Origin of the sequence: Paraburkholderia ribeironis, from assembly GCF_900019265.1 — a bacterium.
Classification (GTDB): domain Bacteria; phylum Pseudomonadota; class Gammaproteobacteria; order Burkholderiales; family Burkholderiaceae; genus Paraburkholderia; species Paraburkholderia ribeironis.
The window spans coordinates 1-54,311 of the sequence record NZ_CYGX02000054.1 but is presented as its reverse complement, the minus strand read 5'-3'; the positions used below and the strand labels follow the sequence as shown (position 1 = coordinate 54,311).

Sequence of the window (54,311 nt, the reverse complement as noted above, 5' to 3'; positions counted from 1 at the left end):
ATTCTTGCTCATAGAAGGGGCAGTTGCTGGCGAAACACTTCGGCTGCACGCGCTTCGTCTACAACCATATGCTCGCGCGACGTCAGGCGCGTTTCAGCGATGGCTTGCGCAGCAGCTTCGCGGAGGACTCAGACTTGGCCGAGCTGACGCGACTGAAATGCACCACAGACTGGCTCAACGAAGTGTCGCCTTGCGGCAGGCACTGCGGCATCTCGACCACGCCTACCGGATTTTCTTCGCGCGCCGCGCCGGATTTCTCCGGCTCAAGCGCAAACGGGCTGCTTCCTGCCACGAGGCTGGTGCCGACCGGGAGGTTTGTCCGGTGCGGAATCAATGTGTGCATCGACGGGCGGGCGCAGGAAGCCTCACGACGAGTTCGTGGCCGCTTTTTCCTACCTGGTCACGGAAGAAAAAGGCACGACCCGATGGGTCGTGCCTTGGTAATCAGCTCAGGCGAGTCGGAACGGTAAGGTGCCCACAATCAGTGGATGTTGCTCGCCCCGCCGCTGCCCGCAGTTGCGACTGTCGGCTCATGTGCGAATGTTTTCCCCTTCACAAGAGCCTCGTATCGCTTCGTAACAAGCACGTTGACAAGAACGTGCTCCAGCGGGACACCTGGAATGTCGGTGCTGGCCTGCTGATGCACCCAGCCGCTCGCTGCCGTGTCGGTCAGGATGTCCCACATTTCGGCCGGGGCATCGGCGCATATCTGATTGCGGAACTGTCCGATGATTGGCGCTTTCGAGCCGATTTCAGCCTTGCAGCATATGGTGAGACGTTTTTCCACCTGAAATGCAAAGGGCACGAATTGCTGCTTCTGCCACAGGTCCATGGCTGTCCAGACCTCAGCGTCGGTCAGGTCAGCAAGCCAATAAATCTGTACCCCTCCGAGCTGCAGTCGAAAAGTCAGAATGCGTGCGTCATCAACCTGCATGCTGCCGTAGCCGAAACAGGTGCCGGGCCCTTGACTCCGGATGGCTACCAGGTCCGGCAACTCCAGTGGGCATGTAAGGATGGGGACGTTGTCGGCCAGGCCCTTTTCAAGTTTTAGCTCGCGCGGCAGATGAAGGCCGCCGAGTGCTATCAGGGTGTAGTCGATATCCTGCATTTGAATGAATTCCTTTGAGTGCGCTGCCAACCGTCGGTTGGGAATAGGTCGTTCCGTTGGGCATCCGGATGCCCTCGCGTGACGCTTCGGGCGGAGTTTCCAATCCCGAACGTCACTTCCCATATAGCGATCGTGCCTAGGCCACATCCGTATCTAAAATGGCGACCGTGTCGAAGTCACATCCGTATCTAGATTTTTAGCTTGCGGTGTCGGTCGCGGAGTGTACTCACCGTGTGTCACTGACCGGCATATTCGAGCCGTTCTGGGATCGGGTTAATCGAGCCACGTAGCAGGCTCAGTGTTCTGTCGGGCGGCAGCCCGAAACGCATTTCGAATTTCCGCAACCTGGTACCTTCAGGCTTTTTGCCCGGAGGGCCGATGAGTCGAAGGAGGTTCGAAGTGTTTGAGTATCGACAGGACCTGGAGCACATGCGTCAGGGAGATTCTGACCGCGAAATTGCCAGCGCACGCCTGATGGGGCGTAGGATGCTGAAGGCGGTCAGGCAGGTCGCGCTCGCTCGGGGCTGCCTCGATCCCGGTCAGCCCTTGCCGGACGACGCCGAACTGGCAGCGATTTTCGGACGCAATCCGAAGCTGCCGCGTAGCTGCGTCTCCACGATTGAACCGTTTCGCGATTTGGTGCGCGGTTGGTATGACGTCGACGTGCAGGGCACGACGATCTTCAACGCGCTTTAGCACAATCACGGCTACTCGGGCAGCTATTCGGCAAGTGCGGCGCTTCCTGCTGCACCTGAAGGCCGAGCGCGGTGCGAGAGCGACGACGATCCCGGAGTTGGCAGCGGCCGAGGCTGCACAGGTCGACTTCGGCGCCGGTCCCGTGCTCACGCACGAGTCCGGGGGGCTGCTCAAGACATGGTTCTTCGTGATGACGTTGTGCTGGTCGCGTCGTCAATACGCCGAGGTCGTGCTGGATCAGACGGTCGAGACGTGGCTGGTCCGCGAACAGATATGAATGCCGGCGCGGGAAAAGTCTGTCTGGAGTCGCCCGACGCCGATATTTGGGTGCCGCATGTACGTTCGGTCCTACGTCGTGAGCACGCTTGCCCGTGTATGGTGCCTGCTTCGCTAATCAGAAACGTGTTTTGAAAGGAGGAAGCGGGAAGGCCGCTGAACCCATGTGCGCCTACTTCGAATCGGTGAACAGAAGATTCTGTATCTCGGATAGGTCGCTCAATTCTGATAGGTCGACGTTTTCGTATTGGTCTGCCCTGAGCTTCAGGTTCTCAATCTCCTCAAGCAGATCCATCACAGTATCAATCGACGAAATGCGGTTTTCGTCAAGCAGCGGCGGGTTGGTCGCGCCATAATTGCGTGCAATCACCTCGTCGATAGTAGCGCTACCGTCATGCTTGATAATTCTCAATATGTCTTTGGGAGGGCGGCGCGATTGACCACCCACTTCCGGCGCGTAGCACATTTGATAAATGTCGCCTTCTCCACTGATTCCGTGCACTAAAACGCGGAACAGTTTTAAAAGTGTGTGCTTCAAGCCTTCGAGATTTTCGTAGTAACGCTCAAAGATTCTCCGGTCGAAGCATAGCGACAGTATATTGATGTTGTTCAGTATCTGAAGGAAAGAGTAAGCGAAAAACTTCGCCTGATGTATATCAAACGGTTCGAACCTGCTGTGTGTTATGTAAGGTTTGTATTGGCCTCGATTCAGAAAATTCTGATAAATTTCACCCTTCAAGCCGACATCTCGGTGGAAAACAGTCGTGCTGTTGATGTAGTCGTCAATGTAACTACCCAGATGCGCGGCGAGCAAAGCTGCGGATTCGACGCCTGAGGCATAGGCTTGATTCTTGTCTATCAGAGAGCTACGACTTAACAGCTTCTGAAAGTGCGCGTCAAAAATTGCAATTGAAGCGACAAGGTCGTTCGTTTGCCCTTGCAACACCCGATCAATCTTGGAGGCGACAGACAAAAATTCCCTCCTGTTGACGTCGAGTTCCCTTTGTAGCTGACGCGAAATCACCGATTCTGAAATGAAAGTATAACCTTCAAACCGAACGGTCAGATTAGGTGAGAAGTACTGACCGGGGGACAGGTCTATCGATTTCAGATTGCGAACGATGCGACCTTGGCTATCTCTAACCTGTGTGCCAGTGAGCTTCAGCTCCTCCGTCTTGATTCTTTCCTGAATTTCACTGGGAATAATGACCTGAATATCTTTGGTAGTCTCAGACATGTTTACAGTACCTGGTGATATACGTGCAGACCGGTCGCTTTGGGATCCTGACGTGACGACGAATGAGCACCCATGCGAGCCAGATGGGCGGCAGATAGTGGTTCGGACGCCGGTCCGATGAACCAAGCTTCTTCCCCTCGTATCGGGTCGACCACCAAGCCCAGGCTGTATGGCTCCCTGAAAAATCCGCGTTGTGTCGAGCGGTCGGTTCCGCTGAAGTATGCACCCAGATTCGGGTGTGTGTGATACCAGCCGACAACGCAGAGACCTTGATCCCGGTAGCAGGCGGCCTTTTGCCAGACGTCGGGACTCATGTTCAGCGACACCGAAGTGGACTCGAAGTCTTCGCTCGGCACCGCCTCGTGAATGTGTATTGCAATTGCGCCGTTACCGGGTTTGCGGCCATATACTGCACCGACTAGCAGGCCGCCCAGTTCCACGTTGGATGAATGGGCATGTTCCATCACCCGCTCACGAGCAGCCTGGCTGAAGAAGACAAACGGTTGAGGCGAGTCCTCCAGCGTGAGAACGCGAACAGCATCGACAAAGCCTAGTCGTGGAGTCAGATTCTCAATCGGGAGCCGCTTGCTATCTGGTTCCAGTTCGTTCCATTTCATGTCGACACACTGAACCGGTTGTCACATTTGGGACATCTGGCTTCCCCGGTTTTCCCGGCAGGTACTCGCATGCGTGCTGTGCACGAGGGGCATGCCACAATGACGCCTGTTGTTCCCGACGGATTGCTGGCTGGCGGTGTTTGGACACGATCAGTCGGGAATGCCCGTGGGTTAGCGCGAACTGCGGAGCGATACCAGTCCACCGCGGCGCCGTTCGCTGGCGACCGCTCGTTTAGAACGGTGGGATCAAAGGTCAGAATCTGGATAACTCGTCGGATAAGGAGGTCCAAACCTTGTGACGGCAGCCATTTCGTTCCCAGGCAGATTTTCCCTGACGGGAACACGTTCGGATGAAAAACGGGCGTGGTAATAACCGCGCTTGGCTCGACAAATGGGTATCGGCTCATAAGCTCGATCCGGACTGCCGTGACTTCCTGGACTTTCCGTGGATAGTCCCGCGAGGGTGCTGTTCTATAGTGCAGCTCGACGTCAATGCGTCGGGTCGGATTCCCAGCGGTTCCAACCACCCGTACACGTCCGCCCGTCTGCGCCGAAAGGCTGGAAAGCTTCTGTAAATCCTGGGCAATCCGCTCTTCAATCGCTCCCATGAAGAGCTCCTGCTACGAGGACGGGTTGGACCTCCAGGATGTCGCCATCCTTAACGCCGCTCGCACCCAACGCTGAGGCCGGCGTCAGCGTGCGCCCATCGTTTGTATGGACGAGCGAATAACCCGTGTCGGTCGGCAGGCTCCAGTTGTCCACTGCTGCCTGGATGACGTCGGCACCAACGGTTTCGCTACGCAGTGCAAGTTCGGCCTTTCGCGTGAGATCTGCGGTACGTACGATTATCTTGAGTTCAGGCATCAATGTGCTCCAGTTGAATCACGTAGGTTTTCCATTCCGCACGAAAGCGGAGAAATTTTGCCGGCATCCGGTGTCCCAGGTAAGAGCCGACCAGTTCATCGATGTTAAAGCTGTCGCGAATATCAAAATCCACCGACTCCTGGCCGCAGCTTGCGCACCGCCGTAATCGACTGTCAAAATCAGAAGCGCGTGCAAAGATCGTTTTTGGACCGGCAGGCTCGCATGTGACACAGTGCGCTGTCACAAGGATCGCGTCGCTCGAATAAAGAACTGTCTCACCTGCGTTATTGGCCGCACCGGGAAGGTCGCTCGTTACCGAGGACGACGCTTTGGCAATGAGGATTTCGTCATCAATTTCGCCACAGAAGAGGCAATTACCGTTCTTCGAGAGTTCCGACACGGTCGTATTGCCGGTGATGGAATCGATGTAAATGCGTCGCGGGCGATCAGTTTCGCCAGGCGCGGAGCCAAGTCTAAGGCCAACTGAAGCGGCATGGGCCCCCGCAAGACTTGAAGTGATGATGGTCGTCGGGACTTTGCGTTCAGCATACGCGACGCGCTTGAGCCACCCGCAGGAGTAGCGCTCCTGTATGCGCTGGTAGACAGAAGAGGGCAGGTTGCATTCGTAGCAGGTACATGCCGGACGGTCCGCAAACGGAAACACTTCGACCATCACGTGTCGACTGTCGATTCCAGCATTGACGAGATTCGTCCCGCTGAGGCGACATAGCTGATTCAACCGGATGCGCGCCTCAAAATTATCCACGCAGCAAAAGACGGCTGCATACTGATGCATCGCAGACAAGTCCATGCTTTCCCAGAAATCGCCTGGGAAGGCTAACGCGTTTATGGCTGGATCGAGCTGTTTGAGGCGTTGTGCGGCAACAACCGCTTTGTTTTCGCCGACATCTTCTTCTCTGAAGAGAACGCTGCGCGTCAGATTGTGCAGTTCGATCGTGTCAAAGTCATACAGGTGAACGTTGCCAACTCCGAGGAGTGCGAGGTTCTTCGCTACTTCGTTGCCGATCGCGCCGCATCCGACGATGGCGTAAGTCGCCGCTTTCAACGAATCCTGTGAGAACCAGTCGATGAGACTGTGCCTTTGATATCGGTCCAGTCTCATCGGGATTTCTCCGCTTCGATTGCTCGCATTGCGAGATTGAGCAGTTTCGTCACTTCTTCCCCGTGAGTGCGCATGAAAGGATCCGATTGGTCTGGGTGGTGCAGGCGGACCAACGTGCGGAATGCTCGCTTGGCATCATCCAGACTCGAGTCAGGTGTAATACCAAGCAATTCGTACGGCGATTTTTTCCGGAGCGTATCCAGACGGTTTTTATAACCGAGCTCGAGGTTTTTCCATTCCATTTCAGTGCACGTTCAATATCATACCCGGCTCAGAAACGATGATCTCGTATCCGAACGTCGCATGGTTTTTAAGTAGACCTCTGACACGCACGGTCTTGCCTTGGAGAGAATTGATATATGGTCTGCCTCCAACGGCCGTTACGGCATCGCGGAAGAAGACAAGCTTAAAGCTCTTCTTCCAGCCCTTGTTTTCGAACATGACGGCGAAGTCGTTGCCCCTTGCGCTTTCTCGAACCAGCGGGACAAAGCCTTCGAAAGTGACAACCGAGCCAACGTGCTTATGATAGTCCGCGAGCGTAACGACGGACGGGGTAAAGTCTTTGCCCCCGGCTGGCTTTGCTCCAAGAGCGAATGCGACAAGGGTCGTTGACTGGCACGACACGCATCTGCCGCTGTTCTCGGCACGCAGCAACTCGATACTATCGTTATGGTAGAAGACCTTGCAGGTTGTGCACTGGAAGAGGCCTCTGCCTATATCCAGCGCCGCACCGGTCAGAGCATCGTGCAGACCATGGAAGTCAAACTCTTTTGGTGCTTTGCTTGCTTCCGACGGTGTGGTTGAGGTACTCGAATCGGTGAACTGGATCGAGCTGGATCGTCTGGCGGTGGTCGAGGGCCGAAACGTAGTTGGTTGCGAGCGCGCCGGCTGTGTGGGATGTTGACGTGCGACATGCGTCTGCTCGGTACGTACCGAGCTTTCGCGGGGGATATTCTGTGGATTTCGAGGCCGAGAAGCTTTAGAGCCAGAAAACAGCGTCCTGATTAGCCATGCGACAAAAATGACGCTTGCGATGCCTGCAACGATTCCCATGTTCTTTCAGCTTCATTTCATGAATCATCGACTCTGTGGTGTCTGCTCGAAGTCCGTCGAATGTGGTTTCGTTCCTGCACGTGAGGGAGTGCCACAATACGTTCGAGGTTCGACTACTGACCGTCCGTCGCGCGAGCAACGCATGCCGGTTTACGCCATCATATCGGCACGCAGCCGTAAAACTTTAGCGGATGCCGCAGATCAGCTACTTGCCAAAGATTCAATGTTCCTCGAATATGCGTCGTGCATTGGTCACTCCGCCTGATTGCGAACAGTTGAACCCTGGTCCCGGTGGAACGCAATCGTTCACCTTGAATCAGCAGGTGTCCACCCGATACGGTACGGATGAGGCTGCTCGATGCCTCGCTTCGCAAGCAGGTGCTGGACATGGAGGACTTTCAGATGCCCGTAGGGCAGTGGAACAATCTGTTCCAGCGCCCCCCGAAGCGATTGCTGATTGTCGAAAATCTCGAGAGCGGGCTGGCACTCCCGGATATCGAGGAGGCAGCGGTAGTGATGGCGCTCGGTAATAACGTGGCGGTCCTGCGTGAAATTCGGTGGGCGCACACCGCAGATGTTCTCTATTGGGGGGACATCGACACCTGGGGGGCTGCACATCTTGTCGCGGGCTCGCGGCATTTTTCCACAACTGAAGTCGATGCTGATGACGGAAGCAGTGATTGAGTCACATCGACATCTCCTCACCAACGAGCCGACCCAGGACAAGCGACCCGCGGAGAATCTCACGGAGGATGAGGCGCGACTGCTGTCTGATCTGCAAAACGGACGATGGGGGGAGCGCCGTCGCCTGGAGCAGGAGCGGATACACTGGCCAAGTGTCAGCGAGGAACTCAATCGTGAATGGATGCGTCCTTGATGGAAGTCGTGCTTCTGCCGATCTGGCATCGTCCATCGAAGGCCAGTAGTACTATGCAGGAGCGCCAGGGACGCTTATCGAGGACTGGCGGCTTTCGGTGGGCCGTTTTCCGCGCAAATGGTGTCGATGTCGATCCCGACAGACTATTCGCCCTGTCTAGTCACGCACTTCATGCTTAATTGAACGTCTGCACGTCGGCGTTCGTCGCAGGGACGGATAAGGGAGCCCGCCTAGAGTGTGGCGCGTATCATCATCGCGGCCGGAACATTCTCGCAGCGGGACGTCGCCGTATGGCAGTAGGAAACTCCGTCCTTCCGCGCCAAACGGCAGACCGGACGTCGACGCTGGCAATAACGGCGTAACGTCGCTAACGGCGGCTCGCCGAAAGCCACTCGGTAATCCGCGCTGAACCGGCCTGTATGAGTGAAGCCTTGCTTCGTCAACCGCCTGATACAAGCGTACCAAGCTGGTCCAGCCGTGCCTTGGCATGTTGCTCATGGCACAGATACCGTTCCTGCGAAATTTGGCCGTATTTCTGGCAATCCGCGGTGGTGGCAGCAAAGTGTTCAATTTCGCTTTGCACGACCGTCGGATTAACAGCAGCGCCACCGTGCGTTTTAAGATATTTTTGGTACGCGGCGCGTTCCATCGCCTGCAATGAGTTTCCCGGCAGCTCGGAAGAAGGATTGAGCTTGCGCAGTGACGCAATCATGCGTGCTGCATCGCTCTCGACGTCCTCCGCGCTGGCTGCACAATATAAGACCTGTGTAGGTCGATTGGCAGCAAGAAGGAACGCGGCGACGCACGTCATCGTAACGACGTCTGTCGATCCCTGATTCGATCGATACGTCGCCTGTCCCACAATCGCGATCCCATCCCTCAACGTTGCCGGACTAGCCAGGCTAACGTTAGCTAACGACAGGGATGAGTTTGTGCCAAGGTCAGCGTTCACCCTTTCGGCGAGTTGCTGAGGTTGCATTGCAGCTCTGATTTCGGCTTGCGCGTCGAGGAACCAGCGAGCAGGTACAAAGCGGTCTCGCTGTGTGACGGTTGCGACTCTCCATACGACGGGTTGCGACGTCGGAATTCCCAGATAACACGTACCAATCTCATCTTCAGTTCCGACAGGCGTATGGCACGTTGGGGTTACACCCTCGCGAGAGGGCGCTTCCAGTCTTAGGCGAATGTTTTGCCAGTTTAGCGTCGTTGGTTGCCAGGACATCTTCTCCGCAGGAGGGAGAGGGGGGGGCGGCGATGACGCTGGCAATGCGGAAGCGGAAGGCTTGTTCCCAGCAGGTACAGCGGGTGGGTTTGGCGAGTGAGTAGCTGTAGAAAGTGCGGCGCCCGCTGCCACGGCAAAAACAAGAGCAGCGTAAGCTGGTGTTTTACTTGCCTGCATGGTTTTTACGCTGCTATTATCAGATGCAAAAATTAAAGGCGCCAAGCGGGACGAGTGTACACCGTAGCGTAGCGAGAAGACCATGACCGAGAACGAAAATCCGTTCGCCAGACAACTGGCGTTCGGTGCGGACAGTTTTGCAGATAATCCTGAACCGCGCTGCCCCTGCGTGTTACTGCTTGACCGCTCGGGTTCGATGGCCGGAACACCGATCGACGAGTTGAACGCGGGTCTGGCCGAATTCCGGCAGGATCTGCTGGCGGACGCCCTTGCAGCCAAGCGGGTCGAGACCACCGTTATTTCCTTCGGGCCGGTCACTATCGACACAGCGTTCCATACCGCGCACAGCTTTATTCCCCCGGTGCTGGCTGCCGGTGGAAACACGCCGATGGGCGCGGCGATTAACCTTGCCATTGATGCGCTCGAGTCACGCAAGGCGGAATATCGCGCAAACGGTATTTCCTATTATCGCCCTTGGATATTCCTGATCACGGACGGAGCGCCGACGGACGAATGGAAATCGGCGGCGGAGCGCATAAGGGAGGGCGAGGCCGCGAAGAAATTCGCGTTTTTTGCGGTCGGTGTGAATCAGGCGGACATGGGCATCTTGCGCCAGATTTCGACTCGCGAACCGCTTAGCCTCAGTGGCCTGAAATTCCGGGAGCTTTTCCAGTGGCTTTCCGGTTCGCTCGGGTCGGTCTCGCAATCAACGCCAGGTACCGATGTGGCGCTCAAACCACCTACAGGCTGGGCGGTTGTGTGAACTGGCGCTACGTCAGCGCCTCGGTTGCCGGAACATCGCATTCGAAGCTCGAACTTCCATGTCAGGACAGCAGCATGGTAGTCGAGGCCCTGGATCAGAACGGTGCCAGACACCTGATTGCGATTGCTGCTGATGGTGCAGGTAGTGCCCGTTTCGCACAAGCTGGTGCGGAGCTTACGTGCGAAACCGCGGTCCTCGCTGTGACTGATCTTCTGGCTCAATCAGCAGATGGCGTTCAGTCGGTCAAGCCGCGCGCCATCATTGAGGCCGTTCGGGGCGCAATCCTGGAGAGGGCGACGGAGGGCGGCGCGTCATTGAGGGATTTCGCCTGTACGGTTGTCGGAGCCGTTGTTGGACCTGAAAAAGTGCTTTATTTCCAGATTGGCGATGGGGCAATCGTGGCGCGACGAACCGACGCGCTCAAGTGCATATTCTGGCCGGATGGCGGCGAATATGCCAACACAACGTTCTTTATAACGGACCACGACGCGCAGGCTCATCTCCAATCTCGGATTGACGATACTCCTGAGGAATTGGCGTTGATGACGGACGGATTGCAGCGCTTGGCACTGGTATTTTCCAGCAAGGCTGTTCATGCGCCATTCTTCGACCCCATGTTTGCAGTACTTCGAACAGCGTCGGAGGAAGAGTGCGACCAGCTCTCAGGTTCGCTCGCTGCATTTCTTGACAGCGAACCGGTGAATTCACGGACCGACGACGACAAAACCCTTGTTCTGGTTTCGGGGCAGCGTGAGGCAGAAGTGTGATGCACTTGCACGACGAGTCAGGCCGCGCTGTCATTCTTGGCAGGGAGCTGGGACGAGGCGGTGAAGGCAGTGTTTTTGAGTCCAGCAGCCTTGGTCGGGACAATGTCGCGAAGGTGTATCACGCTCCATTGCCACCAGACAAGCAGGAGAAGCTGCGGGCGATGGCCCGCATCGGTAGCACGTACCTTCATCAGATTTCTGCCTGGCCCACGAAAATACTGACTCAGGCGGGTGGCGCAGTTGCAGGCTTTGTGATGGCGAGGATCGAAGGATTCGAACCGATTCACAATCTCTCGAGTCCGGCCAGTCGCAAGCAGATTTTCCCCACTGTTGACTATGCATTCCTTGTTCATGTAGCCCGCAATGTAGCTGCGGCATTTGACGCCGTGCATGCCCACGGCCACGTCGTTGGGGATGTCAACGAGAACAACTTTCTCGTCGGTCGCAATGGCACCGTTAAATTGATTGACTGCGATTCTTTCCAGGTGGTCGAGGGAAACAGGAGATATTCGTGCGACGTCGGCGTAAAGCTGTTCACGCCCCCTGAATTGCAGAACGTCAGTTCGCTCCGCGGCAGAGAGCGCACACGAAACCATGATAATTTCGGCCTCGCGGTGCTGGTGTTCCAACTTCTGCTACTGGGGCGGCACCCGTACTCCGGCGTTCCGCTTGGTCGGAACGACCTCCCGCTTGAGGAGGCTATCGCGGCCTACCGGTTTGCCTACGGTCCAGATCGCAAACAAAGGCAGGTAGACACGCCACCGGACGCCATCAGTCTCTCGTTTTTCGCACCAGAAATAGGGCGGGCATTCATACGGGCGTTCACAGAGGAAGGCGTGTCCTCGGGACGCCCAGCCGCGAGTGACTGGATCAAGCTTCTGGATGGTCTGCGCGCGTCATTGCGTACCTGCTCACAGGTATCGAATCACAAATACCCGTCACATCTCGGGCAATGCCCGTGGTGCGAACGCGAGCGGGCGGGACGACCGGCGTTCCTTTCGCAGAACTCGAGTACAGGTAAAGCCTCGACCGCGACAGGTGACCTTGGGGCAATATGGGCACAGATTCAGGTGTTGGCAGCGCTGCCGCAGCTTCCCGCCTACACCGCGCTTCAGCATGGCGTCACAGGGCGCACGCAACAGGTGGGCAAGTATGGAAGGCTCTTATATCGACTGAAGGTGTCGGCCGTAGCTGTCGGGGCGTTCCTCACGACCCTTCATGAGCCAGCGTCGTGGTTCCTGAGCCTTATTACAGGCGGTGTGATTCTCGCACTGATAAAACATCCTGTTGGTGGACGCCTTGTGCCGCTGCGCGGCGCCGCGATCGCGGCGAAGAAGACATTTGACTTCGAGTTGGAGGAGTACAACAAGCTGACACAGGATCCACGCATTACCGAACTGTATGGTCGCTTGGTATCGGCGAAAGCTCGCATTGATGGATTGCCTGCCGAATACCAGCGGGGGATACAGGACCTGCATGCAAGCGTACGTGAACGGCAACTGGAAGTGTTCCTCGACAGATTCCTGATTTCCGACGCGGGAATTGATGGAATAGGGCCCGCGCGCGTAAGTGCATTGGCTTCGTTTAATATTGAGACAGCACGGGATATCAGCTACCACGCCGTCATGCGCGTTCAGGGATTCGGTGACGCTCTCGCCGGTAGGCTCGTCACCTGGAAGCAGCGGGTCGAGAAAGGCTTCGTGTTTGATCCAAGTCGCGGGATACCCCAGCAGGACGTCAATGCGCTTAATGCGCGTCTTGCAAACGACCGTATGCTATCGGAGAAAGCGCTGCGGGATGGCCTCGTGCAGCTTCAGCAGTTACACACCGCAGCGCTCAGCGTGCGAGGCACGGTCAAGTTGCGCGTCGATGCAGCCTCTCTTGCCTTGGCACAGGCCGAGGCAGATTTCGCGGCGTTGAAAAAAATATGAAAATGCGAACCTTTTGTCGTCAGGCATTGGTGACTGTTTTTTGCCTTTTGGCGCAACTACAGAGTGGCTTTGCGCAGACACCGGTTGACCAAATTGACGCGCTGGGTTCGTTTCTGTCCGCATTTCGCGGAAAGCCCGTCGCGAACATCCCTGAGGTTTCATATAACGCAATCCCTGCGGCAGCGCCTACGACATCGCAGTACGCTGCAGCGAATACGACGGTTGGAAGCCGCAGTCAGGCAGACTCACTGCAGTCTGGTTCGTGTCCTCCCGGCGTCGATCGCCTGGGCTGCCCGAGTTCCAACCCGGCGACCACAGTAGGGCACCCTGTAGCATCAACGTGTCCGCCCGGTTATCAGCGCGACCCGACTGGCTGTGTCATGCCAGCGATGCCGCTTCACGCGCATCGCACTGGTGGATATGGCGGCTGGGCTTGTGATATCGGATATGTGCGCTCAGGCGATAGTTGTTCGCCGGTTGTTGTCCCGGTCAATGCGCATCCAGCAGACACCTCGTCGGGATGGGCATGCGATTTCGGATACCACTTTACCGTGAACCGCTGCGCACCGGTCTTCATTCCCGCGAACGCTCATCTTGCAGCGGATGGTAGCCACTATGAATGCAACTACGGCTATCGGGACGTGGGAATGAGTTGCGCACAATAGCGTTCCGTCGTTGAATCAAAATACAAATCTGAGAGGCATCGGGGAAAATGGCAACGCGCGCTACAAAGAGACCGCTCAACAAATGCGGTTCGTGCGGACATACGTGGTATCCGAAAGGGCGGTCGCTGTCGGTGCGATGCCCCGAATGCCGAAGCACGGACACCAAGAAGGCGGGTGCTGGAGTTGGAGCCGTTGTGCTCTTCCTCGCTGCGCTGGCTGTGTTTGGAGGCAAGAAGGAGTCACATCCCACGCCCGACGTTCAGTCGACAGGTGCTTCTGGTGCGCAGGTAACTCAACCCGTGATTGCCGCGAGTTCGCCCGAGCCAACTCTTAACGACGCAAATCTGTCCGGTACTGCTGTATCAGACGCGGGTGAAGCGAAACCGACAGCCGATAGTACGCAGGCAAGGGTCTCAACGCTATCTGATGGATTACGGGCCGATACCACCGTGGCGTCCCCAGAGGCTGCAATAGCCCCAGAGGCCGCTAGCGATGTGGCGCTGCAACAGGAACGAGAGGCGGTGACTGCTCCCACGCTACCGCCAGTTCGCGACAGAGAGCATCACTGACCAGGTGAGGGTTGCCCTACCTGCACCAGCGTCCGGCCGCGATAGCCTCAAGCTTGTGGTGCCTGGTGTCGTTAACCTTGGTTAAATTCCCTGGCAAATCCGATGACAAAGACATGGCTGGTGATTCTGGCGATATCTGCGGCCGCCGCCGCAGTGGTGTGTAGTCAAATCACTCTGTTTGTTGTTCCCCCGATCGGTGCAGCACCCGAAGGGCGGACTGTTGTGATAGGCAGGTTGAACTCCACGCGATTCGTGGATAGCGCTGACGCAATGTGCGAGCGCATTCAGGGTGGCGTCACTCTTCTATGTCGGGCCATGGTGCTGGGTACGGTCTTTGAAAAATCGACAATTCTCATGCGCTTGCCCTACAGCCAGTGGCTTTACGAGATTTCGACCGACGGGAAGACCTACGAACGCTAACTACTGGAGGTAAAGCATGGGATTTCTGCTGGTGGCGGTGCTGATCGGTTTGATTCCGGCGGCAATTGCAAAGGGCAAAGGGCGGTCGTTCGGCGTATGGTGGTTTTATGGCGCGGCCATATTCATTGTGGCGCTTCCGCACGCCTTGTTGATGAAATCAAATCAGGCAGGTATCGAGCGACAGCAACTAGCTGACGGGATGAAAAAGTGTCGGCACTGCGCGGAGTTCATCAAGCAGGACGCCAATGTTTGCCGGTACTGCGGTCGAGACGTGTAACAAGGGCTGAGAGAGAATTAGCCGTCGCCGTTTGGTATATGGGCAATATGAATGTAGTTGTGACGCCATAACCGAGCCTTGCTTTTGCTCTGTCGAGGCCCTTCGCCAGCCATAGGCCTAAATCGGCTTTGCCGTCTTTGACGCTTGATTGCGGATAAACCTCGGCCGTCGCGTGTGCTACGACTTCTAACGTGGTCGACGACATCGATGCGGAACCGAGATCATACTCAATGCTGAGTTCGTTCAGCGAGTCGAACGGATGCGCCGCAGCCCTCAGCATCCAGTCGGTCTGCGGCTGCTGAGCGAGCATCTGTCGCGAGATTCCACACATTGTGAGAACCGCTAGGCGGTTTCCCTGACTGATTCCCTCGGGATGGATCAAATCCGGCAGCCCGACGACGAGGTTCTGGTTGTCTTCCGGGCGTAGCACGAGTCTTCCGCGCTTGGCAATCTCAAAGCCATCGGGGCCCGCGATCTGCTCAATCGCCTGCGTGACAGCCGCCACTCCGCCTGAAAGATCCACTTGGCCGGCTTCCACGTCGCCGGCTTGAAACCAACTCTTTAGTGATTGACGAAAGACAGACGACAAGTGCACACGCGCAGCCAGGATCTCAAGGAAGTCTCCGCGTCGGACGGCTATGAAAGTCAGACGGGCTCCGGCGTATGCAGAATCCCATGGACGTATTGCCGTGAAGAAAGCGCTGATCATCTTCTGGACGTGTTGATTCATCGGTCTACGACACTCTCGGACGATAAATACATGCACACAATGTTCCGCATGCGCCTCCAACTTCCTGCAAAAATTAGTTAACGGTAGCGACCTCTCTCTCCATCAACCGTTCGCAGGCGCAATGCGCATCGTATGCTGAAAAGACATCGAGCTTTTCTTTCAGAGCTTGTTCTCGAAGCTCACCCACCGTGTCCTCGACGATCGCGTACTCGGAGTCTGAGTAGATTGGAAGGCCGGGCGAGGGCACCCATGCAGTCAGTTCCATTCGCTCAGGACTAGCAAAGCCAAATGCATCCCTCGCTCTTGCAAGGCGCCAGAGCGCTGCCGACGCAGCACGCGAACGAACGAGAGTCTTGCTTTTCGGATCGATTGCGGCATAGCAGGTCGCGTACGAGTGTCCTACGTAGTCGATCGGAAACCCGGTAGGCGACCCTGTCAGACTGAATGTGCGATTGAACCGGTTTTCGAGCGATGGCCTTCGTGCAAGCACCTCTCGCTTCACGGAGTTCGCAAACCTACTTTCGGACGAAGGACGAGGTGCTGACTTTGAAGCGTCGTCAGTTGCAGTCTCATGCTGGGACTGGCGTCGGTGGAAAAGCGCACACCGCTCAAGTACCGCATCGACCACTCCAGCCGCGTTATCTGCCTCAACCTCGAACCGTTCGCCAACTTCGACTCCGCCTAAGGGGACCTTCCAGAGACTGGCTTCATGGCCGGCCTCCCTCCAGGCGAGATAGTCCGCCACGACGAGGCTCCCGAACGAATGGCAGGCGTAACCCAAATCCTGTGGCAGGCACTTGAGCACTCGCGGGGTTACGACGCGAGCGAACGGAATGCCACCTTGGTGCTCGCCGAGTACTGCGATCACCAGCGATTCGCCGGAAGCTTCAAGTACAAGACGGACAAGCCGGGCGCTGCCACTTGCGACCGGTTCGTCAAAAATGGGAAGGATGTGTTGGGTAAAGAAGTTCATGGCGCTGTGGGGCGGCTGCCACTGTGGTTAATACCAGCCAATTCGGGAATACCGATAGCGTCAAGCATCTCGACACAGAGAGTTTCTGCCTTTGCGTGAAGGTGTCGTCGAATCATCTCTCGTAGCGACTCCGACTCGACGAGTGTATCCAACGGTAGCTTATCGACGGCTTCCACGCAATCCTCGCAAAACTGGCGGAGCGGCTGTTTCAGCGCGTGACGGCGGTGGGGAGGCATCGCCTGAATCCGACGCAGGAGCACGTTTGGGCCGGGAGGAAGCCAGACCGATGTACTGTCAGTACCAATGCCACCCAACGCCCTTCCATGGTCGATGACAAACACTCCGGCCGGTGGCGACAACAGCAGGTTTCCACCGTGCCGGTCGTCGTTTCCAATGAGGGAATCAAAGGTCGCGATTTTAGCCATCAGGACGTCGTCAAGTCGTGCTTGGTTAAAAACCACGTCAGAACTGGCTTCGTCAAAATGAAGAGGGCGCGCGTTGGGCAGTTCCACGGTCGCAAAGCAAAGCTGCGCTTCCTTGTCGCCAAACGGCCAATGGCTAGCGGGTACCCGGTTCCGTGGAACGTTTACCCATAAAGGACGGGGTGCCTGCAGCCCGACGGCCCCCGCGAGCCAAGCGCAGACGGACTCGACTGTGAAAGCGCCTTGTTGCAGTAACTTGACGAACGCCATCTCCTGTTCGACGCTGAGTAGCTGCACACGACCGTAGATAACAGGATTCGATGCTTGAGCAACGACGGTGTTCGGCCGATACCGCAGGCTCCCGTAGTCGAAAGGAAGTTCGAGGCTCGGCATTGCTAACCTTTAGCGCTTGCGGCCGTCGTGTTCTTTGGCAACACCCTTATACGGTTCGCCGTCCGCCTTTTGCCCCATGAAGCGACCGGTCTTGTCGTTTCGCTTCACCCAATTTTCTGTCTTGGGATTAAAAACCTGCGAACGGTCATCCACCGAACCGACGCGGTAATCCTTTCCGGTATTCTTCGCCACGCTGCATCTCCCGAGGTGGGCCTCAAGGCACAAGATATAGTGCCGACGACGCAGGATAGCACTAAATAGCCTAGGGTGGGCGGCCGTGCGAATTCTTTACGGCATGGCCTGGACGCGGTCCTCGGCAAGCGTCGGTGTCGGCGAACGCGATGCATCACCGAAGTTCAGATTTCGTTTGCAAACGCGAACTTCAAGACCAGATTTCTTTACACCGAATCTGCTAAGTTATTGATTTCATTAGAGCGCGAGATGGGGACCTTTAGGTGAGGACCCACCGCTGCCGCGATGGAGGCGCGACTGCGCGCGTCAATAAGAAGTCGCGACGTTTTAGACTTGGTCTTGAGAAAGCCAATAAATACAAGGGTTTGGCGGCGTCAAATCAGGTTTCTTTGCCAGCCCATACAAGGTCGCAGCCCGCCTAAAACAGGTTTCTTTGCTTTAAAACGACAGCACAGCTTTCTTTGCTCCGGAACAGGTTTTGTTTGCAAAGAACCACTCCGTAAGGTGATGCCCCGAGTATTGCGCGGCTTGCGTGGCATCCACAAACGAATTAAATTGAGTAATTCCATCAGCGAAATTGATAAATCATGCACCCCGAATTCGACGTCGACCTGTTGCGCAGCTTTGTCGCCGTGGTGGAAACGGGCAGCTTCACGAAAGCGGCGGTAAGCGTGCATCGATCGCAGGCGGCCGTCAGCATGCAGATCAAGCGGCTCGAGAGCATGCTCGGCACCACGCTGTTCGCCCGCAACACGCGCAATCTGTCGCTCACACGGCCCGGCAATACGCTGCTCGAATACGCGCGACGCGTGCTGGCGCTGCATGAGGAGGCGTGGTCGGCGATCGTGCGGCCCGAAGTGACCGGGCGCGTGGTGCTCGGCGCGCCGGACGATTACGTATCGTCGCTGTTGTCGCCGGTGTTGCGGCGCTTCTCCAATCTCTATCCGCATGTCGAGATCGAGATCGTCTGCGCGCAAAGCACGTCACTCGCGCCGATGCTGGCCGACAACAAGATCGATCTCGCCTTCGTCACGCGCGACCGCAAACTGCGCGGCGAATTCGTGCGCAGCGAGCCGATGGTGTGGGTGGGGGCGTCGGTGGATACGCCGGTGTTGGCGGCTTCGCCGTTGCCGGTGGGGCTTTACGAGCCGGGCTGTGTGGCGCGCCAGCACACGCTGGCCGCGCTGGATGGCGCGCGGATCCGCTATCGGGCGGCGTTCAGCAGCGCCAGCCTGATGGGGCTGGTGGCGACCGTCGATGCGGGCTTGTCGGTGATCGCGCTCACGCGTTGCAGCGTGCCGGCGCGGCTGGCGATTCTCGGCGAAGCGCAAGGCTTGCCGAGGATCGCGCCGCTCGAAATCGTGGTGGCGCGCAGCGCCAAGTCGGACCGGCCGACTTGCGATTATCTGGCCCAGCAGATGGTGCAGGATCTGTCGCTGCGGACGCCGGCACGCGGGGCGGCAGCGTAGCGGCGCGAGGATGCGCTGGGTTGCGCCCGATTGGTTGCGCCCGATCGTTTGCGCCCGATGACTTTGCGCCGGCTTGCCGCTAACGGCTCGAATGAGCTTGTGAAGGCACGCGTGGATACGCGCTCACATAGCCATCCACCGCGAGCCGCACCGCCTCGCCCGGCCGCGGACATCGATAGCCGGGCACGCGTGCGCGCACCATCGTTCGCGTGCCGGACTGCAGTTGCAGCGTCACGCCGGCGTCCTGCCCCTGGTAGATCACCTCGGTGACGACGGCGTCAAGGGCCGCACGATCGTGCGGTGTCTCGTCGGCGCGCAGCAGACGGATCTGTTCGGGCCGCACCATCACGTCGACCGCGCCGTGGCCCAGTGGCGCGACGAGCGCCAGTTCGCCCAGCGCGCAGCTCACGCGATCCTGCTCGACCGTGCCCGGCAACAGCACCGCCTCGCCGACGAACGACGCCAGTTCGCGCGTCGCCGGCCGCTGGTACAGCGTCTCGGGCGTCGCCGTCTGGATCAGGCGGCCATCCCACAGCACCGCCACCTCATGCCCGAGCGACAACGCCTCGGACTGGTCGTGCGTGACCAGCACGGCGGTCGCGCCGGCCGCGGCCAATGCGTTCGCCACCGCCTGACGGGTTTCGAGCCGCAACGCCGCATCGAGCGACGAGAACGGTTCGTCGAGCATCACCAGCGTCGGCGCGGGCGCGAGCGCACGCGCCAACGCGACGCGCTGCTGCTGGCCGCCCGACAACTGCTGCGGCGCGCGTTCGCCGAAGTTCGCCGGCAAGCCGACCAGCTCCAGCAACTCCGCCACCCGATGCCGTGCGCGACGCTGCGTGCGCGGCAAGCCGAACACGATGTTGTCAGCGACCGACAGATGCGGAAACAGCGCGCCTTCCTGCGGCACATAGCCGATGCGGCGCTGCTCCGAAGGCACGTGCAGGTTGTCGCCGGCCACCCGGCGCCCGTCGATCTCGACGCTGCCGCCATCGGCGCGTTCGAAGCCGCAGAGCACGCGCAGCAAGGTGGTCTTGCCGCTGCCGGACGGGCCGAGCAGCGCGAGCAGGGTGCCGCGTTCGACCGACAGATCGATGCCGTGCAGCACCGGGTGAGCGTCGAACGATTTCTGCAGTCCGCGGATACGAAGTTCGCTCATGACATTCCGATAGTAAAAGCGCGTGAGGTCACGGTCCTCGATGTTCCCAATAGTGTCGACAGGTTCAGCCGCGTTCGCCGAGCAGCGCCGATTTGCCAAGCAGTGCGAACAACAGGCCCGATGCGCACAGTGAAATGCCCGTGAGCAACGCGGCATACGGCGCGGCCGCGGCAAACGCCATCGTCGACGTGTCGGCCCAGACCTGGGTGGCGAGCGTTTGGGTGTCGATTGGAGAGAGCAGCAGCGTCGCGTTCAATTCGGTCACGACCGAGATGAACACCATCGCCGCGGCAGCGCCGAGCCCGGGGCCCGCCAGCGGCAACATCACGCGCAACAGCGTTTGCGGCCAGTTCAAGCCGAGTGCGCGGGCGGTTTCCTCGAGGCGCGGCTGCGCCTGCATCAACGCGGCGCGCACGCTCACCAGCGCGACCGGCATGAACAGGATCGCGTACACGATCACCAGCAGCGTCGCGCTCTGATAGAGCGGTTGCAGCGCGTGCACCGCAAGCGACACGATCGCCAATGCGATCACCAGACCCGGCACGCCTTGCGCGAGAAACACCGTGCGTTCGAACAGCGTCGCGAAACGGACCGGATAACGCACCAGCAAAAACGCGAGCGGCACGACCAGCAAGGTGGTCAGCAGCGCGGCGGCGAGGCCGAAACCGAGCGACGACAAGGTCGCCTTGAACAGCAGCTCGGGCGACACGTCGGCCGGCGTGACGGCGGCCGCGCCCGGTTGCGTGAGCCAGTAGCCGATCATGCCGAGTGGCACGCCGAGCGTCGTGATCGTCAGCAGCGCGAAGCCGGCGGCGACCGCCCAACGCCACGCGCCGAGCTCGCAGCGCAACACCGCGCGACGCGTGCCGCGATCGACGCGTTCATAACGCGCCGCGCCGCGCACGCGAAACTCGCACGCGAGCACGATCAGGCAGATCACGATCAGCACACAGGCGAGCAGCGACGCGCCGCCGCCATCGAAACTGGTGCGGAATTCCGCGTAAATTTGCGTGGTGAACGTGCGAAAGCGCAGCAGCGTGAACGCGCCGAACTCGGACAGCACGCCAAGCGCCACCAGCAACATGCCGCCGAGCAGCGCCGGGCGCAATTGCGGCAGCACCACGCGGGCAAAACTGGTCCAGCGGTTGCAGCCGAGCGCGCGTGCGCTTTCCTCGAGCGCCGGGTCCATGCCGCGCAGCGCGGCGGCGACCGGCAGATAGACGAGCGGAAAGTACGCACAACTGAGCACCAGCAATGCGCCGTTGAAGTCCTGCAAATCCTGGCTGAGCGAGACCCACGCATAGCTCGAGATGAAGGCCGGCATCGCGAGCGGCGCGGCGCTGAGCACTGCCCACGCGCGGCGTCCCGGCACCTGCGTGCGTTCGACGAACCACGCGGCGGCCGTGCCGATCACCGCGCACACCAGGGTGGTCGCCACGGTGATCAGCACGGTGTTGACCAGCAGCTCGCCGACCAGTGGCCGGAACACCAGATCGAACGCGTCGTGCGCGCCGAAGCTCGCGGCGCGCCAGAACGTCAACGCAATCGGCAGCAGCACCAGCAAAGCGCTGAGTGCGGCTGCCGCGAACAAGCCGCGCGGCGCGCGCAAGCGGCTGCGCGCCGTGGCGGTGGGGACAGCCGGTGGCCCGGCTGACAGGGCTTCGCTCATCTACAGCAGACCGGCCTGGCGCAGCAGTTTGCCGGCCTGGCTATCGTCGCCGAGCTGCTGGATCGTCAGTGCCGGCGGGTTCAATTCGGCGAAGGGCTTCAGAATCGGATCCGGCGCCACGCCCGCATGCAGCGGGTACTCGAACATCACGTGGCTGTTCGCCATCAACTTTTGCGCACGTTCGCTGTTCAGATACGCGAGAAACTTCTGCGCGCCGTCCGGATTGTGCGCGGACTTCAGCACCGCCGCGCCCGACACATTCACCAGCGCGCCGGCATCGCCGTTGCCGAAGTGATGCATCGCGCTGCGCGTCTTCGCGTCGCCGATCTCGGCATGCAGACGCGTCCAGTAATAGTTGTTGATCAAACCGGTGGCGACCCCGCCACGGTTCACCGCGGCCACGACGCCTTCTTCGTCGTCGAAGATCTGCGCGTTGGCTTTCAGGCCCTTGAGCCATTGCACGGTTTGCGCTTCGCCCTTGAGCGCGAGCACGGCGCTCACGAGCGGCAGGAAGTCGCCATCGCTCGGCGCGATGCCGATCTTGCCTTTCCATTCCGGCCTGGCGAGATCGAACAGCGATTGCGGCAATTGCGAAGGCTGCAGTTTGGTCGTGTTGTACGCGAGCACGTTTTCACGCGCGGTCACGGCGACCCATACGCCGCCGGGCGAGTTGAACCGCGCCGGCACGCTGGCGAGCGTCGCGCCATCCACCCTGGCGAGCAGGTTTTTTCCTTCGAGCAGCATCAGCTCCGGCGAGTTTTCCGTGAAGTAGACGTCGGCAGGGGAGGCGGCGCCTTCCGCGACGATCTGCGCGGCCAAAGCCGGGCCTTCGCCGTTACGGATTTTCACTGCCACGCCCGACTGCTTCTCGAAGTCTTTCGCAAGCAGATTGACGACCTGTTCGTGCTGCGCGTTATACAGCGTGATCGACGCAGCATGGGCCGGCGACGGCACGGTCGCGAAAGCGGCCAGCGCGAGCGCGGCCGCGCTGCTGATAATGCGCAGGCGGGTGCCAAACCAGGAATAAGCCATGTTCCAGAAGTCCGTTTGTGATGGTGTTGGTTGATGTGTGTCGTGTGTCCGTTACGTCTCGAACAGTCCCGCGCCGATATACGAACCCGGTTTGGCTCCAGGCGGCACCGCGAAAATCGCGCTGCCGACGTGGGTCGTGAACTGGTTCATCATGTCGAACTTCGCGAGTCGGTCGTTGATCGGAATGAAGCCGGTGCGCGGGTCGCTCTGGTGCGCGATGAAAATCAGTCCCGCGTCGTACTCGGTTTCCTGACGCCATGGCGGCCAGCGCTCGATGTAGAAGTTGGTGCCGTCGTTGTACGAGTACGAACGGCGCAGGATCTGCGCGCCGTTGTTGCTCGCCTGATTCGACAGACGCACGTGCGAGTTCTCCGGAATCACCGGATTGCCGTCCTTGTCCTCTTCCTTCAGGTTCACCGCGTCGAACTCGTTGCGCTTGCCGAGCGGCGCGCCGCTGTATTTGTGACGCCCGAACACCTGCTCCTGGAAGCCCAGCTCGGTGTTGTCCCAGTGTTCGAGCGTGATGCGGATACGTCGCACCACGGTGTAGGTGCCGCCTTCCATCCACGGCGCGTCGGCGCTCGCGCCGGCCCACACGAACTGGTTCATCAACTGCGGCTTCGCGGTGGACGGGTTGTTGGTGCCGTCCTTGAAGCCCATCAGATTGCGCGGCGTCTGACCGCGCGGCCCCGACAGGAAACCGGACTGGCCCCAGCGCATCGCGGCGACTCCGTAGGCGAGACGCGTCAATTGCCGGACCGCGTGAAACGCGACTTGCTGATCGTTCGCACAGGCCTGGATGAAGAGGTCGCCGCCAGTCTTCTCGGGGATCAGCTGATCGCCGTTAAAGCGCGGCAGATCGACGAGCGCGGCGGGGCGGCGCGCGGCGAGTCCATAGCGGTCCTTGCCTTCATGCGTGAAGAGACCCGGGCCGAAGCCGAACGTGATCGTCAAACCGTTGGGACCGAGAGCGAGCACGTCGCCGGCATCGGGCGCGGGCTGGTTGTCGGCCGCGTCGCCCGTGGCCAGCGCGGCGGCCGTGCCGCCTTGCGTGAGGCGCGCGGCGGCGTCGGTCCAGGCGCGCAGCAGCGCGATCACGTCGTCGCGCTTGTCGGTGCTCAGATCGAGCGCGGCGACGTACGTGTGACCCTGCTGCGGCGTGACGATGCCGCCTTGATGCGTGCCGTAAAACGGCTCGACGGCGAGCGCCGGATCGGCAGGGTGGGGCGCTGGTTTCGCGAGCGCGGCCTGGGACGTCGCCAGACCCGCGCCAAGCGTTGCACCCAGACTCGCGCCGGTGGCCACCGCGGCTCCGCCCGCCTTCAGAAAACCGCGCCGTGATGGCCGCGGGGGTTGATCGTTGGTCATGGTCACTTCATCTTCGTTGGGCATTCAAGCATGTCTGCCATGCGTCGGCGTGGCTTACTTCGCGAGTACCAGCGTATTGACGTCGTCCTGCACGTAATAAAATCCGTCGCCTTCTGGCGTCATCGCGAGACCGAAGAGGTCGCCATTGCCCGGCGGCGATTGCGCCTTGTCGGTGTCGATCCAGCGCGCGTAAAGCTGCTTGCCGGTCGCCGGATCGATTTCCACGACCTGGCCGTTCAGCGCATTGGTCACGAGCAGGTGACCGTTGGGCGCGGTGACCATCGCGAGCGGGCGATGCAGCAGGCCCTCTGCGGTGAGTTGACGGCCCACGCCGGCGCTGGTGTCGCGCGTCATCGGCTCGTCGATCTCGGTGATGCGGTTGCCGATTGCGTCGGACACGTACAGCAGTTTCTGATCGCCCGACAGCGCGAGCCCGGTCGGGCCGACCAGGAACACGCCCTTGTCGGCTTGCGCGCCGAAGCCGCTGCCCACCACGGTTTCTTTCCTGACGACGGGCGGCTTGCCGGCCGGCACGTCGAGGTCGAGCCGCAGCACGGTGGCCTGCTTGAATACCGGTGGCGTGCCGTTCGCGCCGCCCACGCCGAAACCCGCATTGCTGACGAACAGCGTCGCGCTCGTGCCGTTATCGACGACCGCCATGTTGCCCCACGGGTCGTTGATGTTGGGGCTCGTGATGGTCGACGCGATCCGCCCTTGCGGGTCGATCACGATCAGGCAGCCGGCGCCCTTCGTGCCGGTCGTGCCGTCGTTGCTTGGCGTGCTGCCGACGATCACGTAGCCGGACTTGAGCATCGTCATCGCGGTCGACAGGCCGATGCCGCCCGGGCATTCCTTCAGATCGCGCGGCACGGTCGCGAACACCGTCATCTGTCGGGTGTTCGGGTGATAGTCGATGATCGTGCTGCCGGTGCCTTGCAGATTGGTCGCGTTGTTGAAGTTGCCGACCAGCACGTCGCCCTGCTTGACGGTGCCCGCCGTGACCGGCGCGACCACTACCGCGTACGGGTTCTGGTCGCCGTTGTCGGGCACGGTGTTGATCAGCGTGGTGTGGTGCTTGACGGTTTCGAGGAAACCTTGCGGCTCGGCGTGCGCGCCGGCGGCGCTCGCGAGCGCAGCAGCGCCGGCAGCGGCGGCGATCAGGGCCCGCGCGGCGCGCGGCGAAAACTTGCGCGTGAGATGGTTCACGATTGAGCCTCCGTGCCGGCGCACAAAGCGGTGGTTGCGGTGGTTGCGGTGAAGATCGGGAGCATGGGATCCGGTGTGTCGATAGCGTGTGGGTTGGGTGCGAACCGCATCAGAACGTGATGACGGTCCGCACGCCGACGACGAACGTGTTGCGCAGCGGCTGCGTCGGGTCGTTCGGATTCTGGCCTGCGCCGGCATTGAAGGTGTACTGCGCGTCGGCCTGCAATTGCCACCACGGATTGACCTGGTACTGATAGGTCGCTTCGAGCGCGGTTTCGCTGGTGCGCACGCCATACGGGCCGCCGCTGAATGCCAGGTTGTCCTGATCAAGTCCGTGCACGTGATTGCCGACCTTGATGTAGGTGAGCGCGAGGCCCGCGCTATCGTTATCGCGGCCCTTGAACGGCGCCTTCAGCACGATGCCGAGATTGGCCGACAGGCTCACGAGGTTGCGGTCGCCGGGGCCGCCCATCACGCGGGCGAACACGCCGAGGCTGCGTGGCTCGTCCGGGTCCGGACGCCAGATCATCTGATCGGCAACCGCGTAGATGCTGTAGTTGCCGCGATGATTCGCGGCAATGCCCGTCGAGGCCGGATTCGCCAGCGACAAACCGGTGTTGTCGAAGCGCTGGTCCGCGAAAGTGCCGCTGTTGTACCAGACGCCGATCTTGTAGGTGCCGGGCAGACCGCCGCCGCCCGTGCCGACCATTTCGCCATCGGCAGGCTGGTTGATCGCGTACTGCAATTCGCCGATCCACAGTGCGCCGTTGCCGAGGTTGAAGTTGGTGCCGCTCTTGTTGTTCGGGGCGTTGCCGAGCGGATCGCCGGAGAACACACCGGCGAGCGCCGTCAACGAAGGCGTGATCTGGCCGCGCACGCGCACGCCGAGACCCGCCAGCGGATAAGCCGGACCGCCGGACGGCATGTTGTACGAGGGCAGCGCGGGCCAGCCGAACATCGTGTTGATGAAGAGCGCCGAGTACGTGCTGGTGATGAATTCCTGGTCGATGCTCTGCTGACCGATCTTCACGTCGACGCGCTTGTTCAGGAACGACTGCTGATACCACAGCTCCCACAGCCGGGTGGCGTCGTCGGCTTCGATGCCGCTTGCCGTATTCAGCGTGCCGAGCTTGTTGGCGCTCAGATTGGTGCCGTGAATCTGCAACGCGCTGACGTTGAAGAGGCCGCCCGGCAAGCCGAACGCCTTCTGCGTATCCATCTGCACGGTGGCGGTAGTCAGGCCGTCGTAGTCCGCGCCGCGCTCAAGGCCGCCGCGCAGGTTGGCCAGCACTTCGCTGGTCTCGGTCAGCGCGAACGTGACGCCGTACTTGCCGAGCCACGGACGCAGGCCGCCCATGTCGCCAAGCATTTGCTGGCGATTCCAGAAGCCGGTCCATTGGTCTGTCTGGGTCGCCTTGATGTTCAGGTCGGCTTCGGGTGCTTCTGGCGTTGCATCCGGGTTGGCTTCGGCCAGCGCTGCACCGGCGGTCAACGACGCCCAGGCGAATGCCGTGCAAAGCGCAGCGCGCCGCATCGAGGGCAAACGCGTACGATGAGTTGCGCCGGCGCGTGCGACGCGGTCGCGAAGCGGATGCGCTTCGTTGGCGGATCCGTTGGGTGAGGCGAACTTCATCGAAATCCTTATTGTTGTATCGACTGGGTTGACTATTGCGGCGCCGCGAATTGCTGCGGGCCGGCGATCTTGCTCGACCGTTCGCGATGCCGGTACGACAGATGGCGTGATGCTACTGATGCGCATGCGTTCGGTCAATATAAATGAGAACTATTCGCAACAGAATTGCTGCAGCGTAATCTTGACAGTTAGCAGCGCGATGAACTCGAATTGACGCGTAATAGAAACAAAATATAAATGTAAGCTAATTGTATAAATATGGTCATACAAATTACGTAGAATGCGTGACTGAGCGCAATGTCGAACCGCACGATCGACCCGACAGGCAAAGTAAGGAGATGGTGATGAAGCAACGCATTCTTTTGGTTTCGCTGCTGGCAAGCGGCGGTCTGCTAATCAGCGGCGTGTCGAACGCACAGCTCGATCTCAAGCAGTTCGGCATTGGCGGCGGTGACAGTTCGGCGGGGACGGCGCCGGCGTCGTCCGGTGGCATGTCGCAGTTGCTGCAAACCTATGTGGGCGCGAACCAGCAGGTGCTCAGCGGTCAGTCGAGTCTCGCATCGGCGATGGGAATGAGCAGCGCCGCCAGCCAGGCGCAACAGGCGGCGGGTCTGCTAAGCGGTGGAACGTCGTCGCTGAGTCAATTGACGCAGGTGGGCAACACGCAGCAGTCGTTGTCGCAAAAGCTGACCGACGCGTTCGCGAGCCATGCGAGCGGCGGCGCGTCGGCGACGCCGGTGAACCAGCTGGCGTTCACGGATGGTCTGACGTCGCTGGGTAAGGGCGTGAGCCAGTATGCGAGCTTGCAGTCGGGGCTCGGCAGCATCAGTCAGATGAGCCCGTCCTCGCTGCTGCAGTCGGGGCTCAATCCGCAGACCGCGCAGAGCGCGTCGTACATCGCGCAATCGGCGCCGGGTCAGTTGCGGTCGTTGATGTCGACGCTGAATTCGGCGGTGCAGTTCGCGTCGAGCCACGGCATCACTGTGCCGTCGATCGCGACCTCGGCATTGAAGGGCGGCCTGTAACACACGCTCTGCGCTGCGGGCTTCGCGCTCGCAGCGGCTAGCCGCAGAGGGCACCGCAGGCGCGTCGGGCGGACGACAAAAACGGCTATGATCGTGTCCGCAACCGCCCGGCGGCGCGCCGCACATGAGCCTGCACGGCTTTGCCCGTCCGGCCTGACAATCAAACGGGACCACAGCGATGTCGCATGCCATGAACCTGGAAAACTACTTCGCCCGCATCGGCTACGAAGGCCCGCGTGCAGCAACGCTCGACGTGCTGCGGGCGATTCACCGGCTGCATCCCGGCGCGATTCCGTTCGAGAATCTGAATCCGCTCTTGCGGCGTGCGGTCAAGCTGGACCTCGAGTCGGTCGAGCGGAAACTCGTCACTGAAGGCCGCGGCGGTTATTGCTTCGAGCAGAATACTTTGCTCGCGAACGTGCTGATGCAACTCGGCTTCAAGGTCACACCGCTACTCGGGCGTGTGTTGTGGGGCCGCGATCCGGGCGCGATTCCTCCACGCACGCACATGGTTCTGCGCATCGACATCGGGACCGAGGCGTGGATCGCCGACGTCGGCTTCGGTGCCGTGACGCTCGCGGCACCGCTGCGCTTGACGGCGGGCCTCGCGCAACCGACTCCGCTGGGCACGTTCCGTCTTGCCGACGCATCGCGCGATGCGCTGTTTCTCGAAGTGCAGGCGCGCGACGAGAGCTGGGCACGCGTCTATCGCTTCGATTTGCATCCGGTCGAATGGATCGATTGCGAAACCTCGAACTGGTACACGTCGACGTCGCCCGATGCGATCTTCGCGAGCAACCTGATGGTGTGCCGGGTATTGCCCGAAACACGTCTGACGCTATTCAACGATCACCTGAACGAACGCGCCGCGGACGGGCGGATCGTCAGCGAGCGGCAACTGAACAACGCCGCCGAACTCGCCGCGTGTCTGCATGATCGCTTCGGTCTGAACACCGGCGACATCGATCTCGCCGAAGTGTTCGAGCGCGTACGTACACGCACGAATGGCGCATAGCGGGCCACTGCCATGATCGCGCGCCTCATTGTGCAAACAGTGCTCTCGCTGGCCGTCATGGGCGCGCTGCTGTTCGGCGCGGCGGGCACGTTCGCGTGGCCGGCCGCGTGGTGGTTTCTGATCGAGATCGGCGTGTTGAGCCTGTGGATGGGCTTGTGGCTCGCGCGTCATGATCCCGGGTTGCTCGCCGAGCGACTCGCGCCATTCGTGCAGGGGCGGCAGACTCGCTGGGACCGTCTCTTCATGATCGCCGCCGGGTTGTTGTGGTGCGGCTGGCTGATCGTGATGGGACTCGACGCGATGCGCTTTCGCTGGTCCGCGCCGCTGCCGGTTGCGCTGGTCAGCCTCGGCGCGCTGTGCGTGTTCCTGTGCATCTTCATGTGCCGCTTCGTGTTCCGCGCCAATAGCTACGCCGCGCCGGTCGTGAAGGTCCAGACGGAACGCGGTCACAAGGTGATCGACACCGGTCCTTACGCGTACGTCCGCCATCCGATGTACGCCGCCGCGCTGCTGATGTTCGTCGGCATGCCATTGATGCTCGGTTCATGGTGGGGCCTCGCGCTCGCGCCCGTGATGGCGTGCGCCATCGGTTGGCGCGCGGTGCGCGAAGAGCGCTTGCTGGCCGCGCAACTCGACGGCTATAAGGCGTACATGACGCGGGTGCGTTATCGCTTCGTGCCGCATATCTGGTAGGTCTTGCTGCGCTTTCCACCTGGACCTGTCCGGACAGAATTCGCCGCGGACATGACCGTCTGGATGCTCATAGCGGCAACAGAGAGCCTGTTCTAAACGCCGTCGCGCCAGCGATGTGCGCAACCGACATCCCTGCAGAAGCAAACCGAACCGAACGATGCGCGTACAGCACGCCACTCGTCGTCGCGTTCAACGTGCTCACGTGATCCGTGAGCGGATCGATGATATCCACGACCGGTTGGCCGGATTCGATCCATGCGCCGAGTTCCGCACGAAATGCGAGCACGCCGCTTACCGGCGTAATGACCGCTGCCGCACCGGCGAATGGCGTAGCGGGGAACGGCAGTGCTGGCAACGGCGCGGCTTCTGCGTCGATGAAGTCGCGATGGCAAAGGTAATTGACGATCGCCTGAGCGTCCTGCTCGGCGAACTCATGCGACACATCGCGCTGGCCCCGCAGTTCGACCGTTACCGAAACGCCGCCATTGGGAATCGGATGCTGCTTGCCGTAACGCGCACGCAGATTGGACCAGCAGAAGCTATGAATCTCGTCGAACGGATTGCCGTCCGCGTTCAGTGCCAGCAGCGACGCTTTGGCGCCGATATAGCGCGCAAGGGGTTCGACTTCTCCCCAGATATCCGGATTGGTGTACAGATGCATTGCGGCCTCCCAGTCGCAATGCAGATCGATCACGACATCCGCGTCGCAAGAGAGTTTTTGTAGCGCGAGCCGTTGCGAATCGAGTTCGGTCAGAGGCGTCTGCTCGTCAAGTGCTTCGCGCATGGCAGTGCGCACCACCTGGCGGTTTTCGTCGATATTGCGCGTCAGACGCGCTTCGACTCGATGCATCACCAGGGTCGTCAGGTCGTAGAAGTTGCGATTGAAGTTTTGCGCCGTATTGCCTTCGAACCGACCAATGTGCGAGCCGAGCACCCGCTGATTGAGACCGATCGGATTTGCTACCGGCACGACGATCACTTCGCCGCGCAGCTTGCCTGCGGCTTCGAGGCTGGCGAAATGCTTGCGCAGGCGCCAGGCGACGAGCATGCCCGGCAATTCGTCGGCGTGTAGCGACGCTTGAATATAGATCTTCTGACCACCAGTCGGCCCGTAGTGAAAGCTGGTCAGGTGGCGTTCAGTACCAAGCGTCGGCGAAATGAGCGGGTGCGTTTTGATTTGCATGGATTCTGGCGGTGCAGCGTTGACGCTGGCCGCTGGTTGAATTGCGAAAATACAGTGGAGATGGCGTGCGCAGAAAAATAAGAACGGTCCGCCGAGTCGGCTCGAGGCCGGTCGTCATTTCAGGTTCCCGGCAAGAAACTGCCCTAGCCGTTCACTTTTCGGGTTGACCAGAACTTCTTGCGGATTGCCTTCCTCTTCGATTTTTCCCTTGTGCAGGAAGATCACATGATTCGACACGTTGCGAGCAAACCCCATCTCGTGCGTGACCACGATCATCGTGCGGCCTTCTTCAGCGAGAGCCTGCATGACTTTCAATACCTCGCCGACCAGTTCCGGGTCCAGTGCGGAAGTGGGCTCGTCAAACAGCATCACTTCGGGCTCCATCGCCAGCGCACGTGCAATCGCCACCCGCTGTTGCTGGCCGCCGGACAGATGGGACGGATATTTGCCTTCCATGCTGGGCGCGAGCCCCACCTTGGTCAGATACTTGCGAGCCCGCTGCTCCGCTTCGGCACGACTCAACCCCAAAACGCTGACGGGCGCTTCGACGATATTTTCGAGCACGGTCATGTGCGCCCAAAGGTTGAAGTGCTGAAACACCATCGATAGCCTGGTGCGCATTTTCTGCAATTGCCTGTGATCACTGACCCGCAGCGCGCCTTTGCTGTCACGCGTGGTCTGGATCTGTTCCGCGTTGACGGTGATGCGACCGGAGCAAGGCTGCTCCAGAAAATTTATACACCGCAAAAAAGTACTTTTCCCGGACCCGCTCGAACCGATGATGCTGATGACATCGCCAGCCTTTGCCTTGAGCGAGACGCCCTTCAAAACCTCGTTGTCGCCGAACTTCTTGTGCAGGTCATCAACAATCAGCTTGTACATTCTCGATACACTCCATCGTGGCCGCGGGCGGCCAGGTTCAATGCCCCTGCGGCTTCAGAAAGGCCAGCAAGCGTGCTTCCATCCGGCGAAACGCCCAAACAAGGGCAAAAACGATGCAGGCGTACAGCACGGCGGCAATGCTGTATGCCTGAAAAGATGCGTACGTTGCAGAGTTGACGTCGCGCGTTACCTTGAGGATGTCAGGTACGGTGGCTGTGAAAGCGAGCGTCGTCGCGTGCAGCATCAGGATGACCTCGTTGCTGTAATTGGGCAGTGCGCGCCGCAGCGCCGACGGCAGGATGATGCGCGTGTAGAGCTTGTACTTCGACATCCCGTAAGCTTGTGCTGCCTCGATCTCGCCATAGGGTGTCGCCTTGATCGTTCCGGCGAATATCTCGGTGACGTACGCGCATTCGTTCAACGCAAAGGCCAGCAACGTGCAATTCATCGCGTTGCGAAAGAACGTGTCGAGCAGGGCGTGCGAGTGCACGAAGTGAAGACTGTAGAGCCCCGTATAGACGACGAGTAACTGGACATAGAGCGGCGTGCCGCGAAAGACATAGGTATAGAGCCAGACCGGTCCGGAGATGAAGCGATTGCTCGACGAACGGGCAACCGCCAGCGGAATGGCAAGGCAAAAGCCCAGTCCGATTGAGGCGACCAGTAGCCACAATGTGATGACAAGGCCGGTGAACTGGTAGCCGTCGGTATAGAGGTAGTTTTGCCAGTATTGCCTGACGAGTTCGATCACAATGCGACCCTCCGTACGCCTGTCGAGTAGCGCCTTTCCAGCCAGACCAACACGAGGTTGGACACCGTGGTAATCGCGAGATAGATCGCAGCGGCCGCCATGGTGAAAAAGAAGAATTCAAGCGTACTTTTGCCGGCATCCTGCGAGGCCTTGACGACGTCGGCAAGACCGATGATCGATACAAGTGCAGTTGCCTTGACCAGCACCTGCCAGTTGTTGCCAATGCCGGGTATGGCGAAGCGCATCATTTGCGGGAACATGATGCGACTGAACACCCGCCACGAGCTCATGCCGTACGCGAAACCCGCCTCCAGTTGCCCGCGTGGAACAGCCAGAAACGCACCCCGGAATGTTTCGGTAAAGTACGCCCCGTAGATGAAGCCGAGCGTGATGACGCCAGCAACGAACGGGTCGATGTCGATCTGATCGAAACCCAGCGCATCGGTCAGATTGTTGAGCAGGATCTGCATACCGTAAAACAGCAGCAGCATCAGCACGAGATCGGGAACAGCGCGAATCAGCGTCGTGTAGAGCGCGCCGATGCGAGAGAGCACGTGGTTCGGCGAAAGCTTCGCGGCGGCTCCTGCAAGACCGAGCAGGAAAGATGCACCCAGCGACAAGACCGCCAGCCTGATCGTTTCCCACGTGCCCGCGAGGAGTAGGGGGCCATACCCGTGAAAGAACATGTATGTGTATCCCAGGATGCGTCGTGCACCCAGTCAATGCGGTTGATTGCGCACCCGTGGAACGGAGAGAGTGCGCCAGGGCACGCTGCGGAAGAATTGACGGGAAGTGATCAGCTGCCGTATACGTCGAAGCTGAAGTACTTCTGCGCGATCTTTTTATAGGTGCCATCCTTGATGATGTCGGCGATGGCGTTGTCGATCTTCGCCTTCAGCTCAGCATCGTCCTTGCGCAGACCAATGCCGGCGCCATTGCCGAGGATCTTCGTGTCGACAATCGCCTGGCCGGCGAACTGAAAGCCCGCGCCGCGCGGCGTCTTCAGAAAGCCGTTGTCGGCCTGTACCGCATCCTGCAACGCCACGTCCAGACGTCCGGAGAGCAGGTCGGTATAGACCTGATCCTGGTTCTGATACGACACGACTCTCGCTCCCTTCGGCTCCCAATAGGTCTTCGCGTACGTCTCCTGAGTCGTGCCCTGTTCGACCCCAACCGTTTTGCCGGCCAGCGCTTCCGGCGTCGGCAGCAAGCTCGAGCCCTTCTTCGCGATGAGGCGTGTCGGTGTGTTGAAGAGCTTCGAGGAGAAGCTGATCTGTTCCGCGCGTTGCGGTGTCATTGACATCGCCGACAGCACGCCGTCGAACTTCTTCGCCTTCAGCGCCGGGATCAGGCCGTCGAAGTCGCTTTCGACCCATACGCACTTCGCCTTCAGGCGTTCGCAGATCTGGTTGCCAAGATCGATGTCGAAGCCGGAGAGCTTGCCGTCAACGCCCTTCGATTCGAACGGCGGATAACTTGCGTCGACCCCGAAGCGGATGGTGGATAAGTCTTTTGCGTAGGTACCGGTGGCGATGGCCGCGAGCGCGATACACAGAGCGAACTTCTTCATGAAATCTCCGGGAATGTACTTAGTTATGCTAAACGCCATGGGAGGGAAGCGTCTCGCAGACGTCGGGGCAATGCGTCAATTTGTATAGACATGACAAGTTTCGGTGACGCGATTCAGCTGCGTCATCAACTTGTACATACAAGATACTTGTCCAGATGCGAGGCCACAACTAGGGTTTTCTACCAGGACTGTAGCGGAGCGCCTGAATATCATGGGGATTTGGGCCATACAGGGCCGTCGCACGTGAGGCGTGCTTGTGTTCAGATTTAATTGTCTATACATGTTGTGTGGGTCGAGCCCCATTTATTTGTACAGACAGGATCGCTATCTTGCGCACCGCGCCGTATGCCCCTCGCGTCCTGGCGACGCTTGCGGCAGGTCGTGCCGATCCACCGCGACGACCCCCGCTCGCGGACGAAATGAGCGTCGCATCTACGCGCACGCCCGATGCGTACGTTGCGACATGAAAGACCGAAGCGCCGGCGCGAGAGCCAACGCGTTCGACACCATCACCGACGCCGTCTCGCGTTGCCACGACACCGCCTCGCAGCGGTATTCGTGACGTCGCGATCGACCCGCATCAATGCGCGTCCAGATACCGCCTGATCACCGGATAAACATCCACCGACGCGTTCTTGCCGAATATGCAGTCGATGTGTCCATAGCCCGGAATCAGATGCCGCTCGTAGGGCTGTTCGGGGAAGTGCTTGACCAGCATGTCGAACGTCAGCTCGGTGCTTTTCGGTCGATAGGTTTCGTTTCTATCACCGTGGATGAAGCCGATCGGCAGGCGCATTCCTTCCAGCCCCTTCATGCCGTCGGTCCCCGTCAGGTAGACATCGCGGCCGTTGGCATCGACGACTTTGCCCGCTCGCACCATGGCCGCCAGATGCTTGAATACCTCCATATCGTGCACGCCAAGCAATTCCTGCAAGTTCGAATGCAGCATCTCGTTCAGTTTTTCATGCTCGTAGAGCAGGCCATACATGAAGGTCGCGCGATGGCAGATCGGGTTGCCGCAGCCTTCGCCATGATCGAGCGGGTAGAGGCGCAGCGCTTCGTCCAACAGGTTGTGTGGCCACTTTTCATGCTGCGTATACGCGGTCAGATCGTGCACGCCGAGAAACTCCATGATGTCTGGGACGTGCAGGCCGGCCTTGATCTTCTCCAGCGTGCCGGGCACCGGATGCGCCGACACCTGTGAGATGACCGCCGAGCGCACGCCTTTGAGGCCGGACAGCAACGACATGCTCAGCGATAGTCCGCCCAGGCAGTGCCCCAGCGCCTGAATCTCCGCCGCGCCGGTCACCTCGCGAATTTTTGCGACGGCGGCCGGGATGTCTTCGCGGGCCACCTTGTCGACGTTGGTCGGCACCATCACGCTCGGCATCTCGATGCTGACGCGCAGATCGACGAGCCAGACGTCGTAGCCGGCCGCACTGAGATATTCGACCATGTTGGTCGCGATCAGATCGGTGGAATAGATGCGGCTCGAGACGCCCGAGCCATGAATCAGCAGCACCGGGCGCGCCGCCTTGTTGGCGGGGTCGACGTAGCGCGTGAGCCTGAGTCTGGTGCCGTCAGGCGTATCGAAGAAGACGATTTGCGGCGCCGGCGCGCGTAGCGCCCGCTTCAGGCGCGGCTGCGCTTTCGGGTCGACGAACTGCAGCGGCGAGGCCACACCGCCGTATTCGGCGAACAGCACGCCCGCGAAAAATTTGCCGAACTTCAGCGTCCATTCGAGGCGCGTCTCCAGATCGGGCGCGTTCGTGACTTCGAGCGTGCGTTGCTGCTTGAGGAAGTTCTCAGGCGTAATGATCAGCGTGGCTTTGCCGATCACCGGCGCGTCGGCTTGCGCGGACTCGCGAAGCTCGGCATAGAGCGTATTGGTCTGCTCCCACAAATTGATCGGCGATGTGCGCGTGATGATCTTCTGCCCGCTCAGGTAGTAAGTCTTGCCTTCGACGCTGTCGAGCGTCATGCGGTAGTTCATGTTGCGCTCGTCCACGTCCGACTCGTCGACGACGAACAGGTTGAACGTGCCATCGGAGATGGTCATCGGTTGCGCGGAAAGCGCGGGGCAGGTCAGAGTGCCGGCCGTGTGAGCAAGATGCTGTGGATTACTGAGCATGTCGGCGAGATCGTCCGATTCGACGGTCAGCGTGAACTCGATCGGGCTCGCGGCGGCCTCACCCGCGACCACCGGCGTGTAGGTGCCGACCATCGTCTCCGTGAAGCGCAAGCCGATGCGCTGCGCGGGCGGCGGCGCGGCAGTGCCTTTGGACTCGTAGTCGATCGGCCAGCCGTGCGACGCGGCGAGCAGCGCGCAATTGCGTTCGGCCAGCGCGGAGATGGTCAGCAGTGGATTGACGCCGAGCGACATCGGCATCACGGCGCCGTCCATCACGTACAGGCCATCATGCACGGCGTTACCCGCCGCGCCGCTGAAGACGCGGCCCAGGTGGTCGACCACGCCGTGCGCGGCATCCTCGCCCATGCCGCAGCCGCCGAGCGGATGCACGGTGACGGTCCGCCTGCCGAGGATCTCGGTGGAAATCGGATTGCGCAGGTATTTGCCGCCGAGCGGCACGGTGGCCTGCTTCAATGCATCTTCGATCGTTGCAAAGATGGGCTGAGCGCCGGCGTTCTCCCATGCGATGCGTGCGCGGCCGTGAGCGTCGACGCTGATGCGGCCGCTTTCGTCGTCATGCGCCATCACCAGGTAGCTTTGCGTGTGGTTGAGCGCGCCATGATAGGGCCCGCGCAGCACACTCTCGATCACGCGTGCGTCGTACGCGAGCCGCTCATCGGGCGATCGCGGGCCGCCGACATCCACGCCCTCGAGCGGCGCGGCGGCGCCGAGCATGCCGACCAGCGCCGCGCCGACCGGCCCGGCGAGCGAGCCTTCTTCGATCACGTAGCCGTCCCTGACGTTATCCGTGTTGCGATGATCGATGAGCCCGGTGATGGTCGGTCCGACGGGCGGAATCTCGCCCTTCGGGTGCGCGCCCCAGCCGACGCCGTTGATTACGTCGTTGGTGTTGTACGCGAACGCGAGCACGTCGCCGTTGCCGGTGAAGTGCTGGCCGAGCATGTCGGAGGTGGTCAGTCCCTGCTCGCGCGAACGCAACAGCAATGCGGTCGAACCGATCGTGCCGGCCGCCACGATGACGATCTCGGCGCTCACGAATAGATCCGGCGCGTCATAGCTTTCGCGGCCGAGCCGCACCAGTTGGAAGCCGACTTTCCACTGCTGCGTGTCGGGGTCGCGCAGCACCGAATGCACCGCGGCGCCTGTGAAGATCTGCGCGCCGTGCGTGACCGCATCGGGCAGGTAGTTCATGTGGGTGGAATTCTTCGCGTCGTAATTGCAGCCCGAATTGCAGTCGCCGCAACCGACGCACGCCTTCTGCTCGACGTGCGCGGCGTTCGTACGATCCTCGAAGGTGACGGTGATCGGCGGCCGGCTGAACTGCTCGGCCATGCCGAGCGCCTGCGCCGACTTTTCGAGCGCCTGCAATTTCGGCAGCGCTGGAAATTCCGGCGGGACCGGCGAGGGCTGCAGCATCGCCCGGGCGAGCGCATAGCCGAGAGTGCGGCCGTCGCGATCGGCACGCAACTCGGCCGGCCAACGCGGGTCGTCCCACAGGCGCGGGTCGGCTTCGAGCGCGACGTTCGCGTTGATCAGCGAGGTGCCGCCGAGACCGCAGCCGACCACCGCGTTCACGTCCTCATTCACGTGTACTTCGAGCAAGGCCAGCGGCGAGCCGAGCTGCGCGGCCGCGGTGTTGTACTGGATCTGCTCGGCGCCCTGAAACGGCGTGCGCGGAAATTCGCCAGCCATGAACTCGCGTCCGCGTTCGAGCACGCACACGCTGCGCCCGGCGCGCGCCATGCGGCTCGCGGCGATCGCACCGCCATAGCCCGAACCCACTACGATGACGTCATAGTGCTGTTGCCGCGCCGTCGGCGCGCTCGATAAGCGGTTCATCTGGACCACCTCGTCTGGAATCGACTGCGGGGAAGGGGACGTCGAACTTCGGAAGAAAGACGGTGCGGCGCGACAGCTTTTTCATGGTAGTCGGTACGCGCGCACAAAAAAAGCGCGACTCGCGCGGACATGACGCGTCAGGTTCGCGGCGAGAAGAAGTGGCGGCGGTCGAACGCCAGCCGCCAGATCAGGCAGTCTTACGCGGCTGCTTCATTCATTTCGCTGTCGCTCGATTCGGCGGCGAGCAGGTTCAGCGCGAGCAGAATCACGGCGCGATTGTCGAGGTTGATCGTGATGCCGAGCACGTCGGTGAGCCAGCGGCCGATCTTGGTATTGGAAAAATCTTCTGCGCCGGCCGTCTTCTTCATGGTGACGCCAAGTTTGACGGCGCGATAATGATACGAGGGCACCCGATGCTGAGCTGCGACTGCCGACAGCCCGCCTTTTCCTTCCGAGCACCAGCCAAGGCTGCCGGCCAGCACGATGCGTTCAGGCTCGTCGAGTCCGTCGATGAAAGCGCGCGCCGCGAGCCGCACGCGTTGTTCGTCGAGGCCGTACTGCAGCAGCACGCTTTCGATCGGGTCCTCGAGCGCATGCGCGTGCAGATCGATTTCCTGCGCCATGCCCTCGTTCTCCATCGATACGTTGCGTTGATGGCCGGCGCTGCGCAGGCAGTCGATCAGATAGCGGCGGAAGTATGCGCACAGCGCGTAGCCGTTGGACGGCGCGCTGTCGGCGCACGCGTGGGTCTCCGTGTGCCCCGGCGCGAGGCGCAGCACCTTCGCGTAGATGAACTGGGCGACCAGTTCTTCCTTGTCCTCGCCAAGCGCCTGCAATTCGAGTGGGTGATAGGTCCGCAGCGCCCGCTTGACCAGTTCGACCATCGACACCATTTCGTCGGCGGATAAGCGGGTGCGTCGGCGCCACAGGTCGGGCAGGATCGCGTCGTCGAGATTGCGGACGAACTCGTGGCTCGGAACGGCGCCCATGAAAACCTCCGTCAGGGGTAAGGCAAGGAGCGCGGTGAGCCTCGACTGCGGGCCGGGAAGTGAGCGATGGAGCTGTGAAGCCGCGCTGGAAAGTGAATGCAGTATGGTTTGCGGCAACTGCTTCGCCTATATGGATTAAGTGGTAGCTGATGGGTAAACTGCCGGGTAAACCTGCGGACAAGAAATACCCGATTCGTCTGATGTGAGGGCATCGGCTGCATACGATCGCCGCGCAGTTGCATGGCCGTTGCACGATGCCGCGGCGCCCTCTGCGGTTGTGTCGCGCAGCACGCCCGGCCCGTACCGATCGGGCCACTGGGCTCGCGCGCTACCTCACCGAAATTGCCGTGCCCGACAAGGAGACCGCGCGATGCGGGCCGACCCGATCCAGCGTGCAATCGACGAAGACCTGGTGCGCATGCTGTACGCACAAGATCCGATTGCTTTCTTTTCGCACTGGTTTTCGATCGCGGTGCTGGTGGCGATCTACTGGCCGCGGATACCGTCGCCGCCGCTGTTCATCGCGTGCTTCGGTTTCTATGCGCTGGCCAATTGCGGCGGCCTCGCGCTGTGGATCTTCAATCACCGCTATCCGCATGTCGTCTCGCCGCGCGACTGGATCTATCTGCACGCATTGCGCGGCGTGCTTCTGTACAGCATGCCTGGTTTCGCCGTGTGGTTCGCGTTCCAGAGTCCGCAGGCCGATTTGCCGCTGCTGCACACGGTCATGCTCGTGACGCTCGCGGCCGGCGTGTTCATGTCGAACGGTTTCGACCTGCTGAATTTTGCGACCGCGATTCCGTTCCTGCTGTTTCCGGCGATCGTGCTGCACTTCGGCTCGCATACGTTCGACCGCACGATTCTCGCGATCGTCCTCGCGTTTTTCTTTTGCGCCATCAACGTCTATGCGATGAGTTATCGCAAGCTGTTTCGCCAGGTCGTGCAGGCGCGAGTCGATCAGCAATACCTGGCGGAATCGCTGGCGGCGCAAAAGCGGGTCGCCGAGGAAGCGAGTCTTGCCAAGACGCGATTTTTTGCCGCCGCGAGCCACGACTTGCGGCAGCCCTTGCATGCGATCGGCCTGCTCGCGGCGTCGCTCAACGACCCGGCCGCGATGTCCACGCAGCACGCGAAGACCGCCGAGCACATCGTCTACAACGTCGAGGCGTTGAACCAGCTGTTCAACCAGGTGCTCGATCTCGCGCGGCTCGAAAGCGGCGCGACCCAGGTGATCCGTCTGCATTTCCGGCTCTCCGAACTGTTCGAGCGGGTCGGCAGCCAGTATCGTCCGCAGGCGGCGGCCAAGGGACTCGCGCTGCGGATCGCGCCGACCACGATGGTCGTGTACGACGATCCGGTGCTGCTCGAACGCGTGCTGAGCAACCTGCTTTCGAACGCCGTGCGCTACACGGAGGAAGGCGCGATCTGGCTGGGTTTTCGTCGCGCCGGGCGGCCGACGGGCGGCTATATCGAAGTGCGCGATTCGGGCATCGGCGTTGCCGCCGAAGAGCAGGCGCATATTTTCGAGGAGTTCTATCAGGTCGCCAATCCGCACCGCGACGCGCGCCAGGGCCATGGTCTCGGCTTGCCGACCGTGAAGCGGCTGGTGAACCTGCTCGGCGGCGAACTGCAGCTACGCTCGGCGCCAGGGCGTGGCTCGGCGTTCCGGTTTGCGGTGCAGGCGGGCGATGCCGGCGGGATCGTCGCGAGCCTGAACGAAGCGGTGGCGGGCGGCCCGTCGGCGCGTGGGCGGCGCGTGTTGTGCATCGACGACGAGCCGTCGATTCTCGAAGGCCTCGCGAGCCTGTTGGGGCGCTGGGGTTGCAGCGTGCTCGGCGCGCGTGACGAGCACGAGGCGCTCGCGGCGCTCGACAGCGGCTTCGTGCCCGACGCGGTGCTATGCGATTACCAGCTCGCCCATCACCGGACCGGCGCGCAGGCGCTGGCGGCCGTGCGCGGCGTGCTCGCACGCGCGGGGCACGACAACGTGGTGACGTTGCTGATCACGGGCGACGTGGCATCGGCGGAACTGACGGCGCTTGCGTTGCAGGGCATCCCGGTGCTGCACAAGCCGGTGACGCCCGCGCGTTTGCGGCGCACGCTCGAAATGCTGTGGCAGCAGGCTGAGCTGGACAAGGGCAGGACGGCGGCCGCGCTGCCGTTGCGCGACGATGTATCACGCGCTGATGTATCGCGCGATGCGATGCCGGCGCAGGCGACGCCTGGCGCGACAGGCGCCACGGTGAGCATGCCCGCGGGCGTCGCAGTGAGCGCGCCGGCGGGAATCGCGGGTGTGGGCTCGCAGACGCAGTCCCACAGCGAGTCGCAAAAGTAAGGGCAGGCAGGCGGCAATGGGTGGGCAGCTGGAATGGCTGCCATCGCCGCGCATCGCCCGCTTCGCCCGCTTCGTTCAGCAGGCGGAAGCTACAAGCTCTTGCCCGCTTCCAGCCAGCCGTTGATCACCGCGATCGCCGTCGACCGGTTATGCACGCCGAGCGCCCGGAAGATCACCGACAGATGCACCTTGACCGTACCTTCCGCAACGCCCAGGTCGCGGGCGATCATCTTGTTGGTCCAGCCGCGATGAACCAGCCGCATGATGTCCTGCTGACGCGGCGACAGGTTCTCCAGCAGATGCTGCTGATGCGGCTGTAGCGATGACACCTGCGTGATCGGTTCGGTGAGCGTAGCGCTGCCGAGGCTGGAACCAGCCGCGGGTTGCGCCGCCGTGTCGTGGGTCGACAAGCCAGTGGCCGCGTCGGCAGGCTCGCCCGCCGCCGACTCGCGCGAGCCCAGCAGGCTAAGCGCTTCCATCGGTACATAAGCGCCGCCCGACAGCACCAGTTCGATCGCCTTGAGCATGACGCTGGCGGGCTGCCGTTTCGGCACGAAGCCGAGGGCGCCCGCGGCCAGCACCGCGCGCATTTCGTCCGGCGACTCTTCGGCGGACAGCACTACCACCGGTAGCGCGGGATTCGCCTTCAGCAGCGCTTCGAGCGACGACGCGCCGATCATGCCCGGCATATGCAGATCGACGATCGCCAGATCGTGATCGGCGTCGGGACGCGCGGCAGCGGAGAGGCTTTCCCAGCTATCGGCTTCGTCGAACTGGGCGTCGGGATCGAAACCGCGCAGCATGCCCTTGACGCCTTGCCGGATCAATTCATGGTCGTCGGCCACAAGAAACTTCATGATGTCTCCGCGAGTCGGGCCTGCCCGTTGTGGACTACCGCCGTTGTAAAGGTTTTACTTCTAGCCTCGTGAAACGCATCATGGTCGGCTGCCCACGTGTCTATGATGACCCGTGACGTGCCGCGCCGTCGAGCCACACAGGTGACGCGGTATCTGCACGATCGCCGGCTGGTTCGATGCGCCACGTCATCGGCGAGGCAGGTCGGTCGCGCACCGGTTCCGGCTTGCTACGTAGACGAGCTGCGCGGCCCTTTTTTGAAGCTGTCCGCGCGGGACTCGGTGGCTTATGCGCGCCGGGTCGAATGGCGCAAGCGCTTTATTTGATTGCAAATAACGTCGCATTCATCAGCAGCTTGAACGCGAAACCGAGCGACATCGCCGAGCCCACACCGACACACCATAGCACGATGAACCACAGCCAGCCCGGCAGCTTGCGGCCCGGCGCCGGGGGCGCGTTGCGAGCGGCGCTGGCGCCGCCCGGTTCAGTGATAGTAATGCTGGTCGTCATGACGCACCTTGCCCCGGAATACCCAATAACCCATCGTCGTATAGGCGACGATGATCGGCAGAATCACCGCTGCGCCCGCCAGCGTGAAGGTCTGGCTCGAGCGCGGCGCGGCCGCTTCCCACAGCGTCACGCTCGACGGAATCGCATACGGCCACAGGCTCACCAGCAGTCCCGCATAGCCGAGCAGCACCAGCAGCAGCGCGAGCGCGAACGGCGTGTTGTGATGGCGCGAGCGCACCGCGCGATGCATGAAGAACGTGCAGATCGCCACGAGGAACGGCACCGGCAGCAGACGATAGAACAGGCCGTCATGGAACCAGCGTTGCGCGATGCTCGGGTCCTGTAGCGGCGTCCACAGACTGACCACCGCGATGAAGCCGAGCAGCACCACCGTGAGCGGCCACACCACGCGATGCAGCCGGCGTTGCAGATCGCCTTCGGTCTTCGCCACCAGCCAGCAGCAGCCGAGCAGCGCGTACGTGACGACGAGGCCGAGTCCCGTCAGCAGGCTGAACGGCGTGAGCCAGCCGAACGCGTCGCCGGCATAGGCGCCGTCGATCACGGGGAGGCCCTGCAGGAACGCGCCCAGCACGACGCCCTGAAAGAACGTCGCGCCTGCCGAGCCGCCGATGAACGCCAGGTCCCACAAGTGTTTCGTGCGATTGGCCTTGGCGCGGATCTCGAACGACACGCCGCGAAAGATCAGGCACACGAGCATGAAGACGAGCGGCAGATACAGCGCGGACAGCACGGTCGAATACACCAGCGGAAACACCGCGAACAGCGCGGCGCCGCCGAGCACCAGCCAGGTTTCGTTGCCGTCCCACACCGGCGCGACGGTGTTCATCATCAGGTCGCGTTCCTTTTCGTCGGGGAAGAACGGGAAGACGATGCCGATCCCCAGATCGAAGCCGTCCAGCACGACGTACATGAAAAGGCCCAACGCGATGATCGCGGCCCACACGACGGTTACGTCCATTTTTTCTCTCGCAAGTGTTTGGGTGAGGGTTGGGTCACGGTTCGGATCACGCGGCGTCGATCAACTGATCGGCGGCGGACAGCGGGCGGCGCGCAGTGTGGTTCGGCGTGTGGTTCGGCGTATGGTTCGGCGCATGCTGCGGCACCCCATGCGGCGTGTGTCCCGGCAGCGCCGGACCCGAGCGCATCAGCTTGAGCATGTAGTAGATGCCGGTGCCGAACACGAGGAAATAGACGACCACGAAGGCCATCAGCGAGATGCCGACCTGCTGCGAAGTCAACGGCGACACGGCTTGCGCGGTGCGCATCACGCCATACACGACCCACGGCTGGCGGCCTGCTTCGGTGGTGACCCAGCCGGCCAGCAGCGTAATGAAACCGGTCGGGCCCATCGCGACCGCGAAGCGCTGGAACCACTTCGATTCGAACAGACGTCCGCGGCGGCGCAACACCCACGCGGCCAGCGACATCGCGATCATCAGCACGCCGAGCCCGGCCATGATGCGAAAGCTCCAGAACACCACTGGCGAGTTCGGCCGGTCCTCGGGCGCGAATTCCTTGAGGCCGCGAATTTCACCGTCCCAACTATGCGTGAGGATCAGGCTGCCGAGGTGGGGAATCGACACGGCGTAGCGCGTGGTTTCGGCCTGCATGTCCGGAAAGCCGAACAGGTTCAGCGCGGTGCCGCCTTTTTCGGTGTCCCACAGACCTTCGATCGCGGCGATCTTCGCCGGCTGATATTCACGCGTGTTCAGACCGTGTTGATCGCCGACGAACGCCTGGATCGGCGTGAGGATCAGCAGCAGCCAGAGCGCCATCGAGAACATTTTCTTCACGGCCGGATCGCGCCGTCCACGCAACAGATGCCAGGCGCCTACCGCCGCCACCACCAGCCCCGCGACGATGAATGCCGCGAGCGCCATATGCGCGAGCCGGTACGGGAACGAAGGATTGAAGATGATCTTGAACCAGTCGAGTGGCACGACCTGGCCGTTGACGACCTCGAAGCCTTGCGGCGTTTGCATCCAGCTGTTGGACGCGAGAATCCAGAAGGTCGAGATCAGCGTGCCGATCGCCACCATCAGCGTTGCGCCGAAGTGGGCGCGCGGACTCACGCGCCGCCAGCCGAACAGCATGATGCCGAGGAAGCCCGCTTCGAGAAAGAACGCGGTCATCACTTCGTACATCAACAGCGGTCCGGTGACGGGGCCGGCGAAGCTGGAGAAGCCAGACCAGTTGGTGCCGAACTGATAGCTCATCACCACGCCGGAGACGACGCCCATGCCGAAGGCCACTGCGAAGATCTTCGACCAGAACAGGCAAAGGTCTTTGTAGTACGCCTTACCGGTTTTGAGCCAGCGCCATTCGAGGACGGCGATGAAGCTGGCGAGGCCGATGCTGAGGGCCGGAAAAACGATGTGAAACGAGACGGTGAACGCAAACTGGATGCGGGCGAGATCGAATGCCGATATTGCGAAGTTCATGGGCGTGTTGTGCGTGATGTGCGTGTTGGCCGCGAAGGCGGACTACGCGCGTCGACCGTTGTCGGTGCGCACTGCGGCTGGCAGATGGCGCAAGCGTAGGGGATGAGGGCAAGTTTTGCTGCGCCGCGACGTGCGTCAAAAAACCATCTTGTATCAGGCCGATTTTGCTTTTTAAGACGACAAGCCTTTGATGGGTATCAAGTTTTCCTGATGATTCTGTCGTGCGTATTCGGGCTGTCCGCGCTGAAACTGCGTCAATCGACCGCGCTGCAGCAACGCGGCGTGCTCTGAGCGCGGTGACGCGCACCGGGTGTTGGCGCGCGTGAACTGCTTGACTTCATTATTTCTTGCACATAAAGTTTTATTCACACACAGGAATTAACGGCCGCGACCCTCAGCCGGCCATCAGGAGACAAGTCTTGCTCAATCTCACGCCGGGTTCGCTCGCGGGCCTTCGCATCGTCGATCTGTCACGCGTGCTGGGCGGTCCGTATTGCACGCAAATCCTCGCCGACCACGGCGCGCACGTGATCAAGGTCGAGCCGCCCAACGGCGACGAAACCCGCACCTGGGGCCCGCCGTTCGACGGCGACACGGCCTCGTATTTCATCGGCGTGAACCGCAACAAGCTTGGCGTGGCGCTCGATCTGAGCCAGGAGAGTGACAGGGCGAAGCTGCTGGGCCTGCTCGACAGCGCGGACGTGCTGGTCGAAAACTTCAAGATCGGCACGCTGGAGCGCTGGGGGCTCGGCTATGACACGCTGCAAGCGCGCTTTCCAAGGCTCGTGCATTGCCGCGTGTCCGGCTTTGGCGCGGATGGCCCGCTCGGCGCGTTGCCCGGCTACGACGCGGCGGTGCAAGCGCTGACGGGTTTGATGAGCGTGAACGGCGAAGCGGGCGGCGCGCCGTTGCGCATCGGCGTGCCGATCGTCGATCTGGTTACGGGGTTGAACGCGGCGCTCGGCATTCTGATGGCGCTGCGCGAGCGCGAGACGAGCGACCGCGGCCAGTTCGTCGAATCGACGCTGTTCGACAGCGCGTTGTCGATCCTGCATCCGCATACGCCGAACTGGTTCTCCTCGGGCAACGAGCCGCAACGCAGCGGCAACGCGCATCCGAACATCACGCCGTACGACATGTTCCATACCGGCAGCGTCGATATTTTTCTGGCGGTGGGCAACAACACGCAGTTCGCGACGCTGTGCGCGGTGATCGATGCTCCATCTTTGCCCGACGATCCGCGCTTTGCCAGCAACAAGGCACGTAGCGCGCATCGCCGCGAATTGCGCGCCGAGCTGGAGACGCGCTTCGCGTCGTGGCAAGGCGAACTGCTCGCCGATACGCTGATCCGGCGCGGTGTGCCGTGCGCGCCGGTGCTGGGGCTCGGCGCAGCGCTCGAGCATCCGCATACGGCGCATCGCGCGATGCGGGTCGAGATGGGCGCCTACCGCGGCATCGCGTCACCGATCAAGCTGAGCCGCACGCCCGCCACCTATCGCAGCACACCGCCGGCGCTCAACGAGCACGCCGCGCAGGTGTTCGGCACGCCGCAGGCGGACGGCTGACGGTTCCGCTTTATCGGGCGCTTCACCGCGCTCGTCCCCGTCGGAACAACTACACGACAACGCGCGGCTGCGTGCCGCCAAGGAGACAGCATGTGCACGAATTGCGCAGGACGGCGCTCGCCGTTGGCTTTTGGACCGGCCGGTAACGACCGGTTGTCCAGCATGCAAGGAGTCGTCCGATGCTCGCGCTGATTGGTACAGTCGCGATCGTCGCGCTATTCGGGTTGATCATCACGAAGCGCCTGTCGCCGCTCGTCGCGTTGATCGTCGTGCCGATCGTCGCGGCGCTGCTTGCCGGCTTCGGGCTGACGACGGGCAAGTACGTCGTGCACGGCGTGCAGAACATCGGGCCGGTGGCCGGCATGTTCGTATTCGCGATTCTATTCTTCGGTATCCTGACCGATGCGGGCATGCTCGATCCGATCATCAACGGCGTGCTGCGCGTGGTCGGCTGTCATCCGACGCGGATCGTGATGGGCTCGGCGCTGCTCGCGCTGCTGATCCACCTCGATGGTTCCGGCGCGGTCACGTTTCTGGTGACGCTGCCGGCGATGCTGCCGCTGTACACGCGGCTCGGCATCGACAAGCGGATTCTCGCGTGCGTCACATCGATGGCGGCGGGCGTGAATTTTCTGCCTTGGGTGGGACCGATGTTGCGCGCGTCGGCCGCGTTGCATATCCCCGGCACGGCGATTTTCTATCCGATGATCTCGGCGCAGATCGTCGGGCTGATCTTCGTGTTCGGCACCGCGTACATGCTCGGTAAGCGCGAGGAACAGCGGCTCGGCCTCGATCGCGCGAGCGCCGTGGCTGTGGCGGTGACGCCGCGCGAGTTGACGCCGCAGGAGCAGGTCTTGCGGCGCCCCGGCCGCTTCTGGATCAACCTGGCGCTGACACTGATCGTACTGGTCACGCTGGTGTCGGGCATGGTCGATCCGATGGTGATGTTCATGATCGGCACGGTCGCGGCGTTGATCATCAACTATCCGGACGTGCGGCAGCAGCGCGAGCGCATCGACGCGCACGCCAGGGCGGCGTTGATGATGGCGAGCGTGCTGCTCGCGGCCGGCGCGTTCACCGGCATCATGTCCGGTACCGGCATGCTCACCGCGATGGCGCAGCTGCTGGTGCAGCACGTGCCGGTCGAGCATGCGCGCCATATGCCGCTCGTGCTCGGGCTCGTGTCGATGCCGCTCAGTCTGCTGTTCGATCCCGATTCTTTTTATTTCGGCATCCTGCCGGTTCTCGCCGAGAGCGGCAAGCTGCTCGGCGTGCCGCCGATCCAGATGGCGCAGGCAGCGCTGCTCGGACAGATGACGACCGGTTTTCCGGTCAGTCCATTGACGCCGGCGACGTTTCTGATCGTCGGTCTGACTGGCGTCGAACTCGCGGAGCATCAGAAGTTCACGATTCCGTTTCTTTTCGCCGCCACCGTCATCATGGTGTTCACCGCGGTGCTGGTCGGCGTGTTTCCGCTTTGAGCGTGCGCTTTGGACGTTGTTTTGGGCGCGTGGTGAAGCGCGCGTACTACACAGGACGTTGACATGAATTTCGAACTCACAGAAGACCAGCAGTCGATCCAGGCGGCGATCGAAAAGCTCTGCCAGAAATACGACGACGAGTACTGGCTCACGCGCGATCGCGAAGGCGGCTTTCCGCACGACTTCCATCGCGAGCTGGCCGACGCGGGCTGGCTCGGCATCGCGATGTCGGCGGATTATGGCGGCGCGGGCCTCGGCATGACCGAAGCCGCGCTGATGATGCGCACGATCAGCGGCTCGGGCGCGGGTCTGTCGGGCGCCTCGGCGGTGCATATGAATATCTTCGGTCTGAACCCGGTGCAGGTGTTCGGCAGCGAAGCGCAGAAGCAGCGCTTCTTGCCGCCGCTGATCGCGGGCCGCGACAAGGCCTGCTTCGCGGTGACCGAGCCGGATGCCGGCCTCGACACCACGCATCTGAAAACCCAGGCCGTGCGCGACGGCGATCACTACGTGCTGAGCGGCCGCAAGATCTGGATCTCGACCGCGCAGGTCGCGAACCGCATGCTGATCATTGCGCGCACCACGCCGCTCGACCAGTGCGCCAAACCGACCGATGGCCTCACGCTGTTCTATACCGACCTCGATCGCGAGCGCGTGGAAGTGCGCGAGATCGACAAGATGGGCCGCAAGGCGGTCGATTCGAACATGCTGTTCATCGACAATCTGCGCGTGCCGCTCGAGGATCGCATCGGCGATGAGGGCGCGGGATTTCGTTATCTGCTGCACGGCCTGAACCCGGAGCGGATCCTGATCGCCGCCGAAGCGGTCGGTCTCGGCCAGGCGGCGCTGCGCCGCGCGACGCAATACGCGAAGGAGCGCGTCGTATTCGGCCGGCCCATCGGCCAGAACCAGGCGATCCAGCATCCGCTCGCGCAGGCGTGGATGCAACTCGAAGCGGCCAACCTGATGGTGTTCAAAGCGGCCTCGCTGTACGACGCGGGCGAGCCCTGCGGCGCCGAAGCCAACGCGGCCAAATACCTCGCCGCCGAAGCCGCGTTCCAGTCGTGCCAGACTGCGATCGCCACGCTCGGCGGGATGGGCTATGCGAAGGAATATCACGTCGAGCGTTATCTGCGGGAGTGTATGATTCCGAGGCTCGCGCCCGTGAGTCCGCAGATGATCCTGTGTTTCATCGCGGAGAAAGTACTGGGCCTGCCGAAGTCGTACTGAGCTTTCCGCCGACCGCCATGGATGTCAAACTCGTTGCCCGCACGCTAGACCTGTTCGAATTGTTCGCTGCCGAGCAACGGCCGCTGCCGCTCACCGAACTTGCGCGTTTGCTGAACGTGCCGGTGTCGAGTTGCCTCGCGCTGGCTCGCACGCTCGTGAGCCGCGGCTATCTGGTCGAGGTCAGGAGGCGCGGCGGCTACTATCCGACGCGGCGCTTGCAGATGCTCGCCAGCGCGATCAACGCGGTGGATCCGGTGGTCGAAATGGTGCATCCACGGCTGGTCCAGTTGCGCGATGCGAGCGGCGAGACCGCGGTGCTCGGCAAGATTCAGGGTACCGCCGTGGTGTATCTCGACGTGGTGGAATCGAGCAAGGCGATTCGCTACACGCGTGCCCCAGGCGAATTGCGGCCCTTGCATGCGAACTCGATTGGCAAGGCGATTTTCGGCGAGCTGGATGCGGCCGAACAGCAGGCGCTCGGCGCGCAACTGTCGTTCGAGCGCTTTACCGCCGCGACGGTGGCCGATCTGCCCACGCTCGTCGCGCAAGCGGCCGCGGCCCGCAAGCAGGGCTGGTGCGCCAATCTCGGCGAAAGCGCGCCGGAATTGTCGGCGATCGCGGTGGCGGTGACGATCGGCGGCAATCTCTACGGGCTGTCGGTGGTCGGGCCGACCGAGCGCATCCAGAAAGATCAGCATGCGCACGCCGCGCAGCTGCTGCGTGTGAAGCAGGCGATCGAAGCAGAGGCGCAGCAGGAGCAGCTGGACTAGCCGAGGTGCCGTGCGCGTGCAGCCAATCACGCATCGCGCTTGCGTTCGTCATCAACCGACAACAAGCCGATCCGAACCGACTTCCAAGCTTGCACCGGCTAGCCAACCGATGGGTTTGCCTCTACGATGCAAGCAGCCAACCGGCAGCGTCGTCGAGCGATCGCATGCTTGACCCATACGCGTGCCGCGTAGCCATCCAGTCAGTTGTTCCCGTTAATCGTTTCGAATAGTCATTGCGGTGCGCCCGTGCGCGAACCGCGAGACACTTCGCGACTCCGTCATGCAGATGTGGTGCAGTGCAGGCCGTGCCTCAATGGACGTTCTGCGCTATGCCGCGCGAACGGTTCGACCGCAGACAAGCTTCGTCCACCTGCCGGCAGCGGCAGACTTCATTCAGAAGGAGTGAGCAGATGAGCACGATCAAGGCGAAAGACGGTACCGCAATCTTCTACAAGGACTGGGGCAAGGGCCGCCCGGTCGTGTTTTCGCACGGCTGGCCGTTGTCCGCGGATGCATGGGATGCGCAGATGCTGTTTCTCGGCAGCAAGGGCTTTCGCGTGATTGCGCACGACCGTCGCGGTCATGGCCGCTCGGAGCAGCCGTGGGACGGCAACGACATGGATACCTACGCCGACGATCTGGCCGCGCTGATCGAACATCTCGACCTGAAGGACGCGACGCTGGTCGGTCATTCGACTGGCGGCGGGGAAGTCGCGCACTACATCGGCCGGCATGGCACGCAACGCGTCGCGAAGGCGGTGCTGATTGGCGCGGTGCCGCCGCTGATGCTGAAGACCGCCGACAATTCGAACGGTACGCCGATCGACGTGTTCGACGGTATCCGCAAGGGCGTGGTCGACGATCGTTCGCAGTTTTTCAAAGACCTGGCGATGCCGTTTTACGGCTACAACCGGCCGAACGCGAAGGTGTCGCAAGGCGTGATTGATTCGTTCTGGGCGCAGGGCATGGCCGGTTCGATCAAAGGGCTGTACGACTGCATCAAGCAGTTTTCCGAGGTCGACTATACCGGGGATCTGAAGAAGATCGACGTGCCGACCCTGGTGTTGCACGGCGACGATGACCAGATCGTGCCGATCGAAGCGTCGGGCCGGCAGACCGCGAAGATCGTGAAGAACGCGACGCTCAAGGTCTATCCGGGCGGCCAGCACGGCATGTGCACCGTCGAGGCCGACAAGGTGAATGCCGACCTGCTGGAGTTCATTGGTTCATGATGCAGTGAGGCCGCGAGTGCGGCGAGGCATTGGTTGGTTCGGGCTGGTGATGATCGTCGTGCCGGCCAACCGCACTCGCGGTCGTGCTGGCGGTCGTACTCGCGTTTGCCCAGGTCGCGCTGCGCGCGTTCTGGAACGCGCGTCCCGCAAGCCGCTTCACACGCGGTGTCGTTCACGCCGTGCACGCACCTCGCACCTCGCACGTCACGCCGTGCATCCCACCCTGCGCTTCAATCACGCAATCGGCCGACCGGCGCGCATTGCGCTGCACCGCGCGCCGTTGCGTCGCGCGGCTCGTCCTGCCTGCTGCGCCCCTCGGCAGCGTCGCGAAAAACTTGAGCTCCAAGTCATACGACATCACATAAAAAGGATCAACCTATGTGCTTGTTTGCCAAGGAGAAGTTTCCTTCAGTGTAGTGTGGCTAAGGGTAAATGCCTAATTGAAATCACTTTTGGCATCGTTGATAGTACGTTATCGTACAACTTGCCGTGAGTGATGCAGGCGCCAGCCGCGACTGCCCAACCACTAGCTGTACTCCAGCCCGATCGCCCATGCGGCGCAGTAAAGGAACGCAGTAAAGGAACCCCCATGAAAAAGATTGCCCTGAGTGGCGCCGGCGGCCAACTCGGCTCCGTCGTACGCGCCGCATTGATCGCACGCGGCACGCCATTGCGTTCGGCGGCAGGCTCGAAAGCGCTGACGCCACTCGTCGAAGGTGAGGACGTGATGCACGGCGACCTGCGCGATCCGGCCGTGGTCGATCGGTTGCTCGAAGGCGTGGACGTGTTGATCCACTTCGCGGGGACGAGCGTCGAGCGTCCTCTGCCAGAAATCATCGAGAACAACCTGCGCGGGCTGGTCGAAGTGTATGAAGGCGCGCGCCGGCACGGCGTGCGGCGCGTGGTGTTCGCCAGTTCGAATCACGCGATCGGCATGTATCCGGTCACCGAGCATCTCAGTCTGGACTGCGAGCTGCGCCCGGACGGTTTCTACGGCCTGAGCAAGGTGTGGGGCGAAGCGCTGGCGAGAATGTACTGGGACAAGCACGGCATCGAAAGCGTGTGCGTGCGCATCGGCAGTTGCCTCGAACGGCCGACCGAGCCGCGCCACCTGAGTACATGGTTCGGCCATCGCGACCTGATGCATTTCCTCGACCGCTGTGTCCAAGCGCAGGACATCGGATTCCTGACCATCTGGGGCGTGTCGGCCAATACGCGCAGCTGGTGGGACAACAGCGGCGCTGCGCGTCTGGGTTATCAGCCGACCCAGAACGCCGAAGACTACGCCGGGGAAATCCTGGCACGTCCCAATCCGCTGGATGCGTTGGGCCAACGCTTCCAGGGCGGCGGCTTTGTCGGTATCGATTATTCGCGCAAGGACGACGGTCCGGATGGCTCGTCCGCGAACGCGGCACGCGCGGTCTGACACGCGCGGCATTACGAGGAGACGCAGCAATGAAGGTCAAGGGTATTCGCTGGTGGATGGTCGGTCTGGTTGCGGCAGGACTCATCATCAACTACCTCGCGCGCAACACGTTGTCGGTCGCGGCGCCGACCTTGATGAAGGATCTGCACATCACCACCGAGCAGTACGCTCACGTGGTCGTCGCGTGGCAGTTGTGCTACGCGTTCATGCAGCCGGTCGCGGGCTTCGTGCTCGATACGGTCGGCACCAAGCTCGGCTTTGCGGCGTTCGCGCTCGCGTGGTCGCTGGCGTGCGCGGCGGCGGCATGGGCGACCGGGTGGCGCAGCCTCGCGTTCTTCCGCGGCCTGCTCGGTCTGGCCGAAGCGGCCGGCATTCCGGCTGGCGTGAAGGCGACGAGCGAATGGTTTCCGGCCAAGGAGCGGTCGGTGGCGATCGGCTGGTTCAACATCGGTTCGTCGATCGGCGCGCTGCTGGCCCCGCCGCTGGTGGTCTGGGCGCTGCTGCGCGGACAGTGGCAACTGGCTTTCGTGATCGTCGGCGTGGCTGGGGTCGTCTGGAGCCTGCTGTGGATGATGCTGTACAGGCATCCGCGCAAGCAGCGGTTGCTGAGCGACGCCGAGCGCGACTACATCCTGAGCGGCCAGGAAGCGAAGCACACCGACTCCGGCGCACCCCGGCGCAACTGGCGCGCGATGCTGGTGAGCCGCGATTTCTGGGCGATCGGTATTCCGCGGATTCTTTCCGAGCCGGCCTGGCAGACCTTCAACGCATGGATTCCGCTCTACATGATGACCGAGCGTCACATGAACCTGAAGGAAGTCGCGCTGTTCGCATGGATGCCGTTTCTCGCCGCGGACATCGGCTGCGTGCTCGGCGGTTATCTGAGCCCGCTGTTTCATAAGTACGCGAAGGTCTCGCTGTTCACGTCGCGCAAGATGGTGTTCGTGGTCGGCGCGCTGTTCATGATCGGACCGGCCTGCGTTGGCCTCGTCGCGAGTCCGTATATGGCCGTGGCGCTGCTGTGCGTCGGCGGGTTTGCGCACCAGACCTTGTCGGGCGCGTTGTACGCCATCACGTCCGACATGTTCGGCAAGAACGAAGTCGCCACCGCGACGGGCATGGGCGGCATGGCGGGCTATCTGGGCGCGGCGGCGTTCACCGCATTGTTCGGCGTGCTGGTCACGCAGATCGGTTATAGCCCGCTGTTCGTGATGCTGGCGGTGTTCGATCTGATCGCCGCCGCCGTGGTCTGGCTGCTGGCCAAAAGCAGCGACAAGATGCCCGAGCCGAGCTGGGGCGCGGCGGGTGCTGTCGCTGCGAAGTGAGTCTTGCAGTGTTCCGGTAGCCTGATCGGGTGTGACCGGAAACGAAGAAGCGGCGCCTTGGCGTCGCTTCAGACTGCTGACAAAGTCCCCCTCAAAGCCTGGCCACGCGCCGGGCTTTGTCGTTTAATGAGCG

52 protein-coding genes are annotated in these 54,311 nt (G+C 61.5%); 21 read left to right on the top strand and 31 right to left on the bottom strand.

All coding sequences use genetic code 11. The features are described from left to right. Window positions 1–82: 82 nt before the first annotated feature. Both BN2475_RS35735 and BN2475_RS23655 read right to left on the bottom strand, forming a co-directional pair. Window positions 83–343, bottom strand: a complete 261-nt coding sequence (locus BN2475_RS35735; RefSeq protein WP_143325869.1) for a hypothetical protein — start codon at window positions 341–343, stop codon at window positions 83–85. Window positions 344–481: 138 nt separating this feature from the next. Further along, window positions 482–1,108 carry a hypothetical protein gene (locus tag BN2475_RS23655; protein WP_094781910.1) on the bottom strand — a complete coding sequence of 209 codons (627 nt, stop codon included), beginning with the start codon at window positions 1,106–1,108 and terminating at the stop codon, window positions 482–484. Window positions 1,109–1,594: 486 nt separating this feature from the next. On the opposite strand from BN2475_RS23655, the gene BN2475_RS23650 reads away from it, so the two are divergent. After that, a complete protein-coding gene (locus BN2475_RS23650; RefSeq protein ID WP_094781909.1) occupies window positions 1,595–1,804 on the top strand; it encodes a hypothetical protein in 210 nt (69 codons plus the stop codon). A gap of 34 nt (window positions 1,805–1,838) precedes the next feature. Then, window positions 1,839–2,081 carry a hypothetical protein gene (locus tag BN2475_RS23645; protein WP_218023719.1) on the top strand — a complete coding sequence of 81 codons (243 nt, stop codon included), beginning with the start codon at window positions 1,839–1,841 and terminating at the stop codon, window positions 2,079–2,081. A 171-nt stretch (window positions 2,082–2,252) separates the two neighbouring features. Here BN2475_RS23645 and BN2475_RS23640 read toward each other — a convergent pair whose 3' ends face one another. The 7 genes from BN2475_RS23640 to BN2475_RS33815 are packed head-to-tail and all read right to left on the bottom strand — an operon-like array spanning window position 2,253 to window position 6,974. Then, window positions 2,253–3,317, bottom strand: coding sequence for a hypothetical protein (locus BN2475_RS23640; RefSeq protein ID WP_094781908.1), 1,065 nt, complete (start codon window positions 3,315–3,317; stop codon window positions 2,253–2,255). Window positions 3,318–3,319: 2 nt separating this feature from the next. Continuing rightward, on the bottom strand, window positions 3,320–3,934 hold the full coding sequence (locus tag BN2475_RS23635; RefSeq protein ID WP_094781907.1) for a Mov34/MPN/PAD-1 family protein: 615 nt from the start codon (window positions 3,932–3,934) through the stop codon (window positions 3,320–3,322). Beyond that, entirely contained in the window at window positions 3,931–4,542 is a 612-nt protein-coding gene (locus BN2475_RS36585; RefSeq protein WP_094781906.1) for a ubiquitin-conjugating enzyme E2, read from the bottom strand. Before BN2475_RS36585 ends, BN2475_RS23635 begins: the two co-directional genes overlap by 4 nt. Next, entirely contained in the window at window positions 4,529–4,798 is a 270-nt protein-coding gene (locus tag BN2475_RS23625; RefSeq protein WP_094781905.1) for a hypothetical protein, read from the bottom strand. The genes BN2475_RS36585 and BN2475_RS23625 overlap by 14 nt, the downstream gene beginning before the upstream one ends. Continuing rightward, window positions 4,791–5,921 (bottom strand): HesA/MoeB/ThiF family protein, encoded by a 1,131-nt coding sequence (locus BN2475_RS23620; RefSeq protein ID WP_094781904.1) that lies wholly within the window; start codon window positions 5,919–5,921, stop codon window positions 4,791–4,793. The genes BN2475_RS23625 and BN2475_RS23620 overlap by 8 nt, the downstream gene beginning before the upstream one ends. Beyond that, entirely contained in the window at window positions 5,918–6,163 is a 246-nt protein-coding gene (locus BN2475_RS23615; RefSeq protein WP_094781903.1) for a J domain-containing protein, read from the bottom strand. Before BN2475_RS23615 ends, BN2475_RS23620 begins: the two co-directional genes overlap by 4 nt. Window position 6,164: 1 nt before the next feature. Then, window positions 6,165–6,974, bottom strand: coding sequence for a hypothetical protein (locus tag BN2475_RS33815; protein WP_143325867.1), 810 nt, complete (start codon window positions 6,972–6,974; stop codon window positions 6,165–6,167). Between the two features lie 315 nt (window positions 6,975–7,289). Here BN2475_RS33815 and BN2475_RS23605 point away from each other — a divergent pair, with 315 nt between their 5' ends. Both BN2475_RS23605 and BN2475_RS36580 read left to right on the top strand, forming a co-directional pair. Continuing rightward, complete coding sequence (locus BN2475_RS23605) at window positions 7,290–7,658, top strand: Wadjet anti-phage system protein JetD domain-containing protein (RefSeq protein WP_281254262.1); 369 nt, start codon at window positions 7,290–7,292, stop codon at window positions 7,656–7,658. After that, entirely contained in the window at window positions 7,549–7,851 is a 303-nt protein-coding gene (locus tag BN2475_RS36580; protein ID WP_094781900.1) for a Wadjet anti-phage system protein JetD domain-containing protein, read from the top strand. Before BN2475_RS23605 ends, BN2475_RS36580 begins: the two co-directional genes overlap by 110 nt. A 439-nt stretch (window positions 7,852–8,290) precedes the next feature. Here BN2475_RS36580 and BN2475_RS33805 read toward each other — a convergent pair whose 3' ends face one another. Continuing rightward, the gene (locus BN2475_RS33805; protein ID WP_143325863.1) at window positions 8,291–8,563 is read right to left on the bottom strand and encodes a hypothetical protein; all 273 of its coding nucleotides are present in this window, start codon (window positions 8,561–8,563) and stop codon (window positions 8,291–8,293) included. 769 nt (window positions 8,564–9,332) lie between these two features. Between BN2475_RS33805 and BN2475_RS23590 the strand changes: the two genes are divergently transcribed. From BN2475_RS23590 to BN2475_RS23570, 5 genes are all read left to right on the top strand, one after another. Beyond that, window positions 9,333–10,013: a vWA domain-containing protein gene (locus BN2475_RS23590; protein WP_094781898.1), complete on the top strand. Its 681-nt coding sequence runs from the start codon at window positions 9,333–9,335 to the stop codon at window positions 10,011–10,013. Then, window positions 10,010–10,780, top strand: a complete 771-nt coding sequence (locus BN2475_RS23585) for a PP2C family serine/threonine-protein phosphatase (protein ID WP_143325861.1) — start codon at window positions 10,010–10,012, stop codon at window positions 10,778–10,780. The genes BN2475_RS23590 and BN2475_RS23585 overlap by 4 nt, the downstream gene beginning before the upstream one ends. Next, window positions 10,780–12,711 carry a helix-hairpin-helix domain-containing protein gene (locus tag BN2475_RS23580; protein ID WP_094781896.1) on the top strand — a complete coding sequence of 644 codons (1,932 nt, stop codon included), beginning with the start codon at window positions 10,780–10,782 and terminating at the stop codon, window positions 12,709–12,711. The genes BN2475_RS23585 and BN2475_RS23580 overlap by 1 nt, the downstream gene beginning before the upstream one ends. 1,336 nt (window positions 12,712–14,047) lie before the next feature. Continuing rightward, window positions 14,048–14,365, top strand: a complete 318-nt coding sequence (locus BN2475_RS23575; protein WP_094781895.1) for a hypothetical protein — start codon at window positions 14,048–14,050, stop codon at window positions 14,363–14,365. Between the two features lie 16 nt (window positions 14,366–14,381). Then, window positions 14,382–14,642 (top strand): zinc ribbon domain-containing protein, encoded by a 261-nt coding sequence (locus BN2475_RS23570; RefSeq protein WP_094781894.1) that lies wholly within the window; start codon window positions 14,382–14,384, stop codon window positions 14,640–14,642. On the opposite strand, the gene BN2475_RS23565 is transcribed toward BN2475_RS23570, so the two are convergent. From BN2475_RS23565 to BN2475_RS23550, 4 genes are all read right to left on the bottom strand, one after another. Further along, complete coding sequence (locus BN2475_RS23565) at window positions 14,596–15,372, bottom strand: hypothetical protein (RefSeq protein WP_094781893.1); 777 nt, start codon at window positions 15,370–15,372, stop codon at window positions 14,596–14,598. The genes BN2475_RS23570 and BN2475_RS23565 overlap by 47 nt on opposite strands. A 73-nt stretch (window positions 15,373–15,445) precedes the next feature. Further along, the gene (locus tag BN2475_RS23560) at window positions 15,446–16,345 is read right to left on the bottom strand and encodes a hypothetical protein (protein ID WP_094781892.1); all 900 of its coding nucleotides are present in this window, start codon (window positions 16,343–16,345) and stop codon (window positions 15,446–15,448) included. Beyond that, a complete protein-coding gene (locus BN2475_RS23555) occupies window positions 16,342–17,160 on the bottom strand; it encodes a HipA family kinase (protein ID WP_094781891.1) in 819 nt (272 codons plus the stop codon). The genes BN2475_RS23560 and BN2475_RS23555 overlap by 4 nt, the downstream gene beginning before the upstream one ends. 9 nt (window positions 17,161–17,169) lie before the next feature. Next, window positions 17,170–17,352 (bottom strand): hypothetical protein, encoded by a 183-nt coding sequence (locus tag BN2475_RS23550; protein WP_094781890.1) that lies wholly within the window; start codon window positions 17,350–17,352, stop codon window positions 17,170–17,172. Between the two features lie 587 nt (window positions 17,353–17,939). Between BN2475_RS23550 and BN2475_RS23545 the strand changes: the two genes are divergently transcribed. Beyond that, complete coding sequence (locus BN2475_RS23545; protein ID WP_094781889.1) at window positions 17,940–18,821, top strand: LysR family transcriptional regulator; 882 nt, start codon at window positions 17,940–17,942, stop codon at window positions 18,819–18,821. A 79-nt stretch (window positions 18,822–18,900) separates the two neighbouring features. Here BN2475_RS23545 and BN2475_RS23540 read toward each other — a convergent pair whose 3' ends face one another. The 6 genes from BN2475_RS23540 to BN2475_RS23515 all read right to left on the bottom strand — a co-directional run bounded on the left by BN2475_RS23540 (window position 18,901) and on the right by BN2475_RS23515 (window position 26,888). Beyond that, a complete protein-coding gene (locus tag BN2475_RS23540; RefSeq protein ID WP_094781915.1) occupies window positions 18,901–19,980 on the bottom strand; it encodes an ABC transporter ATP-binding protein in 1,080 nt (359 codons plus the stop codon). A 64-nt stretch (window positions 19,981–20,044) separates the two neighbouring features. Beyond that, window positions 20,045–21,649: an ABC transporter permease gene (locus BN2475_RS23535; RefSeq protein ID WP_094781888.1), complete on the bottom strand. Its 1,605-nt coding sequence runs from the start codon at window positions 21,647–21,649 to the stop codon at window positions 20,045–20,047. Continuing rightward, the gene (locus tag BN2475_RS23530; protein WP_094781887.1) at window positions 21,650–22,681 is read right to left on the bottom strand and encodes an iron ABC transporter substrate-binding protein; all 1,032 of its coding nucleotides are present in this window, start codon (window positions 22,679–22,681) and stop codon (window positions 21,650–21,652) included. It lies immediately after the preceding gene. Between the two features lie 51 nt (window positions 22,682–22,732). Beyond that, a complete protein-coding gene (gene efeB / locus BN2475_RS23525; RefSeq protein ID WP_094781914.1) occupies window positions 22,733–24,049 on the bottom strand; it encodes an iron uptake transporter deferrochelatase/peroxidase subunit in 1,317 nt (438 codons plus the stop codon). A 54-nt stretch (window positions 24,050–24,103) separates the two neighbouring features. Then, window positions 24,104–25,255, bottom strand: coding sequence for an NHL repeat-containing protein (locus tag BN2475_RS23520; RefSeq protein ID WP_094781913.1), 1,152 nt, complete (start codon window positions 25,253–25,255; stop codon window positions 24,104–24,106). A gap of 109 nt (window positions 25,256–25,364) precedes the next feature. Then, window positions 25,365–26,888, bottom strand: a complete 1,524-nt coding sequence (locus BN2475_RS23515) for a carbohydrate porin (RefSeq protein ID WP_094781886.1) — start codon at window positions 26,886–26,888, stop codon at window positions 25,365–25,367. Between the two features lie 344 nt (window positions 26,889–27,232). Between BN2475_RS23515 and BN2475_RS23510 the strand changes: the two genes are divergently transcribed. From BN2475_RS23510 to BN2475_RS23500, 3 genes are all read left to right on the top strand, one after another. Next, the gene (locus BN2475_RS23510; protein WP_094781912.1) at window positions 27,233–27,913 is read left to right on the top strand and encodes a hypothetical protein; all 681 of its coding nucleotides are present in this window, start codon (window positions 27,233–27,235) and stop codon (window positions 27,911–27,913) included. A gap of 178 nt (window positions 27,914–28,091) precedes the next feature. Further along, complete coding sequence (locus BN2475_RS23505; RefSeq protein ID WP_094781885.1) at window positions 28,092–28,928, top strand: arylamine N-acetyltransferase family protein; 837 nt, start codon at window positions 28,092–28,094, stop codon at window positions 28,926–28,928. A gap of 12 nt (window positions 28,929–28,940) precedes the next feature. Beyond that, window positions 28,941–29,621 (top strand): methyltransferase family protein, encoded by a 681-nt coding sequence (locus BN2475_RS23500; RefSeq protein ID WP_094781884.1) that lies wholly within the window; start codon window positions 28,941–28,943, stop codon window positions 29,619–29,621. A 67-nt stretch (window positions 29,622–29,688) separates the two neighbouring features. Here the strand turns inward: BN2475_RS23500 and BN2475_RS23495 are convergent, their stop codons facing one another. The 7 genes from BN2475_RS23495 to BN2475_RS23460 all read right to left on the bottom strand — a co-directional run bounded on the left by BN2475_RS23495 (window position 29,689) and on the right by BN2475_RS23460 (window position 38,987). Further along, window positions 29,689–30,804 (bottom strand): succinylglutamate desuccinylase/aspartoacylase family protein, encoded by a 1,116-nt coding sequence (locus BN2475_RS23495; protein ID WP_094781883.1) that lies wholly within the window; start codon window positions 30,802–30,804, stop codon window positions 29,689–29,691. Window positions 30,805–30,918: 114 nt separating this feature from the next. Beyond that, complete coding sequence (locus tag BN2475_RS23490) at window positions 30,919–31,686, bottom strand: ABC transporter ATP-binding protein (protein ID WP_094781882.1); 768 nt, start codon at window positions 31,684–31,686, stop codon at window positions 30,919–30,921. 37 nt (window positions 31,687–31,723) lie between these two features. Further along, on the bottom strand, window positions 31,724–32,437 hold the full coding sequence (locus BN2475_RS23485; protein WP_094781881.1) for an ABC transporter permease: 714 nt from the start codon (window positions 32,435–32,437) through the stop codon (window positions 31,724–31,726). Then, window positions 32,434–33,123 carry an ABC transporter permease gene (locus BN2475_RS23480; protein ID WP_094781880.1) on the bottom strand — a complete coding sequence of 230 codons (690 nt, stop codon included), beginning with the start codon at window positions 33,121–33,123 and terminating at the stop codon, window positions 32,434–32,436. The genes BN2475_RS23485 and BN2475_RS23480 overlap by 4 nt, the downstream gene beginning before the upstream one ends. Before the next feature lie 110 nt (window positions 33,124–33,233). Beyond that, a complete protein-coding gene (locus BN2475_RS23475) occupies window positions 33,234–34,007 on the bottom strand; it encodes an ABC transporter substrate-binding protein (protein ID WP_094781879.1) in 774 nt (257 codons plus the stop codon). Between the two features lie 580 nt (window positions 34,008–34,587). Next, entirely contained in the window at window positions 34,588–37,998 is a 3,411-nt protein-coding gene (locus BN2475_RS23465; protein WP_094781878.1) for a GMC family oxidoreductase, read from the bottom strand. Window positions 37,999–38,195: 197 nt separating this feature from the next. Beyond that, the gene (locus tag BN2475_RS23460; RefSeq protein WP_094781877.1) at window positions 38,196–38,987 is read right to left on the bottom strand and encodes a hypothetical protein; all 792 of its coding nucleotides are present in this window, start codon (window positions 38,985–38,987) and stop codon (window positions 38,196–38,198) included. Window positions 38,988–39,357: 370 nt separating this feature from the next. Between BN2475_RS23460 and BN2475_RS23455 the strand changes: the two genes are divergently transcribed. Beyond that, a complete protein-coding gene (locus BN2475_RS23455) occupies window positions 39,358–41,322 on the top strand; it encodes a hybrid sensor histidine kinase/response regulator (protein WP_143325859.1) in 1,965 nt (654 codons plus the stop codon). 89 nt (window positions 41,323–41,411) lie between these two features. On the opposite strand, the gene BN2475_RS23450 is transcribed toward BN2475_RS23455, so the two are convergent. The 4 genes from BN2475_RS23450 to BN2475_RS23435 all read right to left on the bottom strand — a co-directional run bounded on the left by BN2475_RS23450 (window position 41,412) and on the right by BN2475_RS23435 (window position 45,149). After that, complete coding sequence (locus tag BN2475_RS23450; RefSeq protein WP_094781876.1) at window positions 41,412–42,179, bottom strand: response regulator transcription factor; 768 nt, start codon at window positions 42,177–42,179, stop codon at window positions 41,412–41,414. A 316-nt stretch (window positions 42,180–42,495) separates the two neighbouring features. Beyond that, entirely contained in the window at window positions 42,496–42,687 is a 192-nt protein-coding gene (locus BN2475_RS23445) for a hypothetical protein (protein ID WP_094781875.1), read from the bottom strand. Then, complete coding sequence (gene cydB, locus BN2475_RS23440; RefSeq protein ID WP_094781874.1) at window positions 42,662–43,666, bottom strand: cytochrome d ubiquinol oxidase subunit II; 1,005 nt, start codon at window positions 43,664–43,666, stop codon at window positions 42,662–42,664. Before cydB ends, BN2475_RS23445 begins: the two co-directional genes overlap by 26 nt. A gap of 46 nt (window positions 43,667–43,712) precedes the next feature. Next, window positions 43,713–45,149: a cytochrome ubiquinol oxidase subunit I gene (locus tag BN2475_RS23435; protein WP_094781873.1), complete on the bottom strand. Its 1,437-nt coding sequence runs from the start codon at window positions 45,147–45,149 to the stop codon at window positions 43,713–43,715. 419 nt (window positions 45,150–45,568) lie between these two features. Here BN2475_RS23435 and BN2475_RS23430 point away from each other — a divergent pair, with 419 nt between their 5' ends. The 7 genes from BN2475_RS23430 to BN2475_RS23395 all read left to right on the top strand — a co-directional run bounded on the left by BN2475_RS23430 (window position 45,569) and on the right by BN2475_RS23395 (window position 54,178). Beyond that, window positions 45,569–46,714: a CaiB/BaiF CoA transferase family protein gene (locus BN2475_RS23430; RefSeq protein ID WP_094781872.1), complete on the top strand. Its 1,146-nt coding sequence runs from the start codon at window positions 45,569–45,571 to the stop codon at window positions 46,712–46,714. A gap of 179 nt (window positions 46,715–46,893) precedes the next feature. Then, on the top strand, window positions 46,894–48,195 hold the full coding sequence (locus BN2475_RS23425; protein WP_094781871.1) for a CitMHS family transporter: 1,302 nt from the start codon (window positions 46,894–46,896) through the stop codon (window positions 48,193–48,195). A 63-nt stretch (window positions 48,196–48,258) separates the two neighbouring features. Next, entirely contained in the window at window positions 48,259–49,425 is a 1,167-nt protein-coding gene (locus BN2475_RS23420) for an acyl-CoA dehydrogenase family protein (RefSeq protein WP_094781870.1), read from the top strand. 17 nt (window positions 49,426–49,442) lie between these two features. Continuing rightward, window positions 49,443–50,195 (top strand): IclR family transcriptional regulator, encoded by a 753-nt coding sequence (locus tag BN2475_RS23415; RefSeq protein WP_094781869.1) that lies wholly within the window; start codon window positions 49,443–49,445, stop codon window positions 50,193–50,195. A gap of 410 nt (window positions 50,196–50,605) precedes the next feature. Further along, window positions 50,606–51,427 carry an alpha/beta fold hydrolase gene (locus BN2475_RS23410; protein WP_094781868.1) on the top strand — a complete coding sequence of 274 codons (822 nt, stop codon included), beginning with the start codon at window positions 50,606–50,608 and terminating at the stop codon, window positions 51,425–51,427. A gap of 589 nt (window positions 51,428–52,016) precedes the next feature. Beyond that, on the top strand, window positions 52,017–52,853 hold the full coding sequence (locus tag BN2475_RS23400) for an NAD-dependent epimerase/dehydratase family protein (protein WP_094781866.1): 837 nt from the start codon (window positions 52,017–52,019) through the stop codon (window positions 52,851–52,853). Between the two features lie 29 nt (window positions 52,854–52,882). Next, window positions 52,883–54,178, top strand: coding sequence for an MFS transporter (locus BN2475_RS23395; RefSeq protein WP_094781865.1), 1,296 nt, complete (start codon window positions 52,883–52,885; stop codon window positions 54,176–54,178). The last annotated feature ends 133 nt before the right edge of the window (window positions 54,179–54,311 follow it).

What these genes read in the sequence shown, in the direction of transcription:
- BN2475_RS35735 (WP_143325869.1), bottom strand. Translation starts at nt 343, where the DNA reads ATGCACACATTGATTCCGCACCGGACAAACCTCCCGGTCGGCACCAGC.
- BN2475_RS23655 (WP_094781910.1), bottom strand. Translation starts at nt 1,108, where the DNA reads ATGCAGGATATCGACTACACCCTGATAGCACTCGGCGGCCTTCATCTG.
- BN2475_RS23650 (WP_094781909.1), top strand. Translation starts at nt 1,595, where the DNA reads ATGCTGAAGGCGGTCAGGCAGGTCGCGCTCGCTCGGGGCTGCCTCGAT.
- BN2475_RS23640 (WP_094781908.1), bottom strand. Translation starts at nt 3,317, where the DNA reads ATGTCTGAGACTACCAAAGATATTCAGGTCATTATTCCCAGTGAAATT.
- BN2475_RS23635 (WP_094781907.1), bottom strand. Translation starts at nt 3,934, where the DNA reads ATGAAATGGAACGAACTGGAACCAGATAGCAAGCGGCTCCCGATTGAG.
- BN2475_RS36585 (WP_094781906.1), bottom strand. Translation starts at nt 4,542, where the DNA reads ATGGGAGCGATTGAAGAGCGGATTGCCCAGGATTTACAGAAGCTTTCC.
- BN2475_RS23625 (WP_094781905.1), bottom strand. Translation starts at nt 4,798, where the DNA reads ATGCCTGAACTCAAGATAATCGTACGTACCGCAGATCTCACGCGAAAG.
- BN2475_RS23620 (WP_094781904.1), bottom strand. Translation starts at nt 5,921, where the DNA reads ATGAGACTGGACCGATATCAAAGGCACAGTCTCATCGACTGGTTCTCA.
- BN2475_RS23615 (WP_094781903.1), bottom strand. Translation starts at nt 6,163, where the DNA reads ATGGAATGGAAAAACCTCGAGCTCGGTTATAAAAACCGTCTGGATACG.
- BN2475_RS33815 (WP_143325867.1), bottom strand. Translation starts at nt 6,974, where the DNA reads ATGGGAATCGTTGCAGGCATCGCAAGCGTCATTTTTGTCGCATGGCTA.
- BN2475_RS36580 (WP_094781900.1), top strand. Translation starts at nt 7,549, where the DNA reads ATGTTCTCTATTGGGGGGACATCGACACCTGGGGGGCTGCACATCTTG.
- BN2475_RS33805 (WP_143325863.1), bottom strand. Translation starts at nt 8,563, where the DNA reads ATGATTGCGTCACTGCGCAAGCTCAATCCTTCTTCCGAGCTGCCGGGA.
- BN2475_RS23590 (WP_094781898.1), top strand. Translation starts at nt 9,333, where the DNA reads ATGACCGAGAACGAAAATCCGTTCGCCAGACAACTGGCGTTCGGTGCG.
- BN2475_RS23580 (WP_094781896.1), top strand. Translation starts at nt 10,780, where the DNA reads ATGCACTTGCACGACGAGTCAGGCCGCGCTGTCATTCTTGGCAGGGAG.
- BN2475_RS23575 (WP_094781895.1), top strand. Translation starts at nt 14,048, where the DNA reads ATGACAAAGACATGGCTGGTGATTCTGGCGATATCTGCGGCCGCCGCC.
- BN2475_RS23570 (WP_094781894.1), top strand. Translation starts at nt 14,382, where the DNA reads ATGGGATTTCTGCTGGTGGCGGTGCTGATCGGTTTGATTCCGGCGGCA.
- BN2475_RS23565 (WP_094781893.1), bottom strand. Translation starts at nt 15,372, where the DNA reads ATGAATCAACACGTCCAGAAGATGATCAGCGCTTTCTTCACGGCAATA.
- BN2475_RS23560 (WP_094781892.1), bottom strand. Translation starts at nt 16,345, where the DNA reads ATGAACTTCTTTACCCAACACATCCTTCCCATTTTTGACGAACCGGTC.
- BN2475_RS23555 (WP_094781891.1), bottom strand. Translation starts at nt 17,160, where the DNA reads ATGCCGAGCCTCGAACTTCCTTTCGACTACGGGAGCCTGCGGTATCGG.
- BN2475_RS23545 (WP_094781889.1), top strand. Translation starts at nt 17,940, where the DNA reads ATGCACCCCGAATTCGACGTCGACCTGTTGCGCAGCTTTGTCGCCGTG.
- BN2475_RS23540 (WP_094781915.1), bottom strand. Translation starts at nt 19,980, where the DNA reads ATGAGCGAACTTCGTATCCGCGGACTGCAGAAATCGTTCGACGCTCAC.
- BN2475_RS23535 (WP_094781888.1), bottom strand. Translation starts at nt 21,649, where the DNA reads ATGAGCGAAGCCCTGTCAGCCGGGCCACCGGCTGTCCCCACCGCCACG.
- BN2475_RS23530 (WP_094781887.1), bottom strand. Translation starts at nt 22,681, where the DNA reads ATGGCTTATTCCTGGTTTGGCACCCGCCTGCGCATTATCAGCAGCGCG.
- efeB (WP_094781914.1), bottom strand. Translation starts at nt 24,049, where the DNA reads ATGACCAACGATCAACCCCCGCGGCCATCACGGCGCGGTTTTCTGAAG.
- BN2475_RS23515 (WP_094781886.1), bottom strand. Translation starts at nt 26,888, where the DNA reads ATGAAGTTCGCCTCACCCAACGGATCCGCCAACGAAGCGCATCCGCTT.
- BN2475_RS23510 (WP_094781912.1), top strand. Translation starts at nt 27,233, where the DNA reads ATGAAGCAACGCATTCTTTTGGTTTCGCTGCTGGCAAGCGGCGGTCTG.
- BN2475_RS23505 (WP_094781885.1), top strand. Translation starts at nt 28,092, where the DNA reads ATGTCGCATGCCATGAACCTGGAAAACTACTTCGCCCGCATCGGCTAC.
- BN2475_RS23500 (WP_094781884.1), top strand. Translation starts at nt 28,941, where the DNA reads ATGATCGCGCGCCTCATTGTGCAAACAGTGCTCTCGCTGGCCGTCATG.
- BN2475_RS23495 (WP_094781883.1), bottom strand. Translation starts at nt 30,804, where the DNA reads ATGCAAATCAAAACGCACCCGCTCATTTCGCCGACGCTTGGTACTGAA.
- BN2475_RS23490 (WP_094781882.1), bottom strand. Translation starts at nt 31,686, where the DNA reads ATGTACAAGCTGATTGTTGATGACCTGCACAAGAAGTTCGGCGACAAC.
- BN2475_RS23480 (WP_094781880.1), bottom strand. Translation starts at nt 33,123, where the DNA reads ATGTTCTTTCACGGGTATGGCCCCCTACTCCTCGCGGGCACGTGGGAA.
- BN2475_RS23475 (WP_094781879.1), bottom strand. Translation starts at nt 34,007, where the DNA reads ATGAAGAAGTTCGCTCTGTGTATCGCGCTCGCGGCCATCGCCACCGGT.
- BN2475_RS23465 (WP_094781878.1), bottom strand. Translation starts at nt 37,998, where the DNA reads ATGAACCGCTTATCGAGCGCGCCGACGGCGCGGCAACAGCACTATGAC.
- BN2475_RS23460 (WP_094781877.1), bottom strand. Translation starts at nt 38,987, where the DNA reads ATGGGCGCCGTTCCGAGCCACGAGTTCGTCCGCAATCTCGACGACGCG.
- BN2475_RS23455 (WP_143325859.1), top strand. Translation starts at nt 39,358, where the DNA reads ATGCGGGCCGACCCGATCCAGCGTGCAATCGACGAAGACCTGGTGCGC.
- BN2475_RS23450 (WP_094781876.1), bottom strand. Translation starts at nt 42,179, where the DNA reads ATGAAGTTTCTTGTGGCCGACGACCATGAATTGATCCGGCAAGGCGTC.
- BN2475_RS23445 (WP_094781875.1), bottom strand. Translation starts at nt 42,687, where the DNA reads ATGACGACCAGCATTACTATCACTGAACCGGGCGGCGCCAGCGCCGCT.
- cydB (WP_094781874.1), bottom strand. Translation starts at nt 43,666, where the DNA reads ATGGACGTAACCGTCGTGTGGGCCGCGATCATCGCGTTGGGCCTTTTC.
- BN2475_RS23435 (WP_094781873.1), bottom strand. Translation starts at nt 45,149, where the DNA reads ATGAACTTCGCAATATCGGCATTCGATCTCGCCCGCATCCAGTTTGCG.
- BN2475_RS23425 (WP_094781871.1), top strand. Translation starts at nt 46,894, where the DNA reads ATGCTCGCGCTGATTGGTACAGTCGCGATCGTCGCGCTATTCGGGTTG.
- BN2475_RS23420 (WP_094781870.1), top strand. Translation starts at nt 48,259, where the DNA reads ATGAATTTCGAACTCACAGAAGACCAGCAGTCGATCCAGGCGGCGATC.
- BN2475_RS23415 (WP_094781869.1), top strand. Translation starts at nt 49,443, where the DNA reads ATGGATGTCAAACTCGTTGCCCGCACGCTAGACCTGTTCGAATTGTTC.
- BN2475_RS23410 (WP_094781868.1), top strand. Translation starts at nt 50,606, where the DNA reads ATGAGCACGATCAAGGCGAAAGACGGTACCGCAATCTTCTACAAGGAC.
- BN2475_RS23400 (WP_094781866.1), top strand. Translation starts at nt 52,017, where the DNA reads ATGAAAAAGATTGCCCTGAGTGGCGCCGGCGGCCAACTCGGCTCCGTC.
- BN2475_RS23395 (WP_094781865.1), top strand. Translation starts at nt 52,883, where the DNA reads ATGAAGGTCAAGGGTATTCGCTGGTGGATGGTCGGTCTGGTTGCGGCA.